Annotated in this window: 34 protein-coding genes and 2 pseudogenes; 1 reads left to right on the forward strand and 35 read right to left on the reverse strand. The window is 30.9% G+C overall.

The genetic code is table 11. The annotated features are described in order from the left end of the window. Positions 1-386: 386 nt before the first annotated feature. From BUB63_RS05665 to BUB63_RS05810, 29 genes and pseudogenes are all read right to left on the reverse strand, one after another. Entirely contained in the window at positions 387-1,283 is an 897-nt protein-coding gene (locus tag BUB63_RS05665; RefSeq protein ID WP_073248365.1) for an LCP family protein, read from the reverse strand. 166 nt (positions 1,284-1,449) lie between these two features. Further along, on the reverse strand, positions 1,450-1,956 hold the full coding sequence (locus tag BUB63_RS05670; protein WP_073248368.1) for an RNA polymerase sigma factor: 507 nt from the start codon (positions 1,954-1,956) through the stop codon (positions 1,450-1,452). 247 nt (positions 1,957-2,203) lie between these two features. Beyond that, positions 2,204-4,573 carry an Ig-like domain-containing protein gene (locus BUB63_RS13215; protein ID WP_084106553.1) on the reverse strand — a complete coding sequence of 790 codons (2,370 nt, stop codon included), beginning with the start codon at positions 4,571-4,573 and terminating at the stop codon, positions 2,204-2,206. Positions 4,574-4,612: 39 nt separating this feature from the next. Further along, a complete protein-coding gene (gene galE / locus BUB63_RS05685; protein WP_073248370.1) occupies positions 4,613-5,626 on the reverse strand; it encodes a UDP-glucose 4-epimerase GalE in 1,014 nt (337 codons plus the stop codon). A gap of 54 nt (positions 5,627-5,680) precedes the next feature. Next, positions 5,681-6,526 (reverse strand): hypothetical protein, encoded by an 846-nt coding sequence (locus tag BUB63_RS05690; protein ID WP_073248372.1) that lies wholly within the window; start codon positions 6,524-6,526, stop codon positions 5,681-5,683. Positions 6,527-6,971: 445 nt separating this feature from the next. Beyond that, complete coding sequence (gene galU / locus BUB63_RS05695; protein WP_073248374.1) at positions 6,972-7,868, reverse strand: UTP--glucose-1-phosphate uridylyltransferase GalU; 897 nt, start codon at positions 7,866-7,868, stop codon at positions 6,972-6,974. A 304-nt stretch (positions 7,869-8,172) separates the two neighbouring features. Further along, positions 8,173-9,876 carry a phospho-sugar mutase gene (locus BUB63_RS05700; protein WP_073248376.1) on the reverse strand — a complete coding sequence of 568 codons (1,704 nt, stop codon included), beginning with the start codon at positions 9,874-9,876 and terminating at the stop codon, positions 8,173-8,175. 163 nt (positions 9,877-10,039) lie between these two features. Continuing rightward, positions 10,040-11,560 (reverse strand): murein biosynthesis integral membrane protein MurJ, encoded by a 1,521-nt coding sequence (gene murJ / locus BUB63_RS05705; protein WP_073248378.1) that lies wholly within the window; start codon positions 11,558-11,560, stop codon positions 10,040-10,042. Positions 11,561-11,571: 11 nt separating this feature from the next. After that, positions 11,572-12,219: pseudogene (locus tag BUB63_RS05710) on the reverse strand (nucleotide sugar dehydrogenase); the annotation flags it as partial. A gap of 318 nt (positions 12,220-12,537) precedes the next feature. Beyond that, positions 12,538-13,278, reverse strand: a complete 741-nt coding sequence (locus tag BUB63_RS05715; protein ID WP_073248380.1) for an N-acetyltransferase — start codon at positions 13,276-13,278, stop codon at positions 12,538-12,540. Between the two features lie 24 nt (positions 13,279-13,302). Further along, complete coding sequence (locus BUB63_RS05720) at positions 13,303-14,406, reverse strand: Gfo/Idh/MocA family protein (RefSeq protein ID WP_073248382.1); 1,104 nt, start codon at positions 14,404-14,406, stop codon at positions 13,303-13,305. 66 nt (positions 14,407-14,472) lie between these two features. After that, on the reverse strand, positions 14,473-15,786 hold the full coding sequence (locus BUB63_RS05725; protein ID WP_073248384.1) for a nucleotide sugar dehydrogenase: 1,314 nt from the start codon (positions 15,784-15,786) through the stop codon (positions 14,473-14,475). Between the two features lie 49 nt (positions 15,787-15,835). Then, positions 15,836-16,939: a DegT/DnrJ/EryC1/StrS family aminotransferase gene (locus BUB63_RS05730; RefSeq protein ID WP_073248386.1), complete on the reverse strand. Its 1,104-nt coding sequence runs from the start codon at positions 16,937-16,939 to the stop codon at positions 15,836-15,838. 68 nt (positions 16,940-17,007) lie between these two features. Next, positions 17,008-17,364 (reverse strand): annotated as a pseudogene (locus BUB63_RS05735) (UDP-N-acetyl-D-glucosamine dehydrogenase); the annotation flags it as partial. Between the two features lie 1,031 nt (positions 17,365-18,395). Next, positions 18,396-19,592 carry a glycosyltransferase gene (locus BUB63_RS05740; RefSeq protein WP_073248390.1) on the reverse strand — a complete coding sequence of 399 codons (1,197 nt, stop codon included), beginning with the start codon at positions 19,590-19,592 and terminating at the stop codon, positions 18,396-18,398. 4 nt (positions 19,593-19,596) lie between these two features. Continuing rightward, positions 19,597-20,844, reverse strand: coding sequence for an O-antigen ligase family protein (locus BUB63_RS05745; protein WP_084106555.1), 1,248 nt, complete (start codon positions 20,842-20,844; stop codon positions 19,597-19,599). Between the two features lie 2 nt (positions 20,845-20,846). Beyond that, a complete protein-coding gene (locus tag BUB63_RS05750) occupies positions 20,847-21,905 on the reverse strand; it encodes a glycosyltransferase (RefSeq protein ID WP_073248394.1) in 1,059 nt (352 codons plus the stop codon). 446 nt (positions 21,906-22,351) lie between these two features. Further along, on the reverse strand, positions 22,352-22,678 hold the full coding sequence (locus tag BUB63_RS05755) for a glycosyltransferase (protein WP_242947348.1): 327 nt from the start codon (positions 22,676-22,678) through the stop codon (positions 22,352-22,354). A 96-nt stretch (positions 22,679-22,774) separates the two neighbouring features. Continuing rightward, positions 22,775-23,923: a glycosyltransferase family 4 protein gene (locus BUB63_RS05760; RefSeq protein WP_073248398.1), complete on the reverse strand. Its 1,149-nt coding sequence runs from the start codon at positions 23,921-23,923 to the stop codon at positions 22,775-22,777. 4 nt (positions 23,924-23,927) lie between these two features. After that, positions 23,928-24,791, reverse strand: a complete 864-nt coding sequence (locus BUB63_RS05765; RefSeq protein WP_073248400.1) for an NAD-dependent epimerase/dehydratase family protein — start codon at positions 24,789-24,791, stop codon at positions 23,928-23,930. Between the two features lie 192 nt (positions 24,792-24,983). Continuing rightward, complete coding sequence (locus BUB63_RS05770; protein ID WP_073248402.1) at positions 24,984-25,613, reverse strand: sugar transferase; 630 nt, start codon at positions 25,611-25,613, stop codon at positions 24,984-24,986. Between the two features lie 46 nt (positions 25,614-25,659). Then, positions 25,660-27,510 carry a polysaccharide biosynthesis protein gene (locus tag BUB63_RS05775; protein WP_073248404.1) on the reverse strand — a complete coding sequence of 617 codons (1,851 nt, stop codon included), beginning with the start codon at positions 27,508-27,510 and terminating at the stop codon, positions 25,660-25,662. A gap of 61 nt (positions 27,511-27,571) precedes the next feature. Then, positions 27,572-28,294 (reverse strand): CpsD/CapB family tyrosine-protein kinase, encoded by a 723-nt coding sequence (locus BUB63_RS05780; protein WP_073248406.1) that lies wholly within the window; start codon positions 28,292-28,294, stop codon positions 27,572-27,574. 326 nt (positions 28,295-28,620) lie between these two features. Then, complete coding sequence (locus BUB63_RS05785; RefSeq protein ID WP_073248408.1) at positions 28,621-29,397, reverse strand: tyrosine-protein phosphatase; 777 nt, start codon at positions 29,395-29,397, stop codon at positions 28,621-28,623. Continuing rightward, the gene (locus BUB63_RS05790; protein ID WP_073248409.1) at positions 29,394-30,080 is read right to left on the reverse strand and encodes a CpsD/CapB family tyrosine-protein kinase; all 687 of its coding nucleotides are present in this window, start codon (positions 30,078-30,080) and stop codon (positions 29,394-29,396) included. The genes BUB63_RS05785 and BUB63_RS05790 overlap by 4 nt, the downstream gene beginning before the upstream one ends. A gap of 11 nt (positions 30,081-30,091) precedes the next feature. Beyond that, positions 30,092-30,775: a YveK family protein gene (locus BUB63_RS05795; protein ID WP_073248410.1), complete on the reverse strand. Its 684-nt coding sequence runs from the start codon at positions 30,773-30,775 to the stop codon at positions 30,092-30,094. A gap of 2 nt (positions 30,776-30,777) precedes the next feature. Then, positions 30,778-31,845, reverse strand: coding sequence for a tetratricopeptide repeat protein (locus tag BUB63_RS05800; protein ID WP_073248411.1), 1,068 nt, complete (start codon positions 31,843-31,845; stop codon positions 30,778-30,780). A gap of 152 nt (positions 31,846-31,997) precedes the next feature. Continuing rightward, positions 31,998-32,783, reverse strand: coding sequence for a hypothetical protein (locus BUB63_RS05805; protein WP_073248412.1), 786 nt, complete (start codon positions 32,781-32,783; stop codon positions 31,998-32,000). 102 nt (positions 32,784-32,885) lie between these two features. After that, positions 32,886-33,467 (reverse strand): 50S ribosomal protein L25, encoded by a 582-nt coding sequence (locus BUB63_RS05810; protein WP_073248414.1) that lies wholly within the window; start codon positions 33,465-33,467, stop codon positions 32,886-32,888. Between the two features lie 183 nt (positions 33,468-33,650). Between BUB63_RS05810 and BUB63_RS05815 the strand changes: the two genes are divergently transcribed. Beyond that, positions 33,651-35,114, forward strand: a complete 1,464-nt coding sequence (locus tag BUB63_RS05815; RefSeq protein ID WP_073248416.1) for an aminotransferase class I/II-fold pyridoxal phosphate-dependent enzyme — start codon at positions 33,651-33,653, stop codon at positions 35,112-35,114. A gap of 52 nt (positions 35,115-35,166) precedes the next feature. Here BUB63_RS05815 and BUB63_RS05820 read toward each other — a convergent pair whose 3' ends face one another. The 6 genes from BUB63_RS05820 to ftsE all read right to left on the reverse strand — a co-directional run bounded on the left by BUB63_RS05820 (position 35,167) and on the right by ftsE (position 40,733). Further along, positions 35,167-36,105, reverse strand: a complete 939-nt coding sequence (locus BUB63_RS05820; protein ID WP_073248417.1) for a DUF2140 family protein — start codon at positions 36,103-36,105, stop codon at positions 35,167-35,169. A gap of 125 nt (positions 36,106-36,230) precedes the next feature. Further along, complete coding sequence (locus BUB63_RS05825) at positions 36,231-37,064, reverse strand: hypothetical protein (protein ID WP_073248418.1); 834 nt, start codon at positions 37,062-37,064, stop codon at positions 36,231-36,233. Positions 37,065-37,108: 44 nt separating this feature from the next. After that, entirely contained in the window at positions 37,109-37,552 is a 444-nt protein-coding gene (locus BUB63_RS05830) for a VanZ family protein (protein ID WP_073248420.1), read from the reverse strand. Between the two features lie 436 nt (positions 37,553-37,988). After that, on the reverse strand, positions 37,989-39,146 hold the full coding sequence (locus BUB63_RS05835; RefSeq protein ID WP_073248422.1) for a murein hydrolase activator EnvC family protein: 1,158 nt from the start codon (positions 39,144-39,146) through the stop codon (positions 37,989-37,991). 23 nt (positions 39,147-39,169) lie between these two features. After that, positions 39,170-40,057 (reverse strand): permease-like cell division protein FtsX, encoded by an 888-nt coding sequence (gene ftsX, locus BUB63_RS05840; protein ID WP_027308863.1) that lies wholly within the window; start codon positions 40,055-40,057, stop codon positions 39,170-39,172. After that, positions 40,047-40,733 carry a cell division ATP-binding protein FtsE gene (gene ftsE / locus BUB63_RS05845; protein ID WP_027308862.1) on the reverse strand — a complete coding sequence of 229 codons (687 nt, stop codon included), beginning with the start codon at positions 40,731-40,733 and terminating at the stop codon, positions 40,047-40,049. The genes ftsX and ftsE overlap by 11 nt, the downstream gene beginning before the upstream one ends. Positions 40,734-41,434: the final 701 nt, after the last annotated feature.

Genomic DNA, 41,434 nt, shown 5'->3' on the forward strand with positions numbered 1-41,434 from the left:
ATAGTTGAAGTTTCAATTTGAGGATTTATTCTTCCATCTTTTAACCCCTTGATTTTTTCTCCAAGATGGTATACCTTAGAGAAGTAGGTGAGCATTTGTTTTAAATAACGCTTGTTCATCTCAAAACATCCTTTCTATTAGGTTTGTAGCAAAATTCATTATAGAAAGGATGTTTTCATTTTTAAACCCTAAATTTTTTCCAGTAAAAATCGGAATTTACATATTTCAATTATTATTCATCTAAACCATTACATATCAAGGGGCTACGCCCTATTTATTTTTTAATCTGCGAAACTTCTGAGCCAATTTATATTTGTTTTTTCTCATCACAAATATTATATATTTTACTAAAAAAGTATGGCATATTTTTGCCATACTTTAAAATACTAATTATTATATATAAATTGTCTTAGTTTGTTTTTATTTTCCTCAATATTAGGAACAAGAACTGCCATACCTCTGATTTTTTGACTTTTAAAGGTACCATCTACCGGCAATCTATACTCCTCAATTGAATCTACCTTAAATCCGTAAATTTCCTTAGCAAGGGAAATTATTTGTGTATTAGACATACTCGTCTGTACATTGGGAAGCAATGTTTCTATGGTGCTTACAACTTGGTTTAAACTCAAACTACTTAGGTTTTTAAAAACTTCATTTATAACTCTTCTCTGTCTCTCTGTTCTTTCATAGTCTCCATGGCCATAATAACGTAATCTCGAATAAGCCAATGCTTGTTCACCATTTAATATTTGTAATCCCTCATTTAAACCTAATGCCTTTGCTTCATAGGATTTAATTTCTATCTGAACACCACCTAATTTATCTATTACATCCTTTAACCCCCAAAAATTAATTGTAACAAAATCCCTAATATCTAATCCAAAATTTGAATTGATTGTTTTTATAGCAAGAGCAGGTCCTCCATATGCATAAGCATGATTTAATCTATCCCCTCCGCGTCCTGGTATATCAACGTACATATCTCTCATTAATGATGTCATCTTTAGTTTTTTATTCTTTTTATCTATAGTTAGTACAATCATACTATCAGATCTACTTCTTTCCTTTACACTTCTTGCATCAAGGCCAAACAAAGCTATATTTATTATTTCATTTTCATTAATCTTATCCTCTGTTTTTATTCCAAGCTCCTCATCACTTTTTGGCAGTTCTACCCTATCCATCTTATTCATTTTACTCTCAATATAATACATACCCATAGATACACCAAAAGTTATTATAATTACTACCCCCATCACTATTTTCCATATCTTTTTCATAACCTTACCTCCATTAACTTATGTATATTTATATATCTATAAGATTATAGTTATATATTTAATACCATCATATTTTAAAATTTTATCACATATATTTAAAAATTCAAAGTAGAAATTTGTAAAAATAATTACAAGTATATCAATATCTGGTTGGTTTGATAGGTAATCATTTTTTTAACATATTTTTTCTCAACTTTTCAACTGCCCTCTCCTTCAATCTTACAATTGAGTTGTAATGGCACCTTTTTTTCCTTGCAATCTCAGCCATACTCTTCCCATTAAAATAATACTCCTCTATTATCTCCCTCTGCTTCTTATTTAAACAGTTTAATTCTCTATATAACTTTTTTATATCCTCCTCTTTAACATATTCCTCCTCAAGGCATATATCATCTGGTATTAAATCATATAAGCACCCACCATCCTCAAGCTCTTCATCTAAACTTATATTTTCCCTTATCTTCTTTGAAAAGGCCTTTACAGAATAAATAACCGCACACTTTATATAGGCATTAAAATCTCCCTTCTTTTCGTCATATCCTCTTAAAACTTTAATGATAGATAGTGCCGCCTCCTGGTATGCATCCTCATAGTAATTTTTATCGTGTATATACATCCTTATAGCCCTCTTTATAAGCGGTTCATACTTTTTAATTACCATATACTCATCCATATTAACCCCTCCAAAATTATTTCCGGCCGGTTGAGTATATGGTAAAATACATAATATTTATTTTCCAAAACGTAAAGAACAAAAAACAAAAATTATTACGCAAAAAAACGAGCGTAATAACTGCAAAATATGCATTATTACGCTCATTTTTTTGTTTATTGTTATCTAAATATATAGCATTTGTAATTGTAATATATATTGACTATCAATTATAAGTTAAAATCACTTCACAATCCTAAAGCCTTAACTATTTAACATACACTTTACAGCTCCTCTTATATCCCCCATCCTTTGTGCTTACAGTTACTACTGCAGTTCCTTTATCTACCGCATAAACTTTACCATAGGCATCAACCTTTACTACTTTTGAATTACTTGTTGTCCATACCACATTTTTATTTGTTGCATTGCTTGGAAGAACTGTTGCAACTAATTTATACCCACTTACTCTTTTTAATGTTAAAGTTGATTTATTTAATTTAACGCCCTGTACTTTTATAGGTGCCTTAACAGTTACTGTACATTTTGCTGTAAAACCACCATCTACAGTTTTTGCTGTTATCACTGCTGTACCTGTTCCTACTGTCGCAACTTTTCCATATTTATCAACTACTGCAACCTTTGTGTTGCTGCTACTCCATATTACTCCTTTATTTGTTGCATTGCTTGGTGCTACTGTTGCATATAAATTAAAACCTTCACCTTTATATACCGTCTTATTCGTCATATTTAATTTTATTCCTGTAACTTTAACATCAGATTTTGTGGTAAACTGTGTTTGTGCATATAAACCAACATAAGAATAGTAATATGGTATAACCTTTAAGGTATAACTTGTTGAACTTTTAAGCCCTGTTATTATTTCATCTAATATACCAACATTAATATAGCTTAAATTGATCGTAGATACATCATAGGTTTTTTCCTTAACACCTGTTTGAACATTAAAAACCTCAATTCTAAATTTTGTAGCATAATGGTTTTCTTCGCTTACAATATCAAAATTAACACTATTATTTGAGGTAATAACATTTTCTATTCTTGGTTTTAACAACATCTTGTCTTCTTCTTTTATATCTAAAGTCTTTACCTCTGTTGTTTTTTTAGTATATTTATATCCATCATTGTTTACACCTGTAACTTCAATTTTATACTTTTTATTTGGAACAAGATTATTAACCTTTGCTGGATAATCCTTTATATTTGTTCCTGAAATATAAAGCCTTATGCGATCAACCTTTTCATTTGTTTCAGAATCATAAACAGTTATTTCAACATAATCTAAACTTTTAGTGCCTTCATAATTGACTTTCAGGTCAATACTTCTATAAGTAGTATTGCTAACAACAAAATCAAGTTTTACAGGATTTATTTTGGTTTTTTCTCCATACAAATTGTATGCAGATAAAGTCCATCCCCAATCAAGTTTTGAAATTGAGCCATAGCTCTCATAATCGTGATAATAATATGTAAGCCAATTCGAATCGTTATAATCAGAGATTATGTGCTCACTTGATGGGAAATCCTGTATAAATTCTCTAAGATTGATTGTTTTTTCCCATTCTCTCTTTTCAGCATTATATTTCGGTTCTGGATGAGTTGTTGGATCCATTGGTAACCAACCGATATTAGGGAAATATACCTCAACCCAAGCGTGATAATCTCCAGACACTTCAACTGGCGTATAGTAAGTTGAAAGGTTTTCAATATTTCTAAAACCAACAACCTCTCTTGCAGGTATCTTTTGTACTCTCAAAAGAGCAATTAATAATTTTGCGTAGTCTTCACATACACCTTTTAAATTATCGATTGCTGATTTTGCACCTCTATTACCATAGGCAAAATCATACTCCATTGAAAATTGAATCCACTCATATGCCTTTAAAATTTTATCATATACATTAGTTTGTGAATCAAGCAATTCATGGCTTTTATCAATTATTGGTTGATAGCTTGTTTCAATTTTAGGTTCTTCACTAATATATCTTTCGTATTGACTAAAATCTGAATAATCAGGATTTTGCTTTAATACATTTATATCATAAAAATGGGGGGTTGCAATTTCAAACTTTTGTACAATTGTTAGTCTATATTTTTGGTTTGCCTGAACAAATGGAATTCTTACTGCTATTTTTCTATCTCCATTTTCATCTACTAAAAATTCATACTCCTCGATGTCTTTATTGGTTATATACACATCTAATTCAAATTGATGGATTGAATCAATTTCATTACCTATATCAATAATTACTATAAAATCTTTAGCCGGTTTATTATTAGTATTAAATTCTACATATGTTTCTAAATATCTTTCTTCTCTGTTTCTTAATTCATAATAAGGATTAGACAAAAGCCTTTGATACTGTTCTACCTTTTTTCGTGTATATTCCTTTGGTGTATATCTTTTATAATTTTTTAACTCATTTTCAATTTCATCCTTATCTTTTGCTTCTACAATCTTTATTTCATTGTTTGATGATGGCTGTTTTTTGACAGTAACTACATTTACCATTTGTTTTGTACTATTATCTATTGTATTTGCCAAGACATTGTTGAAGTTTATAAATAAAAACACAAACGTAATAAAAAATGCTACTATTCTTTTTTTCTTAAACATTTGAATCCTCCATCCACGTAAAAAATAAAAAAATTTTAACTATTCCTCATACCCATTTGGATTGTTGCTCTGCCATCTCCATGCATCCCTGCACATATCCTCTAAATTCTTTTCTGCAATCCATCTAAGCTCCCTATTTGCCTTTGATGGATCCGCAAAACACTTTGCAACATCCCCAGGCCTTCTTTCAACTATCCTATAAGGCACCCTTTTACCCGTTACCTTCTCAAATGTATGAACTAAATCTAAAACACTATATCCCTTTCCTGTACCTAAGTTATATGCCTCAACACCTTTAAAAACCATAACCTTTTCTAAAGCCTTTACGTGTCCTTTTGCCAAATCAACAACATGTATATAGTCTCTAACTCCTGTTCCATCATGTGTATCATAGTCATTTCCAAATACCCTAAGTTCCTTTAACTTTCCTACTGCAACCTGTGTTACATATGGCATTAAGTTATTTGGTATACCGTTTGGATCTTCTCCAATAAGTCCACTCTCGTGTGCTCCTATTGGGTTAAAATATCTTAATAAAACTATGCTCCACTCATTATCTGATATATATAAATCCCTTAAAATCTCTTCAATAAACAATTTTGTTCTTCCATAAGGATTTGTTGCACTAAGCGGAAAATCTTCTGTTATCGGAACCCTTTCTACATTACCATATACAGTTGCTGATGAACTAAATATAAGCCTTTTTACTCCATATTTTTTCATAACTTCACATAAAATAATGGTACCTGTTATATTATTATGGTAATATTTTAAAGGCACTTGAACTGACTCTCCAACCGCCTTTAATCCTGCAAAGTGAATAACGGCATCTACTTTGTTTTCTTTAAATATATTCTCTAAACCTTCTTTGTCAAGCAAATCAACATTATAAAACTTTAGCCTTTTACCTGTTATTTTTTCTACCCTTTTTAAAGATTCTTCTTTACTATTTGATAGGTTGTCTACCACAATTACCTCATAGCCTAAATTTAATAGTTCAACACACGTATGGCTACCTATATAGCCTGCACCACCAGTCACTAAAATTGACATCCTTTCATCCTCCTGTAAAAAATTTTAAGATATAAATCTATTAATTCCTTAACTCTATCTTGTTTTATATATTCTATATACATAATAAATAGGAATACTTATTATCAGAAATACAAGCCCAATATTTGCAATATAAAGGCTAAAACTATTTAGCAATTCATACAATGCATTTTTAATTAAAACCTCATCTATATTTATTAAACTAAAATACCTTGTATAATACAATGTATAAAAAGGAACAGCCAAAAGCATACCAGTAATAAAAAGCTCCAAGGATAATATTTTAAACCCATTGTAATTTGTCATAAAAAATAGGATAGACAAACCTGCTAATAAAATAAAAATATAAAAGTTTAAATTCCTGTAGAGGTTGCTTATAATATCCCTTGCCCATAAAAATACTCCATTCTTCTCAAGTTTTGAAAAAACATCTAAATTAATCTTCTCTTCAACCACACTATTTAGTTCACTTCCTAACTTCTCTAAAACCTTTATCTCTTTATCGCTTAAGGTCTTCCCCTCTTTTTTATAATAATCATCTGTCTTGTTTATAAGCTCCTTATCTAAGCTTAGGCTTATCCTTGGTATCTCACCTTCTGTTTTAGTTAAATAATCTATAAACCCGTATATTAGCCTGTTTACATTTGCTTCCACAAAGGCCTCATCGACATATTCCTCCGCCTTAAATCCCCGTATCTTCTTTTCCTCTATAAAATTCTTTAATTCCTTTGAAGCCTCTTCCCCAACAAGTTTATATACACCATTTTTCTTTAAAACATCAAAATACACCTTCTCATTAAGAAGCCTATTTCTAACAAAAAAGCTAAACACAATAGAAAGTAAATCAATGAATAAAATAAAACTTAGCAGGACCACAACAACCTTCTTCAAATACCTCATAAAACCACCTTTTCACATTAATTATAATATAATAAATATCATACCCTACGTTAGTGCCACCCTATTAGTAATGCTATAATATTATCTTATTTTTCTCATTTTTGCTTATATCTCTATCTTACTTAATCCTAAAGGAAATAAACAAAGTCTCCAAATCTAACATTAATTCCACAAAGAGCTCCGAAAAAATGATACCTTAAAAATTGTCACCACTATGTATAGCGTATAAATGATAATTTGTGCTACTATATATAGTATACTTTTAAAAATGATTTGATTTTTTCGGAGGTCTCCCACCCTAATGACAATTTGACAAAGTCGCAACTCCTACATTAGTGCCACCCTGGTGATAATGTGACAAAGTCGCAAACTCCTATGTTAGTGCCACCCTGGTGATAATGTGATAAAGTCGTAAGACTTTTCACATTTCACTTGGGTGGCACTCTTACTCCGCTGCAACCTCAAAATTTTTCTCATACGCACCAACAACATCCCTTAAATACCTATAAAACTCATCCTTCAAATCTTCCCTCTTTAATGCATATTCAACTGTTGCCTGAAGGAAACCAAGCTTATCCCCCACATCATATCTTCTTCCCTTAAATGTATATGCATACATAGCCTCTCTGTTTAAAAGCTCCTTAAGGGCATCTGTTAGCTGAATCTCTCCACCCTTACCTGGGCGAGTATGCTCTAAAATCTCAAATATCTGTGGAGTTATAATATATCTTCCAAGAATTGCAACATTACTTGGTGCCTGCTCCTTACTTGGCTTCTCCACAAGGTCCTTAACCTTATACACACCATCCTCAATATGCATTCCCTTAACTATTCCATACTTATTTACATCTGACATCGGTACCTGCTGAACACCAAGTATTGTTGTCTTATACTCATTAAACACATCAATTAGTTGCTTTAGACATGGAACCTCTGCATCAACAACATCATCACCAAGCATTACTGCAAAGGGTTCATTTCCTACGAACGTCTTTGCACATAGTATTGCGTGCCCAAGACCCTTTGGCTCCTTTTGTCTTACATAGTGTATTTGAACCATATTTGATATATCCTGTACCATCTTTAAAAGGTCATCCTTCTTCTTTTCCTTAAGCTCAAGCTCAAGCTCTACAGATTTATCAAAATGGTCCTCTATTGCCCTTTTGTTACGTCCTGTAATAATTAATATTTCCTCAATTCCAGCCGCAACAGCCTCCTCTATTATGTACTGTATTGTTGGCTTATCAACGATTGGAAGCATCTCCTTTGGCTGTGCCTTTGTAGCTGGTAAAAATCTTGTTCCAAGCCCTGCGGCTGGAATTATTGCCTTTCTAACTTTCATAAAAATACCCCCTACACTTTTCATTTGTTTACCATTAAAATGCCTTAATATAATATATACCGTTCTTTTTTAAACATTACAGCAATATTTGTATTTTAACATAATTTTAAGAAATTATAAAGTAGTCAAATAAAATTCTCCCCAAAAACTATGCCACCCTGGTGATAATGTGACAAAAACGCAAAAAGCTTTAGTCCCACCCTAATGACAATGCGATAAAGTCGCAAAAGTTTAAGTGCCACCCTGGTGACAATGTGATAAAGTCGTAAGACTTTTCACATTTCACTTGGGTGGCACTTTTTTGTTATTCCGCCATCTTCAATATCTCTTCCTTAAACCTCTTTATATTCTCCTCTGCCTTCTCTAAAGTCTCTCCCTTTGTCATAAAATAGAACTTAATCTTTGGCTCTGTTCCTGATGGTCTTGCAGTAATCACACTACCATCCTCTAAAACAAGCTGAATTACATTTGACTTTGGAAGGTTTATTACAGTTTCTTCTCCACTTACTACATTCTTGCTTACACTCATCTTGTAATCCTTAACAAGCTCAACATCAAATCCTGCAACCTTCTTTGGAGGGTTGTTTCTTAAATCCTCCATTATCTTCTTTATCTTTTCACTTCCCTCAATTCCCTTTAGAGTAATTGAAACAAGGTCTTCTCTATAGAATCCATATCTATTGTATAGCTCCATTAAGCCTTCATATAGGCTCATGCCTCTTTTTTTATAATATGCTACCATCTCAACAATTAACATTGACGCTATAACCGCATCCTTATCCCTTACAAATGTTCCAGCAAGGTATCCATAGCTCTCCTCAAATCCAAGAACGAAGCTCTTATCCCCATTTATCTCAAATTCCTTTATCTTCTCTCCTATATACTTAAATCCTGTTAAAACATCAAGTATCTCTACTCCATAGTCTTTGCATATTGCCTTTGCAAACTCTGTTGTAACGATAGTCTTTATAACCACAGGGTTTTTAGGCATTGTATTTGTTGCCTTAAGATTTTCAAGCATATAATGGGTTAAAAGTGCTCCTGTTTGGTTTCCTGTTAAAACAACGTAGTTTCCTTCGGAATTTTTTACAACAACACCAACTCTATCACAGTCTGGGTCTGTTCCTATTATTACATCCGCATCAAGCTCACGAGCCATCTCCATTGCTCTAACAAATACCTCTGACTCCTCTGGGTTTGGATATTTTACAGTTGAAAAGGCTGGGTCTGGATTTTCTTGCTCCTTTACAACATACACATTCTTATATCCAAGCTCCGCTAAGACCCTTCTTACTGGTTTGTTTCCTGTACCATGTAGTGGAGTGTATATTACCTTTACCTTATCCTTCATTTTTTCAACAATATCCTTATTTACAGTCAAGCCCTTTACAAGCTCAACATATGTATCCTCAACTTCCTTTGGCATAAAGTTGAATAATCCCTTCTCTACTGCTTCATTATATTCCATTGTCTTTATATCGCCATAATCAACATTCTTAATCTCATTTAATATCCCTTCTGCAAGCTCCTCTGTAACTTGGCCTCCATCTGACCAGTAAACCTTATATCCATTGTATTCCTTTGGATTGTGGCTTGCTGTTATAACTATTCCTGCTGTTGTATTCATATGTCTTACAGCATAGGATAGCATTGGAGTTGGCTTTAGTTCATCATATACGTATGTCTTTATTCCACTTGCATTTAAAACAAGTGCCGCTTCCCTTGCAAATACGTCACTATACTTTCTTGAATCATATGCTATTGCAACAGAAGGATTTTCTATGTTTTGCTTTAAAATGAAGTTTGCAAGACCCTGTGTTGCCTTTCTTACTGTATATACATTCATTCTGTTTGTTCCAGCACCTATTACACCTCTTAATCCTCCTGTACCAAACTCAAGTTCCTTATAGAACCTTTCCATTATCTCCTTTTCATCAAGTCCCTCAAGTTCCCTTCTTGTTTCTTCATCAAAGTCTAACCATCTTTTATACATATCCATATATTCCATAAATAAACCTCCATTCTTTCGAAATATTTTAAAAAACACTTGATAATAAATTATCACTTTTTAGAATTTTTTTCAAGAAGGAGGGGAAATTTTGTTGAAGATGTATAAAAAATTTTTGCTGCCCAAAAGGCAGCAAAATATAAAATAAACAATTTCATAGTCACTATTCTTTTCTTAAAAACCTTTGCTTCATCTTTAAAACTATTTCATCAACTTCCTTTATCTTCATAAATAAAATCACAACAAAATAAACCATTCCACCTATTATAATTGAACAAATTAATGATAAATTTTTTGAGATTACACCAACTAAAACATTGTAGCTTATCTTCGCAACTGCTCCCATAATAATAGATGCAACTGTTATTTTTATAAATGATATGCTTATATCTTTTAATCCAAATGAACCTATCTTTTTTCTTAATGATACAAATAATAGGCCTGTACACACTATAGCTGAAATACTTGTTGCAAGTGCAAGACCTGCAATTCCCATAAACTTAGATAACGTTATATTCAATATTATATTCATAATCAACGCTATTACAGCATTTATAGTTGGTGTTTTTGTATCCTTCATAGAATAAAAAGCTTTAGATAAAACTTCACGAAGTCCATACCCTATCATACCAATTGAATAGAAAAACAACGCACTTGAAGTCATTTGAACTGCCCTTTTATCAAAGGCACCACGTCCAAAAAGCATCTCAACAATAGGGGTTGAAAATACCATAGCTCCCACTGTTGAAGGAATAACAAGAAAATTTATTGCAGAAATTGATTCTGATAAAGACTTTTTCAACCCTTCATAATTATTTTCTGCAACCATCTTTGATATCAAAGGAAATATTACTGTACTAATAGATGTTACAAACAATCCCATGACAAATCCATTTAATTTATTCGCATAATTTAACGCTGAAATTCCACCCTCTGCTACTTTAGATGCAATTGTTCTATCTACCAATACATTTAATTGATTCACTGAAACACCAAGTATAGCAGGCAATGCTATGGCTAATAAGTTTTTAATATATTTATCCTTAACATTAAATATAAAAGAAAATTTATATCCCTTTTTAAAAACAAAAGGTAATATAAAAAGAAGCTGTGCTAAAAAGGCTACAACACTACCTATAGATAAATATATATTATGTGTTTTAGATGCAACAAACATAGAAAATATTATTATAATATTCATTGGAAATCCAATTAATGCTGGAATAATAAAATTATTTTTTATCTGCAAATAAGCTGAAAAAATATACACTAAACCAGAAAAATATATCCCTAAAATACTTATCCTTGTAAATTTAACTGCCAGCCTTAATGTTTCACCACTAAAACCTGTTGCAAACAATTTTACTATAGGTGTTGTAAATAATACAGTTATAACAACCAATATTGTACATAGTACAATTAAAATGTTTACTATATTATTAGTAAATTTAATTGTCTTCTCTTCACCTTCTTTGGCTTTTAAATCACTAAACATAGGAATAAACCCTGTGCTTATAGCTGTTCCAATAAAAGCAAATAAAACACCTGGTATTGTTAGCGAAATCAAATATGCATCTGTAACATTATTTGCCCCAAAGAAGTAAGATAACGAGACTTCTCGTGCGAAGCCTAAAACTTTTGAAAATATAGTAATTATCATAATTATTAATGCAGTTTTCTTCATTTAGTCACCTCTTAGTCTCTACCATATAAATCCCTTGTATATACTTTGTCTTTTACATCCTCTAATTCTTCACACATTCTATTCGCAACAATTATATCTGAAATCTTTTTAAACTCATTAAAATCTTTTATTACCCTTGAATTAAAGAACTTGTCCTCTTTTAAGACAGGTTCATATACAACAACCTCTATTCCCTTTGCCTTTATTCTCTTCATTACACCTTGTATAGCCGATTGTCTAAAGTTATCTGAGTCTGTTTTCATTGTAACTCTATATATACCTACAACCTTTGGATTTCTCTTTATTATCATTTCAGCTATATGATCTTTTCTTGTTGTATTTGCCTTTACTATTGCCTCAATTAAATTATTTGGAACATCTTGATAGTTTGCTAGAAGCTGTTTTGTATCCTTTGGTAGACAATATCCACCATATCCGAAGGATGGGTTATTATAATGGTTTCCTATTCTTGGATCTAAACAAACACCCTCTATTATTTGTTTTGTATTTAGCCCTCTCAATTCTGCATAGGTATCAAGCTCATTAAAGAAGGCTACCCTCATCGCAAGGTATGTATTTGCAAATAATTTTATAGCCTCTGCCTCTGTTGAATCTGTAAATAATACAGGAACCTCCTTTTTAATTGCTCCTTGCAGCAGTTAAAATTACAGTTAGTTCTTTACTTAATATGCCTAAAATTGATTGCATAATAAACTCCCTTTAAATTAGTCTCTTGAGAATAAATCTGTTGTATAAATTTTAACAATCTATTAAAATAATTTTATCTTGTATCTAAAAAAACTTATAATTTTACTTCATTAATAAAAAATAAAATTCTTAACTCGGCATTTAATCCAGCCAATCATTAATAATAATTAATTTCTATCATAAAAAAATTTTAATATAATACTTGGATATATAAAGTCTTATAAGGAACACTTGCCGAATCTAAGATTAAATTATTTGTAATTTCATATTTACTGATTTTTCAAAAGCTGGTCTTCTGGTACATCCTTGAAATACTTAGCGGGATTCCCAGCAACAATTTGTCTTGGATTAACATCTCTAGTTACAACTGAACCTGCAGCTACGAAACCATCTTCATGAATTACCTTGCCTGGAAGAATTGTTGCTTGAGCACCAACTCTACCACCTTTTTTAATAGTAACACCTTTGAAATGTTTATATCTTTCTTTGCTTCTTGCTGCAAAATTATCATTAGATGTAATTACACCAGGAGCAATAAACACATAATCTTCAACTTCTGAATAAGCAGTCAAATATACATTAGTTTCTAACTTGCAATTTGAACCAACTTTACAATAGTTTTCTATTGCAACTCCTCTACCAACTATTGTTTTGCTTCCAATAACAACATTCTCTCTTATAGTTGAAAGGTCTGCTACTAATGTGTTTTTACCAATTGTACATCCACAATAAATAATAACTCCTGCTCCAATTAAACAACAATCATTTATTTTGCAAGGAGGAAGTTCATTTTCATCTTTAAAAATACTATTTACTGCTCTCATAGGCTTTTTACCTATAACTGTATTATCATCAATTCTCACATTATTTCCAATAACTGAACCTTTGTGAATCACAACATTATTACCAATTATACAATTATCCCCAATTAAAACATCATCCTCAATAACTACGAATTTACCTAAGCTTACATTATTTCCTATTTTACTTTTTTCTGAAATATAATTCATAATGATACCTCCTTAACAAACAGCCTAAGGTTTTATCCTTAGGCTAACACCTTTCATATCTAAAGTTGAAAAATCTTCTAAAGGTAATTTAACTGGCATACCTGTCTTTTGTGACTTATATGCAGCTAAAATAATTTCCATTCCCTTTTTACCTTCTTCACCATTAATTAATGGCTCTCTATTATTTTTAATTGCATCAATAACATCTTTAAATAATGGAGTATGACCAAATCCGTATACTGTATCTGAATCACCCTCTTGATTTTTAATTATTTCTTCCTCTGAATCTTTTCTGTCTTCAAACCTCCATGTTTCAATCTTGTTTACAGCTAATCCACCAATAACAACTGTTCCTTTTTCTCCAAATACACTTAGCGTTTCTTCTAAATTCTTTGGAAACACACATGCACTTCCTTCAACAATTCCAATTGCTCCATTTTTAAATCTTATAACTATTGCACCAAAATCCTCAGCCTCAATATCTCTTATAAAATTACCAGTTTGAGCATATACTGTATCAACCTCTCCACCCATCATCCATTGAAGAAGGTCAATATCATGAATACATTGATTCATTAAAGTTCCACCATCTAACTCCCATGTTCCTCTCCATGGAGCTTGGCGGTAATAGTTCATATTTCTATTCCATCTTATGCTTGCCATACCATTAATTAATTTACCAAATCTATTTTCATCAATAGCCTTTCTTAACATTTGAATTGACTTGTTAAATCTATTTTGATGACAAACAGCTAATTTAACCCCATATTTTTTTGAAGTTTCAATCATTAAATTAGCATCTTTAATAGATAGTGCCATAGGTTTCTCTACTATAACATGTTTTCCTTTTTCCATACAATAGATTGCAATTTCTGGATGATATCCACTTTCTGTTGCAATTGTTACAACATCAATATCATCTTCTTCAATCATTTTTTTATAATCTGTATATATCTTTACTTCTAATCCTGTTTTATTTTCATATTCTTCTGCCTTTTCCTTTGCCTTTTCTTCTATAACATCACAGGTTGCTACTAAAACAGCATCTTCTAAATTATTCACTAATCCTTCTACATGCTTATATGAAATTCTTCCACAACCGATGATAGCAAACTTTAGCTTATCCATTGAAATCCTCCACAATATTTACTAATCTTATTTAGTACAATCTACTAAGTATTTAGAGATAAAAAATTAAAGTTTATATATTTTTTCTCTATTATTTATCACATTCTTAGTTGCGTTTCTTGTATCATAAAGAATCTTTGCTTTTTCTACTATTTTTTCGTAGTCATAGCATGAATGGTCAGTTGTGATAATAACAATATCTGCCTCATCAATAAATGATTCCCAGTTAATAGTTTCATAAATTTTTCCATTATGCTTGAAGTGAGCCACATATGGATCATCTACAAATACTTCTGCACCATTCTTTTCTAAGTGGTCAATTACCTTTAGTGTTGGTGACTCTCTATAATCATCTATATCCTTTTTATACGCAACACCCAGTAGTAAAACCTTTGATCCATTTAATGCCTTTTTTTCTTTATTTAAAAGTTTCATTGCATTATCAACTACAAATTCTGGCATAAAATCATTTATTTCACCTGCTGTTTCAATTAGTCTAGTATGATAGTCAAATTCTCTTGCCTTATAAGTTAAGTAGAATGGGTCTAGTGGAATACAATGTCCTCCTAAACCTGGACCAGGGTAAAATGCCATAAATCCATATGGTTTAGTTTTGGCAGCTTCAATAACTTCCCAAACATCTATTCCCATTTTTTTGCATAAAATTGCCATTTCATTTGCTAGACCAATATTAATATGTCTAAATGTATTTTCTAGTATCTTTTCCATCTCTGCTACCTTTGGTGAAGATACTTTAAATATTTCTCCTTCTAGTACATTTCCATAAAGTGTAGCTGCAAGTTCAGTACAGTCCTCTGTTACTCCACCAACAACCTTTGGTGTATTCTTTGTTTTAAATTGCTTATTGCCTGGATCTACTCTTTCTGGTGAAAACGCTAAATAAAAATCTTCTCCACACTTTAATCCTGTTTCTTCTAATATTGGCATTACTATTTCTTCAGTAGTACCTGGATAAGTAGTTGATTCAAGTACAACAAGTATACCCTTATGTAAGTACTTTGCAATATCTCTTGTTGAATTTACAATATATGAAACATCAGGTTGCTTAAACTTATCTAGTGGAGTAGGAACTGCAATTGCAACACAATCCACATCCTTAATAAATGAGAAATCTGTTGTTGCAGTAAGTAAACCCTTTTTAACTAATTCTGACAATTCTTCATCCACTACATCTCCAATATAGTTATGTCCTTGATTAACCATTTTTACTTTACTATCTTGAACATCAAACCCAATTACCTTATATCCCGCCTTTGCCTTTTCTACAGCAAGAGGTAATCCAACATAACCTAATCCAACAACACCAATGACTGCTGTTTTATTTTTAATTTTTTCTAATAATAAATTTTTGTAACACATAAATAGAACCTCCCATATATTTTATTAAATAATATGATTAAATTTTTGTTTATTTGTTGTCAAATTTTCTTATCAAATCAGCAACATATTCTTGTTGTTCTAATGTAATTTCAGGATATAAAGGAATTGCAAAAGTTCTTTTTGACAACTTTTCTGAAACTGGTAAATCTCCTTCTTTATATCCTAAATATTCATACACATTTTGCAAATGAAGCGGAACTGGATAATATATACCTGTAGCAACTCCATTATCTTTTAAAAATCTAAGTAGTTCTTCTCTTTCTTCATGTTGAAGTATATATAAATGATATATATGTTTACATTTTTCATCTTCATATGGAGTCACACACTTAGTATTCGCAAGTAACTCATTATATTTATGTGCCTTTTCCTTTCTTGCATTATTCCAATCATCAATATGTTTAAATTTTACGTTTAAAATAGCAGCTTGAATTTCATCTAATCTACTATTGTATCCAATCATGTCATGATAGTATTTTATCTTACTACCATGGAATCTAAGCATTCTTATTGTTTGTGCAACTTCATCATCATTTGTAACAATCATTCCTCCGTCTCCATACCCACCTAAATTCTTTGTTGGGAAGAATGAAAAACAAGCTGCATGGCCTATTGAACCTGCCTTTTTGCCTTTGTACTCCGCACCAATTGCTTGACACGCATCCTCGATAACAATTAAATTATGTTTTTCTGCTATTTCCATAATTCTATCCATGTCACACATTTGTCCAAATATATGTACAGCAATTATAGCTTTAGTTTTTGATGTTATTTTTTCTTCAATTTTATTTTCATCAATACAATATGTTTTTTCATCTACATCTACAAATACAGGAGTTGCCCCTACTTGAGACACAGTTTCAGCAGATGCAAAGAAAGTAAACGGAGTAGTTATTACTTCATCTCCTTCTCCTATACCAAATGCCTTTAGTGTTAATACAAGTGCATCTGTACCATTGGCAACACCAATACCATGTTTTACACCACAATAATTTGCAATATCTTCTTCTAATTTTTTAACTTCTGGTCCTAATATATAGTGTCCTGACTCAATTGTGTTTATTACAGCATCTTTAATTTCATCTTTTATTGTTTCATATTGTGCTTTTAAATCAAGTAGTTGTAATTCCATTAAATCTCCTCCTATTTAATGTATATCATATAACAGTCTTTTCAAAGTTTTTTATTATTTTAATATCAAATTATTTTACTTAAACACATTAAATACTTCAAGCAAGGCTGCTTGTACATATCAAGAGGTGTAGGAACTGTAATAGCTATTGCATCAACATTCTTTACAAAGCAAAAACCTGTTTTTACTTTTAACTTCTTTTTAACATCTAATTCTTTTAAGTCTGAATCAACGATATCTCTTATGTAGTTTTGCCCTTTATTTACAAATTCAACTTTTGAGGCTTGTACATCAAACACTATTACATTATAACCTGTTTTTGCTTTTTAAACAGCTAAAGTAAGACCTAAATAACCAAGAGCAACAACTCCAAGTTTGACGGTTTTGTTTTGTAATTTTAGTGTTTGAATTATATATATATATATATATATTTATTTATTTATCTACCTCTTATATTTTTATAAATTTATTGTAACCATGGATAATAATCATAAATGTATTTTACGATAATACGAAATAAACTTTTCTTTTTATATTGTTTACTAATAGTAAAATAGGGAGTTTGTACAGCACCAAACGATCTTCTTATACTTTCAACACCTTCAATCAAGCTTCCTTCAAAATCAAAAACATTTATGTTAAGTTCTTCTTTTGTAAATTTTATAGCCTCCTACATTAATATTAATAAACTACTCGCTCCACTATTTCTTAATTCAGGATTTTCTCCCACTAAGTGTACATATGATGACCTGTCATCCCAAATTAAATATAATGCTGAATGTATTTTCCCATCATTATCTTCAGCTAAAAAATTTTCCTTCTTTTTTCTTGTTTCAATACGTTATCTTGCTTTTTTAAGAATTCATAAGTATTCAGAATTTTAAGATTCTGTTTATTAAATGTCATGGAATTAACTTCATAGAATTCTTGTAATGTCTTATTAAATGATATTTTAATAATTCCACTGGCTTTTTTTATTTTATTTCTAAAACTGCTTTTGAAATTATTATATACCACATCTAAATTTGTTATATCTTCTATAATAAACGTATTATATCTTATAGTCTGTTTAAATCCATTCCAGTAAAATGGCAACCAATTTGTTTATGAATAATTAAAATTCTGATTATAACTGATAATTTTTAACTTACTTAATTCAATAACTATTTCTTTTAATATATCTATTTCATAAGATAATTTTTTTCGTGTTTCTAACCTTAAAAATACTTTATCCAAATATCATTTGTTTGTGTCAACATTGGCAGAGTTATTATTATCCCATTCCTTTTCTTAATAAAATTGTAAGGTAGTGCTACAACCACTTATCCACCTTTTTCTACTAAAATAACATCCCAGTTTTCTTCTCCACATACAGCGTCCATAACTATGGTATTAAAAATATAAGTAAAATTTTAAAATTTTTTATAATTTATTGTGTTTAAAATTACTTACCATATCATTCAAATTTTTTCTTATTATGATTTTTACTTTTTGCTACTCTCAAATCATTTAATATATCACGCATAACTGCATTCCATGTTAAATTTTCTTCAGCATACTTACGCATTTCGATTGTAAATTTTTCTTTTTTTATCAAATTATAAAATTCAATTACTTTATTAATATCTATTGGAGATTCATCTTTAGGAATTTTATAAATATATTTAAAGTTATCACCAAACATCTCGTCATCTGATGCAATAACAAACGGAATCCCCCTAGCACAATATTCTCTATTTTTCAATGCACTATCTTTAGTAAACCCTTTTCTATGATTAGCTAAGCTTCCAATCCCAATATTACTTATATCAAATAAATCATCTAATTCTTTACCTATCTTATTTCCATGAAAAACTACATATTCATTAAGCCCATAATCATTTGCTATTTTTTTTAACTTATTTAATTCTGGACCATCACCTACAATATGAAAATTAACCCTTATACGATCTTTGTTTTTACTCTCATAATATAACCTTAACCCTTCAATAACTCTGTCATATCCATGCCAATATGATACATTTGCTACGGCTATTAAATTTATCATATTTTTATAATCATATAGTTCTTTTATTCTAATATCCGATATATCTATACCATTTGTAATTTCTTTATATTTATCAGATTTTAAAATAATGTCCTTACCTAACACTACATATATTTTGTCCACTATTTTTTCAACTTTTACATCGTATACTTTGCTTAATAAAGCGTTTAGTATTCGCCGACCCACCCCTTTAATTTCTAAATCATCTGGATATGAAGGTATTTCATACATTATATAACAATTCAAGTTTTTTTTTGCAAATTTCAACGCTTTTAATCCTTTACTAAGAAACTTATACTTTCTAATATATAAATATTTTGGTGCTAACTCTATTAAAGCTTTTTGTACATATGAATTAAATCTACTATAATTTATATATCTCTTTATTAATAATAACTTGTCTTCTTTATTTAATGTTAATAATCTATTATCTATATATTTTACACTTTTATTTTTTATATTTTCTATACAAATTGAATTACCTTCTCTACATATTAATGCAACATCATAAATTTTAGCAAATACACCACATTTTGCTAATATCTTTTTGTATACACCTAAATCGATTTTTCTATCAATGTAAGCAATATATATTAATTTTTCCAAAATATCACTCCTTAGATTCTATAATTTTTTCAAAACTCTTTTGGAAAGTTGTACTTAACTTGTTTTCATCTCTATGTTTGATAATAAAAAAGGAAATCGTATATCCTATATAAAACCAAAATTGTTGAACCCTCCATAAAGTATTTGAGAAAAATAATTGTACTATAGAATTTGTAATTAAAAAAATGAAAAAAATTTTTTCTAAATATTCTACTTCATTATCAAATAATAGTATTTTAATAGGATAAAATATTAATAATGAAAAAATAGTGAAAAATACTACCCCTCCCTCATATAACAACTGAATAAATAAATTATGAACATATGTCCCATACACACTCTCGAAATATGCTATTCCATTACCTGTAATAGGTGCTTGTAAAATCGCTCTTATAGCCTCATTCCACAAGTACATGCGACCATTCGATATGTCATTTTGATTTAGATACATTACTGCCTTATCTATTGCATAAAATTTTATATTATTCGTTGAAAGAAAGTTGTTTAAATTCATTAAAATTTGTTCCATATTCAAATAAATAAATACTAACATTAATAAACCTATAAAGAAAATTATTTTTCTATATTTAATATTTTTTTCAATTTTTAAATATATCATTCCAGTAATTTGAATTAATAATGCTAAAATGACCCCCCTTGATGCATAATTAAAATAAATATACCCGTAACTAATCAACACCCAAAAACTTATTAATTTGTACACTTTCTCAATTTTTATTGAAGTCAAACAAATTATTGATGCTGAAATCCCTGCAAGCATGTTGTATGAAAAGCCCATCCATTGACCATAATCTAAATTTATAAAATTTATATTTAAAATTTTGAAACTTAATACAGCAGAAATAACAACTAAATATTTAAAAACATATACTAATGAAAATTTATTTTTATCTGACATAATTAATCCTGTAATTCCAAAGAATATAAAACTTAAAAAGTAAAAATAAAGTTCATAAGTTCTACAAATTAACCAATAGGAAATACCAAAATAAAATAAAATTAAACTAATGATAAGTACCTTAGAAATCGATATTATTCTTACTGTCTTATTATTGATAATATATATAATTATTAGCACTGCCATTATCTTAACAATTATATTTTCTGTTTTTGGTAACATTGTTGTCATTATATTTGCACAAAAAAATAATGCTATAAGTAAACTATTTATTCTTAACTTTATAGAAATATTCTTGTAACCTACATAATTCATTCCAATTACTCCTAACATAATTATTTATTACATAGACTTATATTAATAACTTTTATGTATATGTCACTTAATCTATTTCTATAGTCCGACTCGTTATTAAATTCATTAAAGCTTGTTATACTATTAGATGACATTTCTAAAAATAATTCATTATTTTCTAATAAGCTTTGTACTGATTCTGCCAATTTTTCATCATCTGATGTTAGAAAACCTTCTACTCCATTTTCTACCAAATCTGTTATTCCATCAACTGGAGTACTTACTATTGGCACACCTAATGCCATCGCCTCTAAAATCGCTATAGGTAACCCTTCATATCTTGAACACATTAACATACATTTAGCTGATTTTAATGCTTTATAAGGATAAGGTAATCTACCTGTGAATGTTACTCTATCAATAACTCCTTCTTCTCTAAAAATTTTTTCCATCTCACTTTTTAATTCACCTTCTCCTATAACACCAAAACGTGCATCTTGACATTTTTTTAATACTTGGCTTGCTACTTTTGCAACCCTTTCAGGATTTTTTTGATAGGTTAATCTTCCTAAATACACAAAATCAAAATCATATTTTTTATTATCTTTTTCTATCAATTTTTTTAACCTATTTTCATATATTATATTTTTTAATACAACAGTTTTGTTCCTTATAAAATTTTTGAATTTATATTCTTCTAAACAACTTTCTGAAACTGATATAATTTTTTTTACTCTAAAAGATGAAATGAAATAAATAAGTGATTTTATTGAAATAACAGACATATTATTAGCATTAACATGCAAATGAGATACAACTGGTATTTTTCCTGATACTAAAGTAGCTATAACTGTTGCTTTAACATCGTGAGCATGTATTATATCTGGTTTAAAGTTTTTAATCGCATTTCTTACTTCAAAAATATTTAATTTTTTTAATGGAATAAAATTTACTTCTCTATCTTTTAAAGCATCTTTTATTGATCCATCCGGAGAACAATATGACATTTCAAGTTCATTTTTAAACATCATACAAATATCAGCAGCAACATTTTCAGCACCAGATAATTTGTTACTACTTAATAAATGAAGTATACGCAATATAATCAACTCCTATTTTAGTAAGATAAAAAATAAAATATTATTCTTGAAAATTTTACAAATATTATTTACTAATATACAGTATAGTAATTTAAATTTTTGTATTGTCTTTAACATTTTATATATTTACATCACATTCTTATTTAGACTCATTTTTGAATGTTACTTTCTTATATACAATTAAAGGAATTAGAACATACTTAAAACTAAGCATTTAAACTATTAATTCACACTATCTGAAATTTATAAAATAATTTTTTATATAAAAGTTTTTGTCCAGTAATACTTTATTTTTTTAAGATTTAAATAATCTCGTTTAAATAAAAATACATAACGTATATAAATTCTTATTAATATTTATTTATATTTAAAATCTTAATTAATTTATCAAACTTAAACCATTATAGTTACAATAATTATAAAATTAATACATAAATTAATACATTTTATGTAAGCAAACTATATATATCCTCCATTTTATTTTTTATATATTCTATTGAATACTCTTTTATATATTCTAAACTTTTTTCCCTAAATCTTTTTCTTAATTCAACTGATTTGTATAATTTTTCAACTGCATTTGCAAATTCTTCTAAATCGTCAATTTTAACAATAAAACCGTTCTCATCATTTATGACTAAATCTCTATTTCCTCTACAGTTAGTTACAACTAATGGCAAACCTGTTGCCATTGCTTCCATTAAATTAACTGGAAGACCTTCACGTCTTGATGCAGAAACAGCAACATCTGATAAAGCCATTAAATTTGGCACATCTTTTTTATATCACTCTCTTCTACAAATACAAATTTAAAATACTTTTTATTAACAATCAAAATTACACTTAAAATCCTCTAATATTTATGTAATTCATACTGTATTATATATTTCACGCATTATCTTTTTTACATTTTCTATGTCAAATTTCTTAATAAACACTCGGTTATGCTTTCCCATTTTATTGTTGAGGTAAACATTCTCTAATAGTTTATTTATAGAATTTGCAAACTGTTCAACATCATAAACTTCTACCAAATATCCACCCTTACCGTCCTCAATCAAATCAACATTTCCTCTAATTTTTGAACAAACTATAGGAAGCCCTAAAGCCATAGCCTCCATTAAAGCCACAGACAATCCTTCTCTAAATGAAGGTAAAACAAATACATCTGAAACTTTGCCAATCTCAGCTATGTCTCTTCTATAGCCCAATAACTTAACTTGTTTCTCTAACCCTAGTCCCTTTGCTAAATTTTTAAGGTAATCCTCTAATACACCTTGTCCACATATCATATAATATACATTTGGATTTTGTAATTTAGCTATTGCCTTTATTATAGTCTCATGGTTTTTGTTTTTATTAAGTTCTCCTACCGAAAGCACTAAAAAAGCACCCTCAGGTATACCCAACTCTTTACGTTTCTGTATCCTATCAACAGATATCTCATTGAATTTCTTAATATTTACCCCTACTCCAGGAACATACTCAACCATTCCAGCTCTAAATAACTTTTTAGCCCTGTTATAATCCTCCTTATTAATAGTAATAAGAACATCAGTATATCTAGAAAGCCATCTTTCAATAGGATAAAATATCACCCAATTTTTTAATGGTGCTCCACTGAAAAAGTGAAATCCATGCACTGTATAAATAACCTTAGTTCCATTTTTTCTATGTTTTTTGCAAGCGAGTCTTGCAATAACCCCACCAATAGGAGAATGACAATGTACTATATCATATTTATTTTGACTAATTAATCTTTCTGTTTTTTTATAAGCCTCGGCGATGTCTTTGATAGCATCAACTTTTCTTGGTACAGGTATATGGTAAATATTAACATCTATATTTTTCAATTCATCTTTAAATTCTTTTACTCTTTCTTGTGAAGTTGTACTTCCAAATTCAAAATTACAAGCAACATCAACTTGGTACCCTAATTCCTGTAATATTTGAATGTTATGCATATTAAACTGATCAATCATAGAGGCCACGGAAGCAAATATTAGTGCCTTTTTCATATATTTACACCTCCGTCTCCCAAACTGCTTCCTTTAAATCCCTAATTCTATATTCAACCTTATACTCACTCATACTCTTTTCATAAACTAAATTTCCAAATACCTTATTTATAATTCCAACTTTCTTACCCATTAGCTTAAGCAATGGATTGAATGCCTTCGTAAGCATAACTTTTTTTCCATGTGCTTCAGCTATTAATTTTACTAACTGGCTTGTTCCTACATACTCTTTATTTTGAGGATAAAATATTCCTTTTTCATTATTATCTATCATCAGTCTAATAAATTCACAAAGATTATCTATATGAAGCATACTTCTTTCATTTTTTATATCAGGAAATATTGGTAGCTTTTGAGCCACTTTAGATAGCTTTGGATAGTTTCCCTTTGAACCCTTTCCAAAAATCATAGGTGGTCTTATTACTACAACATTAAAATTATCATCTTGAAGTGGTAGAATACCTTCTTCTGCTTGTAATTTACTTTTGCCATAGAAGTTACTTGGTGTTGGGACTGTATTTTTATCTATAACTCTTTTATGGTTAATATGACTGCTGTCGCCATAAACTATAATGCTACTCATAAAAATAAACTGTTTTACACCTTCTGCCTTTGCTTTCTTTGCTGTTTCTATAGTAAGGTCACGATTAACTTTATAGTATAATTCCTCCATCTTAGGATCTATAGATACGTGTGCAATCCCTGCCACATGAAATACAACATCATACTTAGAAAAATCATACTCTTTCCATTTTGGATCTTTCATATCTAAAGTATCAACAATATATTTATCTGGCCATTGGCTTACCCATTTTTCAAAGCTTGTACCTATATAGCTATTGGCACCGGTTATAAGTATTTTTTTCACTCTATTTTCACCTCTATTTGTTTAGTTGGATGGTTGGTTAGTTAGATAGTTGGTTAGATTTTTTCTATCTAACTAATCTTATCCCTTCCCCATTCTCACTTCGTCAATATAATTTAATATTGTACACATTTTAATATTGAACTTTTATATTAAATTATATTTATTAATCAAATATTTTCAATAATATTTTAATTACTCAGCAATATTAATCTTTTCATTATCTACTTTTAATTTGCCTGTTCCACCTTCAACAACACCCTCGCTTCTTAAAACACTAAATATTGTTTTAAAAAATATTTTAGTATCAAATAAGAAGCTCATCTTTTGTACATATTCTCCATCAAACTTTGCTTTTATTTGAATTGGTAGTTCATCTCTACCATTTATTTGTGCCCATCCTGTAAGGCCTGGATAGACATCGTTTGCCCCATATTTATCCCTCTCTGCTATTAAATCATATTGATTCCAAAGAGCTGGTCTTGGACCAATAATACTCATATCACCCTTTAGAATGTTTATAATTTGTGGTAACTCATCAAGGGATGTTTTTCTTAAGAATTTACCTACCTTTGTGATCCACTTCTCTGGATTTTCTAAAAGGTGTGTTGGTGTATCTTTTGGTGTATCTATTCTCATTGTTCTAAACTTTAATATTTCAAAATGTGTTTTATTAATTCCCACTCTTTTTTGTTTAAAAAATACTGGTCCTTTTGAATCAAGTTTAATTGCGATCATAAGAATTAGAAATAAGGGTGATAAAACTATAAGTCCAATAAGAGCAAGTATAAAATCTATAAATCTTTTTATGTACTTTCTATACATTCAATCCTCCTCCTTTTATAGGTTGGAAAGGTGGTAACCTCTCCACCTATTCCTCTCCTGCTGCAACCTCATCGTATACCTTATACGTCTCAACTATCTCCTTTAGCTGCTTCTTTACCTTCATTGGTTCTTCGGATTGTAGTGCAAATTTTAGGGCGTCAAGCTTAAGTTTTAGCTCCTCATAATCTATATTTAGTGGTTTTGCAACGTATATTTTGCTATTTTGGGTCTTTGTTAGTCCCTCTTCTGATAAGAGGAGTTCTTCATATAGTTTTTCACCTGGTCTTAGGCCTGTTATCTGTATCTTTATGTCCTTCTCTGGTTCAAATCCAGATAGCCTAATTAGGTTGCAGGCCATATCGTATATCTTAACAGGCTCGCCCATATCAAGGACAAATATCTCTCCACCCTTAGCAAAGGCTGCAGATTGAAGAACAAGTTGGCAGGCCTCTGGGATTGTCATAAAGTATCTTGTTATTTCCCTATGGGTTACAGTAACAGGGCCTCCCTTTTCTATCTGCCTTTTAAACAGTGGGATTACAGAGCCGTTGCTTCCAAGCACGTTTCCAAAACGAACTGCAACAAATTCTGTTTTACTTTTCTTTGCGAAGGCTTGTACAATCATTTCTGCTGTTCTCTTTGTTGCACCCATTACATTTGTTGGGTTTACTGCCTTGTCGGTTGAGATAAGTACAAATCTTTTTACGCTGTATTTGTCTGCACATTCAACAAGGTTTAAGGTACCAAATACGTTGTTCTTTACTGCCTCAGATGGGTTGTGTTCCATCAATGGCACGTGCTTGTGGGCTGCTGCGTGGAATACAACATAGGGTCTATATTTTTCAAATATTGTTTCCATTCTCTTTTTATCTCTTATTGAAGCTATTAAAACCTCGATGTCTATGTGGGGATGATTTGCTCTAAGCTCAAGTTCAAGGTCGTAGGCGTTGTTTTCGTATATATCAAGTATTAGAAGCTTTTTAGGATTAAACCTTATAACCTGCCTGCAAAGCTCAGAACCTATAGAGCCTCCTCCGCCAGTAACTAAAACAACCTTATCCTCTATGTACTCCTTGATTGCTCTATTGTCAAGCTTTATAGGATCCCTCTTTAGAAGGTCCTCAATCTTTACGTCCCTTATTTCCCTAACCCTTTCGGTGTTTGATAAAACCTCATCCATTGAAGGCATTATTTTAACTTCACAGCCTGTGGATTTACATATCTTAATTATCTCCCTCTTGTCGTGTATGTTTAATGTTGGGATTGCTATTATTATTATATCAGCTTTATATCTATCTGCAATAGATGGAATATCATCCCTATTTCCTAAAACCCTTGTTGACATTATTGTCTTTCCTATCTTTGCAGGGTCGTCATCAATAAATCCTACAACTTCGTAGTTTAAAAGTATGTTTTGTCTTATCTCCTTTAAAAGGAGAGTTCCTCCAGAGCCTGCACCAACTATTAGGGCTCTTTTTTTGCCCTGTGCAAGTTTCTTTGTTGCACCTATACTCACTCTTCTATATACTCTAAAGCTAAGCCTTAGCAGGTTTGTTAAAAGGGCTGTAAATATTGCATATAAAAGAACAAACCTTGTTTCAAACTGATTAAAAAGGAAGTTGTTTAAAAGAAGGTTTGTTAGTAGAAATAGTGTATTTGCAAAGAAGGATGATATAAGTTCATCAACGCTGGCATAATGCCATAGGCTTTTATATAGGCCAAATAGTGCATAGGATGCAACTAAAAAAACAGTATTTAGTAATAGATAAGAATTGTTAAAGGAATACTTTATCCTATCTCCATATACAAAGAATGATGCCAAGACTAATGAAATATTTAATAATATGATATCTGATAATATTAAAGTTAAGTATCTATATTTTTTTAGCTTCTCCAATAAAATCACCTTCTCATAATTACTATATCGACCAATGTTACAAAAACTTTAGATGTAATTTTTACCTATTGAATAGGAATCCCTTCTTCTTTTTCTTCTCCTGCTCTTGTCCATAGTAGTAGTGGTAGTAGTATCCATAGTAGCCGCGTCTATTGGTATCAAGCTTATTTAAAACTACACCAAGTATATTTGCACCAACCTTAGTTAGTAGTTCCTTTGCCTTAACAACAGCATCTTTCTCTGCTTCACCTGATGCTACAACAAGTATTGTTCCATCGGCATATTTAGAAAGAACTTGTGCGTCGGTTACCATAAGAACAGGAGGTGTATCTATAATAATGTATTCATAATTTTTTTCAACGTCAGATATAAAGTTTAGCATCTTTTGTGACGATAAAAGTTCTGCGGGATTTGGGGGCTTTGTACCCGATGTTATTATATCAAGGTTTTCAACAGGCCCCTTTATTATTACGCTTTCATATTTTGCTTCGCCAACTAAAAGATCAGAAATACCGTATAAATTGGAAATTTTAAGTTTTTTATGTATACTTGGTTTTCGCATATCACAATCAAGTAGAAGCGTTTTATGTCCATTTTGTGCTAATGTTATAGAAAGATTTAATGCTGTTGTGGTTTTGCCCTCACCTGGGGCAGAACTTGTTATGACTATTTTTTTAACCTTTTTATCAAGAGATGAAAATTGTATATTTGTTCTTAAAGTCCTATAGGCCTCTGCTATAGGGCTCTTTGGCTTTTCAACAGTAACTAAATCAATACCAACCATTTAAACCCCCACCTTTAAAAAAATACCCATTTTAGGATGCCTTATTTACCCACATAATGTAAAAATAAAATGTCAATTGATATAAATCCCCCAAAATCTTAAACTAAATACAAACTTGATTTTTTAAATTTCCTAATTAAGAAACACCACCCCCAAATACAAAATATCTGGTGGTGGGTGCCCTACTATCTCCACCTACTCCAAGGGCCCAGATACAGAGTAAGCTTCACAGATCACCAATCGCTATTTAATGATAACATATGAAATATTTTTGAATAAACTTTTAAATTTTTATAATAATTACGAAATAATTATATATTTCATAATTATAATTTTGTTGCTCTAAAAATATTAAAAATACTTCGTTTTTCTTTGATTTTGTTAAGTTCGCTACATATTTCGACATTTTTTATTAACATTTCAGCATTATATGATAATGTTTGATAATAATCTTTTTTTAATTTATTAAGAATCTTAAGGGCATCTTCAAAGTGTGGGCCTCTTATGTTTTGGGTGTGGGCATCGGTTGCTAAAAAATTAAAGGAGCCATTTTCAGCTATTCTTAGGGCTGTTTTTTTTACGTCCTTTCCAAAAACGCCTGTAAGGCTTGAGGAGTTAATCTGAATTAAGCATCCTTCGTCTATTAGTTTGTTTAAAAAGGTTATATCCTTTATGACATAATGGTATCTCTCGGGGTGGGCGACAACCACTCTATATCCTAAAAGACCTATTTCATATATAAGGTCAAAACCGTAATCAGGAAACCTTCTATAGTCAAACTCCATAAGTATATATCTTGAATCGTTTAGGGTTTGGATTCTTCCCTCCTTAAGGTCCAAAAGTGTGTCCCTTGTGGCATATACTTCACTTCCAGGAAGGATTGTAAAGTCTATGTTTTTTTCCTTTAGCAGGATGTTTACTTTTTCTACTTCCCTCTTTATTACATCTCTTGTGTTTTCAAAGTAGGATGGGTAAAAATGGGGGGTTGCAATAACTTTGTCAACCCCCTGTGATTTATATATTTTTATTATCTCAATTGTCGTATCTATGTTGTCTGCTCCGTCATCTATCTCTGGGAGTAGGTGGCTGTGAATATCTATCATTTTTTAGCACTTCCTTCTTCACCATAATAGTAGTAATAATATCCATAGCCCTTCCTTGATTTTAATTCAAGCTTGTTTAATACAACACCTATTATATTAGCATTTACCTTGTCAAGAAGATCCTTTGCCTTTTTAACAAGTTCCTTTTCAGCCTCACCACTTGATACAACAAGTATAACTCCATCTAAAAAGCTTGAAAGTATTTGTGCATCTGTTACTGCAATAACAGGTGGTGAGTCAAGAAGTATATAGTCAAAGTGGTTTTTCATTTCATTTATAAAATTTCTTAGCTTGTTTGATGCAACAACCTCCGCAGGATTTGGAGGAAGTATTCCACTTGTTAGGATATAAAGATTGTCGCTGTATTTTTGTATAACCTCAAAGGGATTTTTGTCCTCTATTAAAATGTTTGTAAGTCCTGTTTGGTTTGAGAGTTTAAACTTTTTATGAACTGTTGGCTTTCTAAGGTCTGCATCTATCAAAAGAACCCTTTTACCCGACTGTGCCATAACAAGTGCAAGGTTGCCAATAGTTGTGCTCTTCCCCTCTCCTGGTGCAGAGCTTGTTACAACTATTGTCTTTATGTCCTTATCAAAGGAGGAGAACTGTATGTTTGTTCTAAGTGTTCTATAGGATTCGGATATTGGAGATTTTGGATTTTTTTCAACAATAAAATTTGACATATATCATCACCCTATTCTTCTAAATTCTTTGGTATTATTCCTATAACAGGTAAATCAAGTAGTTTTTCTATTTCATCTTCTGTTTTTACTGTTGTATCCATATATTCAAGAATAAACACAAGCCCAAGGGATAGCATTACTCCGAGAACAAAGGCGATTGCTATGTTAAGCATCTTCTTTGGCTTAACAGGATTTTGTGGTACTTGTGCTGCATCTACTATTTGTACATTACCGTCTGGGTAGAATCTTTTTGATTCCTCAATAAAATTCTTAGCGTGAGTATTAAGTGTTAATGCTGCATCCTGTGGGTCCTTTGATTGATATTTTAAAACAATCATCTGTGTATCTGGTTGTGGTGTTGCAGTTAAATTTTTCAATAATACATCAGCTTGTACATCTTTATTTAATTCCTTTAATGTCTTTTCTGCAACAGTCTTAGACTTTGCAATCTCTGCATAGGTCTTTGATAGTTTTTGAAACATTAAAACTTCGTTGTAGTCTGTTTTTAATGTTTCTGAAGTTCTTTCACGTCCAAGGAATATGCTTATCTTTGCTTCATATATTGGAGTTAAAACAAAAAAGCTAAATAATGCTGAAATCAATGTTGTAATAAGGGTTATTGAAATAATAAGCCATAACCTCTTTTTAATAATTGCAAACAGTTCTGTTAAATCCAGCGTCATTTCTTGTTCCATATTTAGTCCTCCTTTATAAGTTCTAACCACTTTTTGGTTACTTCGTCATCTTTATTAAGCTTTAAAGAGAGTTCAAAGGCCTCTCTTGCCTTATCAACTTGTCCTAAATAATAATAGCAAACACCAATGTTTGAAATTATAGTTTGGTCATTGGGCTTTAATTTGAGTGCATCCTTAAAATATTCTAATGCATCTTCAAAATAGGATAAAGATGCAAGGTTTAGTCCTATTTCAATAAGAACCTCAGGCCTCTCTGGTTGGTCCTTTAACATATAAAGGTAATATAGGGCCTTTTCGTTTAGGTTTAGGTTTCTGTAGCATAGGGCTGCATAATATATCGCATCTAAGTTTTGTGGCTCCTCTTCTATTAGTGGAATAAGTATGTTTAGAGCCTCCTTATACTGCTGCTGCTTTATTAAATCTACTGCCCTATCAAAGTTTTCAACCAATTCTATCTTATATAAAAGCTCCTCTGCCTCCTTTTTAGTTATCGGGTAATTTAGGCATTTTCTTAAGTGGTATTTTGCTAAATCTCTGTCGAAATTTAGGTAAAGTAGGGCTAAATTGTAATTGGCGGTGGGGTTTTCTATGTTTGTTTTTAAGACATCCTTTAGGGATTTTTCTATTTCATCCTTAAAGTCTAACCCTGTTTTTGCCTGAAGGTCAAATAAAAGATAAATCCTGTTTATTTGATTTGTTTCGCTATTGTTTATTTTTATTAATGTGTTGGCATATATTAGGGATTTTTTTAGGTTGTTTTGCTTATTTTTTTCTATTTGGGATATTATGTAGCTCTCTATTCCATCTATGTTCTTTAGTGTAGATAAATATAGGTCTTTATATTTGAAGTTTTCGTCAACTCCAAGTATGGTAATAATTCCTTCTAATATATATGTTAAATTTATGTTTGATGTACCGCTTAGGGCCATCTCCTTTAGTTTTTCAGCATATATTGGATATTCACCCTTTTTTAATGTGAAGTTATTTTTTATTTTAAAATTTATATCCCTTTCTATTTCAATAAAAAGTATTTTTTCGACTTCTTTTTTTATGTAATCTACGTAATTCAACAAATCACCCCTTTTAGAACTTTAACAAATTATATTTTAATACAAATACATTTATTTTACAATAAAATTTAATATTTTTTTGAAACTAATTAAAAAGCAAAGTGCAGGGTATATATTTTAAATCCTGCACTTTGCTTAAGTTTATTAATGTGTTATTTTATCTTTGCCTTTATTACATATGTATAATTTTTGCCGTCTGCAAGAAGCTGTATATTTCTTGAAATATATCCGTTTGAATCTTGCTTAATGCTTCTTAGTGTTGCAAGTGTTGCACCCTCTACTCCATTATCCTTTATTCCTAACATAGATAGTGATATTTCCTTTGGTTGATAAGCAGTAAGTGAAATTTCTACTCCTAATATACTTACCTTTGCATCCTTATTTGCTGTAAGTACAAGTCTTGTTATTGAGTCTTTATCACGTAGACCTGATAAGTTGAAGCTAAATGTATTTCCAGAAACTGAACCATTTATTATCTTGTTTCCATTTATCTTTAAGCTAACATTTGTTATTGCTGCCTTTACATCCTTTACTGTAAAAACCTTTGAGTAAGCAATTGATTCATATGACTTCTTAACGCCACTTCTTTTTGCCATTACAACTATTTGGTATCTTCCTTCAACAGTTGCTCTTGTTTTAAATGTAAAGTTTGTTCTTCCATTTACAGCACTTGAGTATTTATCCCTGCTTGTTGTAAATACATCATATATTTTTCCTGTTCTTAAATTCTTCAAGTATGCTCTGTATTGAACATTACCTGCATAATTTGAGTTTACTGTTACTGTAATTGGTTCATAAACAAGGTAAGTTGATTTAACTGATGATACTATTGTTGCCTTTGGCAATGCTGTTTTTGCTTGTACACTAATTTCAGTTAATGGAAATACAAAAAAAGTTAGTGCTAAAATTAGTGCAAATAATTTCTTAGTCTTTTTCATTTTTGCCCTCCTTTTTTATGTTTTTTTAATAATTATATTTTATACTGATTTCTATTTTTTTTCAATGCTCTGTATGTAAATTTTGTATAATAATAGCAGAGCTTATAGGCTCTGCACTTCTTTTGTATCTTGATTTTTTTCTTCTTTTAGGTAATAAACCTGTGCTATTGTGGCATTCTCTGAAAGGTCTATTGCAATCTCCTCTGCTATTTCAACATCCTTTAGGGTTACCTTGTAGTTTCCTGTTATGCTGGATAGGTCTATTGTGATGTTCTTTGGTATTCTATCGGCTGGAGCATCAACCTCAACATAGGATATCTCCTTTTGAATTAAAAGGCCTCGGGATTTTAGGTAGTCCTCTCCTGTGTAGTTTATTGGAACCTTTGTATGTACCTTTTTGTTTCCCTCTACCCTTTCAAAGTCAACGTGGAGGACCTTACCATCAATTGGGTCCCTCTGTATGTCCTTTATCATTGCATTTTCGTGTTTTCCATCTACGTTAATATCAACTATTGCGTGGGGACCATCCTTTTTTAAGACCTCAAAGACATCCTCCATTGCAATCTCAATATTAAAGTTTTCCCTGTTTAGTCCATATATAACTGCAGGAAGTTTGCCACTTTTTCTAAGCCTATGGTTTTCACTCTTTGAAACCCTTTGCCTAACCTTTGCTTGTATTTGCATTTTTACTCCTCCTTTTTACAACACTCTACTACATTAGAGGAGTTTTCCCTATAAAGTTATTTTTTATACATTGAATATTATTAAAAATTAAGGAAAAAATTTTATATAGATAATTGCATTTTTATATAGAGTGGAATATAATTATTAAGGTTTCACTTTATAAGAAAGAGGGTGGATATTACATTGTATAAGATGGATCAAACTAAAACACCAATATTTGATGCTTTGATGGAATATGTAAAGAGAGATACTATTCCCTTCCATGTACCTGGGCACAAAAAGGGCGATGGAATGGATAATAAGTTTAAGGAGTTTGTTGGTACAAACATTCTTTCTATCGATGTTACTGTATTTAAATTAGTTGATAGCCTGCACCACCCAAAGGGGCCTATAAAGGAGGCAATGATGCTTGCGGCTGATGCCTATGGTTCTGATATGGCCTTTATTTCAATCCACGGAACAAGTGGTGCAATTCAGGCAATGATTATGTCTGTTGTGGGAGAAGGGGATAAGATAATAATCCCAAGAAATGTACATAAGTCTGTTACAGCAGGTATTATTTTATCTGGGGCAGTTCCTGTTTATATGCAACCTGAGGTTGATAAAAATCTTGGTATTGCACATAATGTTACACCTGAGACGGTGGAAAAAACTCTTAGGGAAAACCCTGATGCAAAGGCAGTTTTGATTATTAATCCTACATACTATGGTGTTGCAACGGATATAAAAAAGATTGCAGATATTGTACACAGCTACGACATTCCACTAATAGTTGACGAAGCCCACGGACCACACTGTGGTTTTAATGAAAAACTACCTATGTCTGCTATGCAGGCAGGTGCTGATATTTGTGCCCAAAGCACCCATAAGATTATTGGTGCAATGACACAAGCGTCATTTTTACAGGTTAGAGCTGGAAGGGTTGATATAAATAGAGTTCAGCAGATTATGAATCTACTTCAAACAACCAGCCCATCTTACCCTCTTATGGCTTCCCTTGATGTTGCAAGAATGCAGGTTGCAACAAAAGGAAGGGAGCTTTTAGATAAGGCAATAGAACTTGCAACCTATGCAAGACGTGAGATAAATAAGATACCGGGGCTATACTGCTTTGGTGAGGAGATACTTGGACAGCCTGGAGCCTTTTCCTTTGACCCAACTAAGATTACAGTAAACTGTAAGGGGCTTGGGCTTACAGGATATGAGCTTGACCAAATACTTGCAGATGAATACCATATACAGATGGAGCTATCTGATTTATATAACATACTTGCGGTTGGTTCCTTTGGAGATACTAAGGAGAAGATGGATAAGTTTATATCTGCTCTTAAGGAAATTTCTGATAGATACTATGGAACAAGACCTGCAATAGGAAATGTTCTTGATCTTCCAGGAATTCCAAAGAGGGCTGTTACTCCAAGACAGGCCTTTAATGGTAAAAAGAAATGTGTTCCATTAAAGGAAAGTGTTGGGCTTGTTTCTGCAGAGTTTCTTCTTGCATATCCTCCAGGTATTCCAATTGTATGTCCTGGTGAGATTATAAACGAAGAGGTTATAGATTATGTTCAAGCTCTAAAGGATGCAAACCTATATGTGCAGGGAACTGAAGATCCAAATGTTGAATATATTAAGGTTTTAGAAATGTAGAAGGCAGAGTTTATTCTGCCTTCTACATTTTTTGTCCCATTTATATTATTTACTACATACCATAGACTGACTTTAACTCAAAAAGCAAATCTATGCTGACATTATTAAATAATACCTGCTTAAACTCTTCCTTCTGTTGAGGTGTTAATTTATTATAGAGTGCCTTAACCTTTGGGATATCCTTTGTGTAATCGTATTTAGAAGTTTTAGTCATTGAATTTAATGTATTTTGTATTTGATATATTATCTGCTTCTGCTCTTTTAATTTTAAATTAGATAATGTTTTATCAAGTTGAGAGTTAAGTTTATTTATTAATACAATTCTTTTATTGGAATTTTGGGTTGTAGTATTTGTTTGTTTTTGAGTTTTAGTTTGAGATTGGGTTGTATTTTGTGGACTCTTTTGGTTATTTTCTTCTTGCTTGCTAAAAATCAAGTTTTCCCTTTTTGTAAAATTCACTGTTATTTGTTTTGGTTCTAAATATATTTCTGTTATGTTTACATGAAATTTTTCCTTTGGAAACTTTATTTTTTCACCTTTTATATAATCGTTTTGTTTATCCTTTAGAAAATTGAATACTAAGGATTTTGGAACATTAAGTCTTCCTACCTTAAAACTACTTGGGTTAAGATAAATATATTCATTATCTATTTCAAAACTTCCCTTAATGGAAACCTGTGCTCTATATTTTTGATATAATATTTGGGCTATTAGTTCAATATCGTCACTGCCTATTTTTATATTTGCCTTTTCAATCGATATTTTTGATAAATTTTTGTGCCTTTCTAAGTATGTGTTTATAAAACCATTAATATCATCTTCGGTTGCTGTAATTGTTCCTAATTTTTCTGATTTTATGAACTTGGTCATTAAATCTGTAGACTTTCTCTCGTCAAAGGAATAGGGCTTAGATACAGCAAGAATTGGAAGAGAAATAAGTAATAATATTATTAAGAGTAAAGGTGTTAGTATAAGCCATTTCTTTTTCATATGAAACCTCCTATATTTGTATTTACCATCCTATAATTATACTTTATAAAATAGGTAAAGTTAAAGCCTTTTTAATAGCTTATTTTTTATTTAAATATCAAAAATATAACCCACAATAAAGTGGGCTATCTTAATTTGCTTAATTTCTCTTCAACATTTTTTTTGTCCATAGAATCAAGGTATTTAATATATTCCTTATCACTCATATCCAGTACTGGTTCATATACGGTTAAAACTTTTTTAAAGTAGTCTATGCCGTAATCGAGTCTATTTAGGCAGTCCATAAGTTCTGTGCCTGATATTCTAAATCTAAGTGATTTTCTTTTTTTGTTTAGGGCTGCTTTAACATCGTCTATCTCATCCTTGGTTTTGGCAATTAGCTTTATCTTTTCAAAGTTCTTAAGAAGGGCACCTCTATAGTAGGGCATTATTTCATCTAATATTTTTTTGCTAAAGACAATGTTATCATTTGATAGGCTGTTTACTTTATCTATTAGTTCCTTAAGTGCCTTGTTGTTTTCTCTCTTTAGATATGTAAGCCTTAAAAAGGCATCCCTTAATTTTTCTGTTTTTTCAAGCCCCTCCGCCTTAAGTGCATCAAGGGCTACAAGCATTTTTTCAAAGTCCTTCTCTTCTCTTTTTAGTTGTTTTTCTTCGGTTACCGCCTTTGGAATTCCTCCGCTGAAAACATCATCAAATAGAACTTCAAATTGATATGCAAGATAAGAGAGCTCCTTAATGTCCCTTTCATCCTCTACCTTTTGTCCATCCTCTGTAACGTATATGTAGCCATTAACAGTTTGGCGTACACTACCTAAAAATACTTTATTAAACTGTATTTCTCTATAGAGCTGACCTTTGTATTCAATAGGCAATGAAACTCGAGCAACCTCACTCTTTTTTATATATTTATCTGATATTCCCTTAAACCTTCCCTCTGCCTTTGTAAAAACAAGCATAGCTATCCTCCCTTATGATAGGTATTTGTTACTAATTAATGTTTTTATTTTACCACAATTCTTTTACTTTTCCAATTTATTATTTTGATAAAGGATATACCAATAAGTGCACCCGCAGAATCAATAAATACATCCATAACTCTTGGCCCTCTGCCTGGGACAAAATACTGATGTACTTCATCTGATATAGCATATAAAAAACAAAATATAAATGCTATTAAAAACTTGTTTTTTATTTTTATGTGGTTTATGTATAAAAGGGATAGGCTTCCTAAGAACATAAATAAAAAGAAATGGGCATTTTTCCTAACATAAAAATCTAAGCGTTCTCTACCTACCTTTTTATCAATATCCTTTCCTGTTGTTATCTTTACTGTTTCAATTATTTTTCTATTTCTACTATGGGATATATTTGCAGGTTCTGATGATAGGTAAAATATAAATGACATATACAACAATAAAAAAATAAATAGTAATTTACGCTTCATTGCAATCTACCTCTTATAGTTTTGTTTTATATATGATGCCCTTGTATTTGTAATATTATACCATATGTTTATTATTTGCAAAATATATACAGATTCAATAAAAAAAGTTTCAATCTATTAAAATAGTTATATATTGATTAACCAATGAAAGATTTCTTAGACATCCATTCTACAGCTTAAACAATTCTAACCTTTTCTATATTTTAAAAAATGCTACCCTTGTGATGCTATCGTCCCGATAGCCGCTCGGTTTGACACATCCTGCCGAATTACGGACTTTTCTACGTCTAACCCTAAAAATTGCTAAAGCTCATTAAATATCCCATTTTGAAATCCTTTTATGAGGCACTTTAATACTCTATCTAAAGTAAGTTAATTAATAAAACTGGCAGTACATATCAAAAGTTATAAGTGATATGACTGCCAGTTTTAATATCTATTGTCCAACTATATAATAAGGTGTTGGGTCTACAGGAACACCATTTTTTCTTATTTCAAAATGTAGGTGAGGACCTGATGATAGACCAGTGTTACCTGATTTTCCAATCATCTGTCCCTTTTCAACAACTTGTCCAACTGAAACGGATATCTTTGAAAGGTGGGCATAGGTTGAGGTTAATCCATCCCCGTGGTCTATTATGACTACGTTCCCATAGCTCTTCATATACTGTGCTATTATTACCTCACCCTTTGCCATTGAATAAATAGGTGTTCCTGTTGGAACTGCAATATCCATACCATTGTGCATTCTTGCATAGCCTAAAACTGGATGCATTCTCATTCCAAATGGTGATGTTACTTTTGGAATATAGCCTAAGTCGCTTACTTTAATAATACCTGTTTTTGAAAAAGTGCCGAAGTTATTGTTTTTCTTTTGTCTTGCCTGAATCTCCTTTATTTGTTTTTCAAGCAGATTCGATTCCTCCTGTTCAGCCTTTAGTACCCTTTCTAAATATGCCTTGTCATTTTCAAGTTTATCATAAAGCCTTCTTTGTTCCCTGCAGGCCTCATCAAGCTGACTTTTTTGAGATGATAATTCATATTGCATACTCAATAATCTCTGCTGCTTTTGCGTTACCTCTTTTGCTTTGTTTTCTATTTGCTCCTTTTTTTCCGCAATACATTTTAATATGTTTTTGTCATTTTCTACTATTGCCTTTACAATCTCTGCTCGTCCAAAAAAGTCTGAAAAGTTCTGAGAGTCCAATAACACTTCTAAAATACTTGAAGGTCCATTCATATACATAACCTTTATTCTTTCTTTATACAGTTCCTGCTGCTCTTCGTATTCCTTTTCAAGCTGTTTTATTTCTTTATTGAGCTGTTTAATTCTCATTTTAGTGTCTGCTATTTGGTTATCTAAGTTCTCTATGCTATTTTGCAACTTATCTATTTTACTGTTTAGATTATTTATTTCCTTTTCTACATCTTCTTGCTTGTCCTTTACATCATCAATCTTTCCCTTTAGGTTTTCTATGTTTTTCTTTGTTTCATTTAGCTGTTTTTGCTTCTCCTTTAATTCATCAGCCAATACAAAGGAAGATGAAAATGTAAACATTAAAGTCATAAAAACAACAGCAATCCTCTTTTTCAAGAACCATCCCCCCAAACCAATTTTTATACAGATAGGAATCTTCTTATAGAAATATAACTTCCAAATCCTCCAATTAAAGTTCCAAGAAGGCTAAACTGCCACCAAAACTGTTTAACAGCCTCTTGAGGTGGTACTAAAGTAAATATCATTATGTTGTGCTTGATTGCATTTGCTGCATAGGTATATGCATTCTCTACAATAAGTGCGGCTATAAAGCCTCCTATTAGGCCTAAAAGTAAACCTTCTAATATAAATGGCCATCTTATAAACCAATCTGTTGCACCTATATATTTCATTATGCTTATTTCTCTTTTTCTTGCAAAGACAGTTAGCTTTATTGTGTTTGATATTAAGAAGATTGAAATTGTACCTAAAATTATCATTAGGACAGTTGAAGAATATCTAACTATTTTTACAAGCTTTCCTATGGTTTGAACTGTTTTTTTAGCATCCTTTACCTTAAGTACACCCTCTAATTGTGCTATTCTTGGGCTTACATATTCTACGCTGTCTGGGCTGTCAACCTTTATTATAAAGGATGCTGGTAGTGGATTAGATTCTTCAAGGCCCTTTGCAAGGTCCTTATTTTCTCCAAGCTGTTCTTTAAATTTTTCAAGTGCCTTTTCCTTTGATTCATATTCTACACTTACAACACCCTGTATTTCTCTTATTTGTCTCTCAAGCTCCTGCTGTTTTAATGTTGTTACATCATCCTTTAGAAAGGCTGTTATTTCAATCATATCCTCAACATTTGCTGCAAAGCGATTAACGTTTATTGCAAGTGCCATAAAAACACCCAGTATAAATAGTGTTGCTGCAACTGTTGTGATTGATGCAAGACTCATTATTCTGTTTCTATACACACTTTTTAATGATTCTTTTATATAGTACTTTATCGTATTAATCCTCATATCCGTATACACCTCTTTGCTGATCTCTTACTATTACACCCTTTTCTATTGCTATAACTCTCTTTTTCATTCTATCAACAAGATCCTTTGCGTGGGTTACCATAAGAACCGTAGTTCCGCTTTTATTTATATCGTTTATTAGACTCATAATCTCCTGTGCTGTATCTGGGTCAAGGTTTCCTGTTGGCTCATCACATATTAAAAGCTTTGGGTTGTTTACTATTGCTCTTGCAATAGCAACCCTCTGCTGTTCTCCACCTGATAATTGGTGTGGGTAGTTTTTTTGTTTGCTATATAGGCCAACCATATCTAATACTTGGGGCACCCTCTTTTTTATGTCCTTGTGGCTTGCCTCAACTATTTGCATTGCAAACTCTACATTTTCATAAACTGTTTTATCAGGAAGAAGTCTAAAGTCTTGGAATACTACCCCTATACTTCTTCTGTAATATGGGATTTCTTTTCTTTTTAAATTTGTTATATTTACATTATTTACAACTATATCTCCACTTGTAGGTTCTATCTCCTTCATTAGAAGTTTTAAAATTGTTGATTTACCTGCACCACTTGGTCCAACCAAAAACACAAATTCACCCTTTTGCACTTTAAAATTGACATTTGATAGTGCTATGTGGTTGTTTTTGTAGACCTTTGAAACATTTTTAAGTTCTATCATCAGCAACAACTCCTTATTTCGTCGTATTGTATAATAGTTATATATTTTTCTACAACATATATAATAACATAAATTTGTTTTTTTGTGTGAAAAAATTTTTTAAAAAAGTGCCACCCAGGTGAAATGTGACATTTGTTGTTAATATTCACATCGCATCTGGGTGGGAGAACCACTTGTTTTTTTAACGTTCCTTATTATATTATGTTTTACTGTAAAGCCACTCTATATTTTTATAATTTTTTAGGAGCTCCTTTTTCAAAGCTTTTTATGGGAAAAATTTAAAAATAATTATTATATGTCTGAGAAGTTTTTAAATCTAATTTAGTAATATTTAAGATTATTTATATAATATCAGAGATTTCGCACTTGAAAATTTTTAGGGTGGTAAGTCCGTTGATTTATAAGGGTTAAGAAATAGTAAGTAGAAATTAGGTATTTTCCGATTTTTACTGGAAAATATAGAGAAAAAATTTGCATAAAGAAAGCATCCTTTTTATAATAGTTTTGCCACAAACAAACATAAAAAGGATGCTGATGAAATGAACAAAAGTTATTTAAAACAAATGCTCACTTACTTTTCTAAAGTATATCATCTTGGAGAAAAAATCAATACCTTAAATAAAAAAAGATTTAAATCTCCATTTGAAATCTCGACGATTACTTTTATAGTTTTATTTGCATTTATGCTTCAAATAAGGAGT

Origin of the sequence: Caloramator proteoclasticus DSM 10124, assembly GCF_900129265.1 — a bacterium.
In the GTDB taxonomy this organism is placed as follows: Bacteria; Bacillota; Clostridia; order Clostridiales; family Caloramatoraceae; genus Thermobrachium; species Thermobrachium proteoclasticum.

Excerpts from the sequence above, each read along its gene's own strand:
- BUB63_RS05665 (WP_073248365.1), bottom strand. The coding sequence starts at position 1,283 with ATGAAAAAGATATGGAAAATAGTGATGGGGGTAGTAATTATAATAACT.
- BUB63_RS05670 (WP_073248368.1), bottom strand. The coding sequence starts at position 1,956 with ATGGATGAGTATATGGTAATTAAAAAGTATGAACCGCTTATAAAGAGG.
- BUB63_RS13215 (WP_084106553.1), bottom strand. The coding sequence starts at position 4,573 with ATGTTTAAGAAAAAAAGAATAGTAGCATTTTTTATTACGTTTGTGTTT.
- galE (WP_073248370.1), bottom strand. The coding sequence starts at position 5,626 with ATGTCAATTTTAGTGACTGGTGGTGCAGGCTATATAGGTAGCCATACG.
- BUB63_RS05690 (WP_073248372.1), bottom strand. The coding sequence starts at position 6,526 with ATGAGGTATTTGAAGAAGGTTGTTGTGGTCCTGCTAAGTTTTATTTTA.
- galU (WP_073248374.1), bottom strand. The coding sequence starts at position 7,868 with ATGAAAGTTAGAAAGGCAATAATTCCAGCCGCAGGGCTTGGAACAAGA.
- BUB63_RS05700 (WP_073248376.1), bottom strand. The coding sequence starts at position 9,876 with ATGGAATATATGGATATGTATAAAAGATGGTTAGACTTTGATGAAGAA.
- murJ (WP_073248378.1), bottom strand. The coding sequence starts at position 11,560 with ATGAAGAAAACTGCATTAATAATTATGATAATTACTATATTTTCAAAA.
- BUB63_RS05715 (WP_073248380.1), bottom strand. The coding sequence starts at position 13,278 with ATGAATTATATTTCAGAAAAAAGTAAAATAGGAAATAATGTAAGCTTA.
- BUB63_RS05720 (WP_073248382.1), bottom strand. The coding sequence starts at position 14,406 with ATGGATAAGCTAAAGTTTGCTATCATCGGTTGTGGAAGAATTTCATAT.
- BUB63_RS05725 (WP_073248384.1), bottom strand. The coding sequence starts at position 15,786 with ATGTGTTACAAAAATTTATTATTAGAAAAAATTAAAAATAAAACAGCA.
- BUB63_RS05730 (WP_073248386.1), bottom strand. The coding sequence starts at position 16,939 with ATGGAATTACAACTACTTGATTTAAAAGCACAATATGAAACAATAAAA.
- BUB63_RS05745 (WP_084106555.1), bottom strand. The coding sequence starts at position 20,844 with ATGTTAGGAGTAATTGGAATGAATTATGTAGGTTACAAGAATATTTCT.
- BUB63_RS05760 (WP_073248398.1), bottom strand. The coding sequence starts at position 23,923 with ATGAAAAAGGCACTAATATTTGCTTCCGTGGCCTCTATGATTGATCAG.
- BUB63_RS05770 (WP_073248402.1), bottom strand. The coding sequence starts at position 25,613 with ATGTATAGAAAGTACATAAAAAGATTTATAGATTTTATACTTGCTCTT.
- BUB63_RS05780 (WP_073248406.1), bottom strand. The coding sequence starts at position 28,294 with ATGGTTGGTATTGATTTAGTTACTGTTGAAAAGCCAAAGAGCCCTATA.
- BUB63_RS05785 (WP_073248408.1), bottom strand. The coding sequence starts at position 29,397 with ATGATAGATATTCACAGCCACCTACTCCCAGAGATAGATGACGGAGCA.
- BUB63_RS05790 (WP_073248409.1), bottom strand. The coding sequence starts at position 30,080 with ATGTCAAATTTTATTGTTGAAAAAAATCCAAAATCTCCAATATCCGAA.
- BUB63_RS05795 (WP_073248410.1), bottom strand. The coding sequence starts at position 30,775 with ATGGAACAAGAAATGACGCTGGATTTAACAGAACTGTTTGCAATTATT.
- BUB63_RS05805 (WP_073248412.1), bottom strand. The coding sequence starts at position 32,783 with ATGAAAAAGACTAAGAAATTATTTGCACTAATTTTAGCACTAACTTTT.
- BUB63_RS05810 (WP_073248414.1), bottom strand. The coding sequence starts at position 33,467 with ATGCAAATACAAGCAAAGGTTAGGCAAAGGGTTTCAAAGAGTGAAAAC.
- BUB63_RS05820 (WP_073248417.1), bottom strand. The coding sequence starts at position 36,105 with ATGAAAAAGAAATGGCTTATACTAACACCTTTACTCTTAATAATATTA.
- BUB63_RS05825 (WP_073248418.1), bottom strand. The coding sequence starts at position 37,064 with ATGCTTGTTTTTACAAAGGCAGAGGGAAGGTTTAAGGGAATATCAGAT.
- BUB63_RS05830 (WP_073248420.1), bottom strand. The coding sequence starts at position 37,552 with ATGAAGCGTAAATTACTATTTATTTTTTTATTGTTGTATATGTCATTT.
- ftsX (WP_027308863.1), bottom strand. The coding sequence starts at position 40,057 with ATGAGGATTAATACGATAAAGTACTATATAAAAGAATCATTAAAAAGT.
- ftsE (WP_027308862.1), bottom strand. The coding sequence starts at position 40,733 with ATGATAGAACTTAAAAATGTTTCAAAGGTCTACAAAAACAACCACATA.